The sequence below is a fragment of the Acetobacter conturbans genome, from assembly GCF_011516755.1.
Classification (GTDB): domain Bacteria; phylum Pseudomonadota; class Alphaproteobacteria; order Acetobacterales; family Acetobacteraceae; genus Acetobacter; species Acetobacter conturbans.
Window position 1 is genome coordinate 1 of the sequence record NZ_WOSY01000019.1, and the last position, 43,207, is coordinate 43,207.

General features: G+C 58.1%; 38 protein-coding genes, 1 tRNA gene, 2 pseudogenes and 1 riboswitch. Of the genes and pseudogenes, 17 read left to right on the top strand and 24 right to left on the bottom strand.

Translation table 11 applies throughout. The features are described from left to right. Positions 1 to 106: 106 nt before the first annotated feature. The 3 genes from parA to GOB81_RS14390 are packed head-to-tail and all read right to left on the bottom strand — an operon-like array spanning position 107 to position 2,081. Positions 107 to 745, bottom strand: a complete 639-nt coding sequence (parA, locus tag GOB81_RS14380) for a ParA family partition ATPase (RefSeq protein ID WP_003618761.1) — start codon at positions 743 to 745, stop codon at positions 107 to 109. Next, positions 742 to 1,797 (bottom strand): replication initiator protein A, encoded by a 1,056-nt coding sequence (locus tag GOB81_RS14385; protein ID WP_048858929.1) that lies wholly within the window; start codon positions 1,795 to 1,797, stop codon positions 742 to 744. Before GOB81_RS14385 ends, parA begins: the two co-directional genes overlap by 4 nt. Then, a complete protein-coding gene (locus tag GOB81_RS14390) occupies positions 1,797 to 2,081 on the bottom strand; it encodes a helix-turn-helix transcriptional regulator (protein ID WP_003618758.1) in 285 nt (94 codons plus the stop codon). The genes GOB81_RS14385 and GOB81_RS14390 overlap by 1 nt, the downstream gene beginning before the upstream one ends. Positions 2,082 to 2,743: 662 nt before the next feature. Between GOB81_RS14390 and GOB81_RS14395 the strand changes: the two genes are divergently transcribed. Continuing rightward, a complete protein-coding gene (locus tag GOB81_RS14395; protein ID WP_003618757.1) occupies positions 2,744 to 4,198 on the top strand; it encodes a SulP family inorganic anion transporter in 1,455 nt (484 codons plus the stop codon). A 363-nt stretch (positions 4,199 to 4,561) separates the two neighbouring features. Here GOB81_RS14395 and GOB81_RS17985 read toward each other — a convergent pair whose 3' ends face one another. From GOB81_RS17985 to GOB81_RS14425, 7 genes and pseudogenes are all read right to left on the bottom strand, one after another. Next, the gene (locus GOB81_RS17985) at positions 4,562 to 5,221 is read right to left on the bottom strand and encodes a DUF2285 domain-containing protein (RefSeq protein WP_261766023.1); all 660 of its coding nucleotides are present in this window, start codon (positions 5,219 to 5,221) and stop codon (positions 4,562 to 4,564) included. Then, positions 5,187 to 5,327: pseudogene (locus GOB81_RS17990) on the bottom strand (transcriptional regulator domain-containing protein); the annotation flags it as partial. The pseudogene GOB81_RS17990 and the gene GOB81_RS17985, both read right to left, overlap by 35 nt. A 132-nt stretch (positions 5,328 to 5,459) precedes the next feature. Then, positions 5,460 to 5,738: a DNA -binding domain-containing protein gene (locus GOB81_RS14405; RefSeq protein ID WP_010669065.1), complete on the bottom strand. Its 279-nt coding sequence runs from the start codon at positions 5,736 to 5,738 to the stop codon at positions 5,460 to 5,462. 11 nt (positions 5,739 to 5,749) lie between these two features. Beyond that, positions 5,750 to 6,034 carry a helix-turn-helix domain-containing protein gene (locus tag GOB81_RS14410; protein ID WP_026200050.1) on the bottom strand — a complete coding sequence of 95 codons (285 nt, stop codon included), beginning with the start codon at positions 6,032 to 6,034 and terminating at the stop codon, positions 5,750 to 5,752. 157 nt (positions 6,035 to 6,191) lie between these two features. Next, complete coding sequence (locus tag GOB81_RS14415; RefSeq protein ID WP_170213666.1) at positions 6,192 to 6,344, bottom strand: hypothetical protein; 153 nt, start codon at positions 6,342 to 6,344, stop codon at positions 6,192 to 6,194. Positions 6,345 to 6,683: 339 nt separating this feature from the next. Beyond that, positions 6,684 to 7,010: a DUF736 domain-containing protein gene (locus GOB81_RS14420; RefSeq protein WP_034931914.1), complete on the bottom strand. Its 327-nt coding sequence runs from the start codon at positions 7,008 to 7,010 to the stop codon at positions 6,684 to 6,686. 591 nt (positions 7,011 to 7,601) lie between these two features. Next, on the bottom strand, positions 7,602 to 8,042 hold the full coding sequence (locus GOB81_RS14425) for a hypothetical protein (protein WP_003618753.1): 441 nt from the start codon (positions 8,040 to 8,042) through the stop codon (positions 7,602 to 7,604). Positions 8,043 to 8,205: 163 nt separating this feature from the next. On the opposite strand from GOB81_RS14425, the gene GOB81_RS14430 reads away from it, so the two are divergent. Further along, the gene (locus GOB81_RS14430) at positions 8,206 to 8,415 is read left to right on the top strand and encodes a hypothetical protein (RefSeq protein WP_003618751.1); all 210 of its coding nucleotides are present in this window, start codon (positions 8,206 to 8,208) and stop codon (positions 8,413 to 8,415) included. Positions 8,416 to 8,424: 9 nt separating this feature from the next. Here GOB81_RS14430 and GOB81_RS14435 read toward each other — a convergent pair whose 3' ends face one another. From GOB81_RS14435 to GOB81_RS14455, 5 genes are all read right to left on the bottom strand, one after another. Beyond that, entirely contained in the window at positions 8,425 to 9,351 is a 927-nt protein-coding gene (locus GOB81_RS14435; RefSeq protein WP_048858928.1) for a DUF2493 domain-containing protein, read from the bottom strand. Positions 9,352 to 9,674: 323 nt separating this feature from the next. After that, complete coding sequence (locus GOB81_RS14440; protein ID WP_003618742.1) at positions 9,675 to 10,721, bottom strand: DUF7146 domain-containing protein; 1,047 nt, start codon at positions 10,719 to 10,721, stop codon at positions 9,675 to 9,677. Then, on the bottom strand, positions 10,708 to 11,148 hold the full coding sequence (locus tag GOB81_RS14445; protein ID WP_003618738.1) for a hypothetical protein: 441 nt from the start codon (positions 11,146 to 11,148) through the stop codon (positions 10,708 to 10,710). The genes GOB81_RS14440 and GOB81_RS14445 overlap by 14 nt, the downstream gene beginning before the upstream one ends. An 82-nt stretch (positions 11,149 to 11,230) precedes the next feature. Next, positions 11,231 to 12,433 carry a DUF932 domain-containing protein gene (locus GOB81_RS14450; protein WP_146892212.1) on the bottom strand — a complete coding sequence of 401 codons (1,203 nt, stop codon included), beginning with the start codon at positions 12,431 to 12,433 and terminating at the stop codon, positions 11,231 to 11,233. Between the two features lie 352 nt (positions 12,434 to 12,785). Further along, a complete protein-coding gene (locus GOB81_RS14455) occupies positions 12,786 to 13,184 on the bottom strand; it encodes a MerR family transcriptional regulator (RefSeq protein WP_003618791.1) in 399 nt (132 codons plus the stop codon). A gap of 73 nt (positions 13,185 to 13,257) precedes the next feature. Here GOB81_RS14455 and GOB81_RS14460 point away from each other — a divergent pair, with 73 nt between their 5' ends. Genes GOB81_RS14460 through GOB81_RS14475 form a run of 4 tightly spaced genes read left to right on the top strand, consistent with a single transcriptional unit; the run spans position 13,258 to position 19,508 of the window. Beyond that, positions 13,258 to 13,908, top strand: coding sequence for a cation transporter (locus tag GOB81_RS14460; RefSeq protein WP_010516881.1), 651 nt, complete (start codon positions 13,258 to 13,260; stop codon positions 13,906 to 13,908). Next, entirely contained in the window at positions 13,901 to 15,343 is a 1,443-nt protein-coding gene (locus tag GOB81_RS14465; protein ID WP_019088956.1) for a TolC family protein, read from the top strand. Before GOB81_RS14460 ends, GOB81_RS14465 begins: the two co-directional genes overlap by 8 nt. Further along, complete coding sequence (locus GOB81_RS14470; protein ID WP_173571120.1) at positions 15,340 to 16,374, top strand: efflux RND transporter periplasmic adaptor subunit; 1,035 nt, start codon at positions 15,340 to 15,342, stop codon at positions 16,372 to 16,374. Before GOB81_RS14465 ends, GOB81_RS14470 begins: the two co-directional genes overlap by 4 nt. Then, complete coding sequence (locus GOB81_RS14475) at positions 16,374 to 19,508, top strand: efflux RND transporter permease subunit (RefSeq protein WP_062247650.1); 3,135 nt, start codon at positions 16,374 to 16,376, stop codon at positions 19,506 to 19,508. The genes GOB81_RS14470 and GOB81_RS14475 overlap by 1 nt, the downstream gene beginning before the upstream one ends. A gap of 26 nt (positions 19,509 to 19,534) precedes the next feature. On the opposite strand, the gene GOB81_RS14480 is transcribed toward GOB81_RS14475, so the two are convergent. Next, positions 19,535 to 19,732, bottom strand: a complete 198-nt coding sequence (locus GOB81_RS14480; protein ID WP_062247652.1) for a hypothetical protein — start codon at positions 19,730 to 19,732, stop codon at positions 19,535 to 19,537. Between the two features lie 301 nt (positions 19,733 to 20,033). Further along, positions 20,034 to 20,111: riboswitch (Fluoride riboswitch) on the top strand. A 35-nt stretch (positions 20,112 to 20,146) separates the two neighbouring features. Here GOB81_RS14480 and GOB81_RS14485 point away from each other — a divergent pair. From GOB81_RS14485 to GOB81_RS14505, 5 genes are all read left to right on the top strand, one after another. Beyond that, entirely contained in the window at positions 20,147 to 21,541 is a 1,395-nt protein-coding gene (locus GOB81_RS14485; RefSeq protein ID WP_173571121.1) for a voltage-gated chloride channel family protein, read from the top strand. 3 nt (positions 21,542 to 21,544) lie between these two features. Continuing rightward, on the top strand, positions 21,545 to 21,937 hold the full coding sequence (locus GOB81_RS14490; RefSeq protein ID WP_173571122.1) for a hypothetical protein: 393 nt from the start codon (positions 21,545 to 21,547) through the stop codon (positions 21,935 to 21,937). Positions 21,938 to 21,984: 47 nt separating this feature from the next. Continuing rightward, entirely contained in the window at positions 21,985 to 22,794 is an 810-nt protein-coding gene (locus GOB81_RS14495; protein WP_338421373.1) for a universal stress protein, read from the top strand. Between the two features lie 25 nt (positions 22,795 to 22,819). Next, on the top strand, positions 22,820 to 23,236 hold the full coding sequence (crcB, locus tag GOB81_RS14500; RefSeq protein WP_062248285.1) for a fluoride efflux transporter CrcB: 417 nt from the start codon (positions 22,820 to 22,822) through the stop codon (positions 23,234 to 23,236). Positions 23,237 to 23,335: 99 nt separating this feature from the next. Further along, positions 23,336 to 25,783 (top strand): heavy metal translocating P-type ATPase, encoded by a 2,448-nt coding sequence (locus GOB81_RS14505; RefSeq protein WP_062248284.1) that lies wholly within the window; start codon positions 23,336 to 23,338, stop codon positions 25,781 to 25,783. Positions 25,784 to 25,785: 2 nt separating this feature from the next. Here the strand turns inward: GOB81_RS14505 and GOB81_RS14510 are convergent, their stop codons facing one another. The 3 genes from GOB81_RS14510 to GOB81_RS14520 form a co-directional block, all read right to left on the bottom strand. Next, positions 25,786 to 27,108 (bottom strand): chloride channel protein, encoded by a 1,323-nt coding sequence (locus tag GOB81_RS14510; protein ID WP_233419922.1) that lies wholly within the window; start codon positions 27,106 to 27,108, stop codon positions 25,786 to 25,788. Between the two features lie 88 nt (positions 27,109 to 27,196). Further along, the gene (locus GOB81_RS14515; protein WP_061498825.1) at positions 27,197 to 28,474 is read right to left on the bottom strand and encodes a hypothetical protein; all 1,278 of its coding nucleotides are present in this window, start codon (positions 28,472 to 28,474) and stop codon (positions 27,197 to 27,199) included. 294 nt (positions 28,475 to 28,768) lie between these two features. Beyond that, the gene (locus tag GOB81_RS14520; RefSeq protein ID WP_173571123.1) at positions 28,769 to 30,298 is read right to left on the bottom strand and encodes an LA2681 family HEPN domain-containing protein; all 1,530 of its coding nucleotides are present in this window, start codon (positions 30,296 to 30,298) and stop codon (positions 28,769 to 28,771) included. A 450-nt stretch (positions 30,299 to 30,748) separates the two neighbouring features. Here GOB81_RS14520 and GOB81_RS14525 point away from each other — a divergent pair, with 450 nt between their 5' ends. Both GOB81_RS14525 and GOB81_RS14530 read left to right on the top strand, forming a co-directional pair. After that, positions 30,749 to 31,834, top strand: coding sequence for an MBL fold metallo-hydrolase (locus GOB81_RS14525; RefSeq protein WP_173571124.1), 1,086 nt, complete (start codon positions 30,749 to 30,751; stop codon positions 31,832 to 31,834). A gap of 2 nt (positions 31,835 to 31,836) precedes the next feature. Continuing rightward, the gene (locus tag GOB81_RS14530; protein WP_173571125.1) at positions 31,837 to 32,664 is read left to right on the top strand and encodes a hypothetical protein; all 828 of its coding nucleotides are present in this window, start codon (positions 31,837 to 31,839) and stop codon (positions 32,662 to 32,664) included. Positions 32,665 to 33,055: 391 nt separating this feature from the next. On the opposite strand, the gene GOB81_RS14535 is transcribed toward GOB81_RS14530, so the two are convergent. From GOB81_RS14535 to GOB81_RS14545, 3 genes are read right to left on the bottom strand one after another with little or no spacing between them, the layout of a single operon-like run. Beyond that, positions 33,056 to 33,649 carry a Mov34/MPN/PAD-1 family protein gene (locus tag GOB81_RS14535; protein WP_173571126.1) on the bottom strand — a complete coding sequence of 198 codons (594 nt, stop codon included), beginning with the start codon at positions 33,647 to 33,649 and terminating at the stop codon, positions 33,056 to 33,058. Then, positions 33,627 to 35,378, bottom strand: coding sequence for a ThiF family adenylyltransferase (locus GOB81_RS14540; RefSeq protein ID WP_173571127.1), 1,752 nt, complete (start codon positions 35,376 to 35,378; stop codon positions 33,627 to 33,629). Before GOB81_RS14540 ends, GOB81_RS14535 begins: the two co-directional genes overlap by 23 nt. Continuing rightward, entirely contained in the window at positions 35,375 to 36,550 is a 1,176-nt protein-coding gene (locus GOB81_RS14545) for a ComEC/Rec2 family competence protein (RefSeq protein WP_198912127.1), read from the bottom strand. The genes GOB81_RS14540 and GOB81_RS14545 overlap by 4 nt, the downstream gene beginning before the upstream one ends. A gap of 466 nt (positions 36,551 to 37,016) precedes the next feature. On the opposite strand from GOB81_RS14545, the gene GOB81_RS14550 reads away from it, so the two are divergent. Beyond that, positions 37,017 to 37,774 (top strand): IS5 family transposase gene (locus tag GOB81_RS14550; protein WP_173571129.1). Its coding sequence is split into 2 segments (ribosomal slippage): positions 37,017 to 37,338 and positions 37,338 to 37,774, totalling 759 coding nucleotides; the frame shifts between segments, so codons are not numbered across the junction. A 221-nt stretch (positions 37,775 to 37,995) separates the two neighbouring features. Then, positions 37,996 to 38,721, top strand: a pseudogene (locus tag GOB81_RS14555) (hypothetical protein). 93 nt (positions 38,722 to 38,814) lie between these two features. Here GOB81_RS14555 and GOB81_RS14560 read toward each other — a convergent pair. Further along, positions 38,815 to 40,872: a ParB/RepB/Spo0J family partition protein gene (locus tag GOB81_RS14560; protein ID WP_048846583.1), complete on the bottom strand. Its 2,058-nt coding sequence runs from the start codon at positions 40,870 to 40,872 to the stop codon at positions 38,815 to 38,817. Between the two features lie 393 nt (positions 40,873 to 41,265). On the opposite strand from GOB81_RS14560, the gene GOB81_RS14565 reads away from it, so the two are divergent. Further along, a complete protein-coding gene (locus GOB81_RS14565) occupies positions 41,266 to 41,460 on the top strand; it encodes a hypothetical protein (RefSeq protein WP_048846582.1) in 195 nt (64 codons plus the stop codon). 12 nt (positions 41,461 to 41,472) lie between these two features. After that, entirely contained in the window at positions 41,473 to 43,140 is a 1,668-nt protein-coding gene (locus GOB81_RS14570) for a recombinase family protein (RefSeq protein ID WP_048846579.1), read from the top strand. Here the strand turns inward: GOB81_RS14570 and GOB81_RS14575 are convergent. Continuing rightward, positions 43,097 to 43,173 (bottom strand) — tRNA-Met (locus tag GOB81_RS14575). The two genes, GOB81_RS14570 and GOB81_RS14575, sit on opposite strands and share 44 nt — an antisense overlap. Positions 43,174 to 43,207 lie beyond the last annotated feature (34 nt).

The window sequence follows — 43,207 nt, forward strand, 5'->3', positions numbered from 1 at the left end:
CGCCGGTCCCAGGCGAGCGACGTATCGCCATAGGGCGGGTCGACCAGGATCATGTCGTAGGGGCCGTGCCAGGGCATCAGGAGCGCGCTGTCGCCGGTCAGGAGGGTCATGGCACCAGCCCCCCGATCTCGGCCGTCAGGGCGGCGATTTCGCGGGCGGCAATCCCGTGCGGGCGCAGGTCGCAGACCAGGCGGCCGGTGCGCGCGGCGTCGGCGAAAGCAACCCGCTGGCCGATCCGCGCCGCTAGAGCGGCAGGCTCATGCCCCATCAGCGCCAGCCGGGTTTCGCGGGCGATGACCGTGCGCGCGGCGCAGCGGTTGAGCACGAAGCGGGCCAGCAGGCCGGGACGGAAGAAGCGCGCGTCCTCCAGCAGCCGCAGCATCTCGGCCGAAGCCCATCCGTCGAACGGCGAAGGCTGCGCGGGAATCAGCACCAGGTCGGCAGCCAGCAGAGCGGAGCGCAATAATGCCGCCACCCGAGGCGGACCGTCGATGACGACGTGATCCACCCCCTGAGCTAGTTGGGGCGCCTCGTGGTGGAGTGTGTCGCGTGCCAGCCCGATCACGCCGAACAGCCGGGGCAGTCCTTCCCGCGCGCGCTGCGCCGACCAGTCCAGCGCCGAACCCTGCGGATCGGCGTCGATGACCGTCACGCGCTGGCCTTCCCGAGCCCATTGGCCGGCGAGATGCAGCGCCAGCGTCGTCTTGCCGACGCCGCCCTTCTGGTTGAGGAAAGCCACGATCATGGCCCCTCTCCGGGGGTTTTCCACGGATCGGCAGGGGGGCCAACATCCTTAAAGTTAGACTCTTTTAAGTTAGAATCTAAGTTAAGGGCGTCGTAACCAATTGATTCAATGTCATGATTCGGCGTTTTCCGCAAACGATAGCACGGATGCCGTGGCAGTGATGGCACGGATAAATCCACAACTGATAGCACGGATGAACTCACAGCTTGTCCACAGACGCCTGTGGATAATTTGACAGGTGCAAAGGCCAGCGTGTCATTGCCGTTGCGGTCGGGACGCACCGACAGCCGATAGCCGGCAAAGGGCTGCCGCTTCGCCATGTCGCGCAGTTCGAAGGCAAAGCGCCGATAGGGGGAAAGACTGGCGGATTTTTCGTAGAGATGGCGCAGGCCGAAGGCCCAGCCCGCACGCTGGCGACCGCCATGCTTGCGCACGATGCGATAGAGCCAGCGCTCCAGACCGCCGGTGAGGCCAAAATAGGCCGGGTCGATGGTCAGCACGAGCGCGTCATCGAGAACCGCCTGGTAGAACCAGTCGGGCAGGATCAGTTCGATCACGCGGGTGCGCCCTTCCCGCGCGGTATGCCGTTTCCATTCGTTGATCCAGGAAAAGCGGTGCAGTTGCCCCTTGCCGGTCTGCCGCAGCGACGTCTTGATCGTGGTGGATTGCAGCCGGTCGAAGGCCGCTTCCAGCCGCTCATAGTCCCGCGCGCTGTCGCCCCGACCGATGAAGGTCAGGATCTCGCGCGGGCTGGCCACCATCAGCCGCGACGTGCGCCGACCGGCGTCACGCGCGGCAACGAGATGGCTGGCGGCCCAGATCAGCACGTCAGCATCCCAGATCGTGGCCATGCCATGTTCGGCAGACGCCTCGACCCGGATGGTGACGTCCGGGGTCCGGTAATCGATCGGGACCATGCGGGGGGATTTGGCGAGGCTGAAGAACGGAAACGCCATCAGATCCTGTGCGTCACGAGGAGCGAAATCTCCCGCGATAGCGTGGAAGAGTTCCAGTTGCTCGCGCTCGGAGCGCGCCCTGCCGGGCGGAGGCATCAGCGACGGCTCCCGCGTGATGTCGGCGGAATCAGCGGACTTTGCCGCGCGGCCGCCGGCACGACGCCGGCAGTGGTGTCCGAGGTATGGGCGCGGGCACCACTCTCGACCCAGGCCTGCAACTCATCCACCCGATAGACCACGCGGCCACCGAGCTTCGAGTAGCGCGGTCCGGTGCCGTAGATCCGGTGTTTCTCCAGTGTGCGAATAGATAGTCCGACGAAGCGCGAGGCGTCGGGCGTGCGCAGATAGCGCGGCGGCAGATCGCTGTAATTGGCGGACATGAGGTGGCTCCGTGGTCGCTGGCTGGGGCCGCGGGACAGATGCGGCCAGCAGGGATCAGCGTGGCGGAGCGAGGTCTTCCGGGACTAGGACCGATCTCATCGGGGGGCGAGATCGGTCCTTGACTGGCGGGAGATGGCGACGCGGCCGCCTCGAACCGGGCGACCGAACCAACTGGATTTCGGCTTTCGCCCTCGTCCCAATCATACAAAGTTCTGCTGAAGGTTTCGGTAAGCGGACATCATGCTGCGATGACACGAGCCAGTCTGCCAGTTTCTGAACCATAACCCATGCCATATGGTCTGCTCTCAGCAAATTGCGAACTTAGCCCATGCCGGGCCCCATGACCCAGTAGCCAAGGACATGGGGCCTGGACCGCTTACTGCATCGTGTCGCCGTCCGGTTCAGCCAACAGAGAAAGAAAGCCGGGTTCAACAGTGGGGCAGCGGTCTACAGTCCATACGTTCTGGGACGTTGGGATGTCGGTCCTCACAAGACGATCACGCCATTGCAGCAGTCAACGTTGTGTTGGCTGGTCTGTCTTCTCGGGTTGCATCGACCTCACGACCTGACTACCCTGCAAGCACCATTGCCGCGTCGGGCCACAATACGACGAAACCTTATTGAGCGTGCTTACTACCTAGAGAGGTTTCGAAAAAACGCCATGAACTTTGCGACTTATCGGTCGCAGTGGGCTTATAACCCGCTGCGCGAAGTGCTGGCCGGAATGGTCGGCACCTTCGCCCTCATTCCCGAGGTCATTGCTTTCTCCTACGTTGCCGGCGTCTCTCCCGCCGTCTCCCTTTTCGCGTCATTTGTCATTAGCGTCGCCATTTCCATCACCGGTGGCCGCCCGGGAATGATCTCAGGGGCGGCGGGTTCCGTGGCCCTCGTAGCCGCGGCCCTCGTGCATAGCTACGGGCTTCAATACCTTCTCGTCGCGACATTACTGGCTGGCGGACTACAGATCATTTTCGGTGCGCTTGGCTTTCAGGTCATTATGCGCTTCGTATCGGCTGAGGTCCGCACCGGCTTTGTGAATGCTCTCGCGATCCTGATCTTTTCGGCACAGTTACCACAAATGCTTCATGTGACGTGGCACACGTATGCACTGATTGCCCTTGGGCTTGCCATCATCTATCTCATGCCACGGATATCAACCCTGATACCGTCGCCCCTGATCTGTATCGTAGTTCTGACAGGCATCACGATGTGGTATCCAATGCCGGTGCACACTGTCTCTGATCTGGGCACGCTGCCGACAGGCCTTCCTGCTTTTACGATCCCCCACGTACCATTCAATCTGGCCACACTGAAAATTGTGTTTCCCTATGCCCTTGCGATGGCATCTGTGGGCCTCCTTGAATCTCTAATGACAGCAGGTGTCGTGGATGATGAGACCGACACGCACGGTGATCCCAGAATGGAATGCGTAGGTCTTGGTGTCTCGAATGTGTTTGTAGGACTGTTCGGCGGCATCGCCGGGTGCGGTATGGTAGGGCAGACAGTCGGCAATCTTCGGTACGGCGGCCAAGGACGTCTGTCGACCTTTACTGCCGGCGCTTTCCTGCTGTTTCTGATGGTCATGCTGCATACTTATGTCGCCCGCATTCCAATGGCTGCCCTTGTCGCCATTATGTGCATGGTCTCAATCAGCACATTCTCGTGGTCATCCCTGCGTGATCTTGCGCGTTTTCCAAAGCTCTCAAGCCTCGTCATGGTCGTAACCGTTGCCGTGACTGTCGCATCCTCGGATCTGGCTCTAGGTGTGCTCGTCGGTGTTCTGCTCAGTGGTGTGTTCTTTGCCTGGTCTATGACGCATTTGATGCACGTCAAAAAGATCAGAGAAGAGGGTACGGATATCTACGAGGTTGAGGGACAGGTTTTCTTTGCTTCGTCTGACCTTCTTCACGATCAGATCGACTTCAGGACCAATGCGCGCCGGGTCGTCATCAGGCTGAACAACGCCCATTTCTGGGACGTGACCTCGGTGGCTATGATTGAGAAGATCGTATCCAAACTCAAGGCTCGCGACATTGAAGTTGAAATCGAGGGCTTGCATGCGCTCCGGCATGGCATCGTCATGCGGTTGACCAGTGAAAAGCTCCTGACCACCTGATAAACTTCGAATAAATGTCCGGAAAAATTCGCCGTCAGGCCAATTTTTCCGGGCAGGTTTTCCATATCTGGGTTGCGGTATTCGATTACAAAATAACTGCCCCTGCAGAAACATTCCCGATGCAAACATGCGATGGCTCGTGTCAACGTTATCTTTTGACGTATAATGTTCAGGAATGGACTATTTTCTCCTTATGTATCTGAAGCCTCACTTCTTCTTTTCAACGAACCGTCACGCGTCTCCAATAGCGGACCATTTTCGGTTTTCCTCGACACAAAGCACCGGAGCGGCCAGCAGTGAGGCCATGGATACTATCAGCCTCCTTGTTCTGTTCTTCCGGCCCTACAAGACATTCATCATCCACTATCGTCCCCGAAACGGGTGCAGTAGCAGGCGCCGATATCCTCCGTCAGTCAGTCCCCGCGCAAAACGCACCAGCCGTTTCATGCGGAAATGCAGATCATGGGAGAGCCAGTCCCCTGCGGAAACCTCCCGACCGAACAGGACGCCGGCGATCTCGCGCTGCGACACCCCGTCGTCCAGGCCATCGAGCGTCCGGAGCGCCAGGATCAGCCTGCGGATGCGATCGGATGACAGGCAGGCCGGATCACGACCGGGACGCCGATCCATCAGCACGCGCCAGAGCCGCAGGGCGGCCTGGACACGCACCTCGAACAGCGCGTCGAGCGGCAGGAGCACGCCGAGCTGAGCCCCGTCAGGCGGCAAGACGTACAGCCGCAGGATCATCTCCCCCTGCTCGACCAGCACTTCTCCCGCCATATCAGGCGGCAGTTCTGCCCGAGCGAGGGAGACCGGATGATACGCCGCGTCAGCCAGTGCTGTCGGCAGGCGGACAACCGCAATCACGGCCGGCGATACCGCAACAGTCCAGCGGGCGGTACGCGGATTGAGGGCCGTGCGGACACTCTCGAAATCGCAACCCCCAGCGCCGGGCGAAGGCTTCGGCGTCTGACGTGGACAGCGCGGCCCGGAGCGCGGCGCGCTGAAGGGCGGCACGATCACGGATAAAGTCCCGATTGCGACTGACAAACTGCAAGGCAAAGGCAGGAGCGTCGAGCGACCGCAGGCCCTCGTACGCGCCCGCCGACCGCCAGTTGGCGCGGCTCATGGCGTCGTCTCCGATGCGTAACGGGTGGGAACAGGGCAAGTACTTGCTCGCGAGAGTATGCCAGACCGTCCCGTTGCCCGCTACGCCCCGCACCTGCAACAGGTCTTGCAGGTCACGCAACGATTCAGGGTGTCAGTGGGGCGCGCCGCCGCGCAGCAGATGCTGGTAGCCATGCTCGGTCATCCAGTGCGCCCGCGCCAGATGACTGTGCCAGCAGCGGTGGACGCCCTCGGGGTCAACCACCGGGTCGCGGTGGAGCACGATGCGGGCGACCTCGCGCCAGTCGGCGCCGTCGGCCTCGGCATCCAGCAGGCGGAGATAGGTAATCAGATGCTGTTCGTCGTAGCCGGTGAGACAGGACGCTTCCGGAGCGCTGTCGGCGACAGACGGGTCGAGCGGGGGCTTCTGCATGATGGAGTCGATCAGGTCGGAGAACGAACGCGACGCACCCTAGCCTGCCGCGTTTCGATGCCGGAAGTCTCGTTAAGAAACATGACGCCACGCCCTTGTCCGGACTCGATGAACAGGATGCCCGCCGCTTCCAGCGCGCGGCGAACCTGGTCGGTCGTGCCCTCATGAACGCCGAGACCGCGTTCGGATTCAAGGCGCTTGAGCGCGGTCAGTGCTACGAGGGCTTTTTCAGCGAGCATCTCCTGTGTCCAGTTCAGGAGTGCCCGTGCCGCCCTTACCTGTCGGCCAGTGATCATCCATGATCACATCCGACACGCGGGGCATGCACACCAGTAATACGACTATAATAGTCGTGTTAGAGAGATTCAACAACGTTCTTTCAGGAGGATGGCAAAGTGGAATCGGCGCCTGGATATCCGATGGCACGGGCGACCATACGAAAAGCCCCCCGCTCTATGCGGGGGGGGTCTCGTCGTATCGGTCCGCCGCGAATTGCGCGCATGCCAGCTTCAGTTCTCGTTCGATCCGTCGGCGCTCCCCGTGGCTCAGGTAAAAGCTGGTCAGTTCGGCGCGCAGCATCTGGATATGGTCGTGTAGCGTGGTCATCGTCCTGCTCCTTTCGTTTCTCGAAGACAGGACTCCGCCTCATGCACGCGGGAGCCGGGTCAGGGATCGCCGCAGGCGACCGCGCCAGCGGCGCCCGGGGGAGCCGATTTTGTCCGGTGTGCCCGTAGGGTGCGCCGGGCAAAATTGGGGGGACCGCGCGTCCTTGAGGCGGTTCACGCCGGGCATGGTATAATGGGAAGACTGAGGGAAGCCCTGTTCCCCTTTCTTGCCCGCACCCCGGCAGATCGAGAGGAGCGCGACTGCTGCGCACGCCCGCTGGTTTCCAACCGGTCATGCGAAGGCCCCGCCCGGACCGGCCGGGCGGGGATCGCGGGCACTTCAGTCGCCGTTGCGGCGACCATTGGGGCGGGACCAGATCAGGCTGTAACCCTCGCCGTCCTCGTCATCGAAGAGATTGGCGAAGATCGGGGCGTTGAAGCTCGGATCGTCGAGCTTGAGGCTCAGATAGTCGCGCCCCTCGTTGGAGCGCCGGGACCAGGCCGCCCCGATCTCCACCCTGCCTACGAAGACGCGGTGGCTGGGGGCGTTGTCGTTCGCGCGCGTGGTCTCGGGAGCGATACGGACGTTGGGGGTCTGGAGCGAGAGGGTGACGATCTCGCCGTTATACCCGTTGCCGACTTTCTTGAAGGTGCCGATGGTGGCCATGATACTCTCCGTGATCTCTGTTATCGAGCCCGCACCATTGCGGCCTCGATGGCGATCGGACAGACGGAGGCGAGCGGCGGCGCATCCCTTGGGGCCGAAGCGCAGCGGAGGACGGCGGGACAGAATTTTCTTGGTGCGCGAGGAATGACGGCGCAGCCGGCAGGGGAAGAAAATTATGGCCCGTTGTTGCGCCATAGCCGATCGAGGCGTAGCCGGCCTTCGGCTAGATCAGCCATCTTGAGAGGCAGCATGCGTGCGCGGCCCGACAGAGCACACATCACGGAGACTATGGCGACCGGCACAGCGCACGAGATCCGGCGGCAACCAGAATGACGGCGTCATCCTCCCTCCATACCAGCCCACCGAACCGGCCCGTTCCGGGACTGCGCCTCACCGGACATGCCCGGCTTCCCCGTTGCGATCGGCCTGCGGGAAATCAGAGCGCCAGTTCGTTTGCTTCAACAGGCGGACCGTATCTGGAACAGCGCGTCGCATCCGCGCTTCGCTGCCCATCGCTCCCCGCCTCTCGATGACGTGGAAAGACAGGCAGGTACCTGATCCATGCCTGCCCGCCGGCTGCCGCGCAGGCGGTCAGACCCGCGCGACGCTCCCGTTGGCCGGTTCGGGCGGGGCCATGCCGGTAAAGCGGACGAACGCGGTGATGCCGACCGCAATGGCGCCGATGACCGAAAAGAAGAGCTGCCAGACGACGGACGGCATCATCATCTCGGCGAGACCGTGCGTGGCGCTATAACCGGCAATGATGGCGGGCACGGTATAGAGCAGGACGATCAGCCCTCTCAGCCAGATCCACGGCGCGCAGGCGAGTGCGATCTGACCGGCGACGAAAGTCGCTATCCCCGCCACGACGCCGACGATCAGGGCGCCAATCACTCCGGCACCGGTATGAAACGCCCAGAGCCCGGCATACAACCCGCCAGCAAACGGCAAGGCGAAGACCGCGAGCGTGAACATGAGCCAGCAGAAAAATCCGATGCCGGCGACGATCAGGAACGGTGCGAAGATCACCATGGTGGCGGCTCCCGTAAAGATGACATGATCTGACGGTCACGCCTGCCACCACCACCACGGCGCAATCCGCATCATAGAGAAAACGATGTATCGACGGAACGAGAATCGTACTGACGTCCGCCAAGCGGACGTGCATCGTGGGGCTGCTCAGGGAGACAACGTCATGGCGGACATCACGGGACGCGAACTGCATCTGGTCAAAAAGGCGCTCGCCATTGCAGTGCTGGCCATTGAACAGCAACCAGGGCCGTTTCAGTCCTATTCGGACATGCAGGACATGAAGGGCCTGCTCGACCTTCTGGCGCCCGGCGATACCGAGCTGGCCTTCTATGCCCGTTCCGCGCGGATCGCCGTCACGGGTAATCCGGACTGAAGACGGCGCTCACGCGCCGCCTCCGAACCGCAGGACCGGGATACCGAGGCGCTTCGCCTTGTCGGCCAAATTCTCCTGGATACCGGTTCCGGGAAAGACGATGACGCCAATCGGCAAGGTATCGAGCATGGCGTCGTTGCGGCGGAAGGGCGCGGCCTTGGCATGCTTCGTCCAGTCCGGCTTGAAAGCGATCTGCACGATCTCGCGGTGATCAGCCCAGCGAGACGCGACGAACTCCGCGCCCCTGGGCGAACCACCATGCAGCAGCACCATGTCGGGATGCTTGGCACGGACCTTGTCCAGCCGGTCCCAGATCAGGATATGGTCGTCGAAGTCCAGCCCCCCGGTCACGACGACCTTGGGGCCGGGCGGGACCAGCAATTCGCTCTCGGCGCGGCGTCGGGCGTTGAGAAAGTCACGGCTGTCGATCATAGAGGCCGTCATGGTCCGCCGCGATACCAGCGAGCCGGTCTTCGGCCGCCACGCGCTCAGGGTCAGCCGCTCGAACTGCTCCTGCGCCTCGTCGCGGAAGATCTCGTAGGCGTTGCGGCGTTCGATCAGTGTCAGCCCTTCGGCGATCAGTCGCTCCAGTTCCACCGAGCGGATCTCGCTGCCATCCTGATCCTGCTGGCTGCGTTTCTGCGCCTGCTCGTTGCGGTCAAGCTCACGCTCGACCTGGCCGACCATGCGGTGGAAGATGTTCACGGTGGACCAGAGCAGCGCTTCGAGGTCCGGTTCCAGCCGTGTGTCAGTCAGCGTCGCGGCGACGGCGTCGAAGATGTCGGCCACAGCACCCCCGATGCGCGGAGCTTCGGGCAGCGGCCTTGGATCAGGCTCGTCCTCGAAGGGACGGTAGCCATACATCTGAAGTTCAGCCAGCACATGGGCGGTGGATGAAGCGGCGTGCGGCGGTTCAAAATCATCGGTGCGGGTCATGATGCGGTCCTCCCAGGTCTCCGGCCGCGCCCTTCGCGGCCTTTCCGGGGGCGGATAGCGGCAGACCAGGGACGGGCCGGAACCGCGCGCTCGCGCGCGGCCGCAGCACAGCGAAGGATGGCAGGGGGCCGGCTATTTTGCTTCGCGATGTAAAGCGCCCCCAAAGGGGCGCGACGGAAAATAGCTGGCTCACGCCATTGAAGGCCCGGCCCGGCTGACGCCCGCTCCCCACTTGAAAGGCCGGGGCGCGAACCTGCCGAACGGGAGGCACGACAGGACCGCCGATAGAAGACGGAAACCGCCCGCCCCTCTTTCCGGCCCGCTCATGTGCCGGCAGTCTCCAGAAACCGTGCCACGTCCGGTGGCGCAAGTTGCGGATGCAGGATCGCCCGCAGTGCGCCGCGTCCGAGCGCCCGGAGATCATCGTTGAAATCGCCCAGCCGTGGCGACAGCCCGATCACCTCGATCCCGGCGTCATCCGCGCGGGCGTGCAGCGTCGCCAGCGCCTGATCCCCGGCCGGATCATCGTCGCGCAGCACGTAGAGCCGGCGCAGCAGCGGCGGAAAGATCAGGGCGGCGAGATGCGCCGAGGACAGGCATGCGGCCAATGGCAGATCGGGCAGAACCTGCCGCAGCGACAGCACCGTCTCGATGCCTTCCCCGGCGGCGAGCACATCGGATGCCACCCCAAAGCGCACGGCATGGCCGAGCAGCCCGCCCAGGGCGCGACGCGGATGATCGACCGGCGCCTTGCCGCGCCCTTCCGCCGCCAGCCAGGTGCGATGCACACCGGTCAGAGTGCCGTCGAGATCGGTGACGGCGGCGATCATGGCGGGCCAGGTCTCGGTCGGACTGTCCTCGTCCGGGCGGTAAAAGCAGCGCGGATGGAAGCGCAGGGCGCCGGCTCCGTGCAAAAGCGTAATATCGCGTCTACGGAGATACGCTTCTACGGATGTACCCACGATCGGCCCGGACATGGCCCAGAGCCGATGTGCGGCTTCAGAAGAACTGGCAGAGCCACGCTCACGGGCCGGACGGTCCTGTGACGACGGTACCGGATCGGGACGCGGCAGGCTGAGAAAGGCGCGCGCCTCGTCGGCCACGTCGCGGAAATCCACCAGGCCGAGGCTTTCGCGGATCACGTCCAGCAGGTCGCCATGTTCAGCGGACTGCGCGTCCGTCCATTTTCCCGCCCTGCCGTTGGCGGTGTTGTGCAGCCGGACAAACAGCGACCGGCCGGGCGTGTTGCGTACGTCACCGACCAGCCAGTAATTGCCGTGACGACGACCAGCGGACAGATACCGACGGCACACCGCCTCTGCGTTCTCCGCCAGACGGCGGGCCAGATCGCCCGCGTCATGCAAGGTCATCGCCCTGCCCTCCTGTGTCGGGATTGCCTCCGTCCAGGGCGATCGCCAGCCAGCGATCGGTGGTCATCCATGAAATCGTCTTGCGCCTGCCAAGGTCAAGCAGATGCGCGCCTCCGCTGAAGGCGCCGATCCGGGGACGTGAACAGCTATTGGCCCACTGGAACCCCCATCGCCCCCGCAGCCGGAATGCCCGCGCACAGCGTAGCACGAAATCCACCACCTGATGCGGATCGCCGGTTGTCTCATCGTGCATCCAGAGTTTCGTGCCACCATATTCCGGCACGATCGACAGGACAAAACCGTCAGAGGGCGGGTCTTCCGCCGCCAGTTCGTCGATGAATTCATTGTAGAGGTCGAGCGCCTTTGCGGCATTGTCCACTGTGCCCACATCGAGAACGCAGGAAAAATGCGTGAAGAAATCAGCCATCGGAAAACTCCCGAAACGAAAAAGCCCGGCGCGGTGGCCGGGCTCGTAAAAACGTATTGGCGGAAAAGCGTGCAGTCGGCTTTCAGGAAGCCCGTTCCATCAGCCTGCGGGCCTTCTCTTCCAGATCCAGCCGCGTATCCTGATTGGCCCTGGTGCGGGCCAGTGCGGTAATCCCCTGCACGAAATCGAACACGCTCTCGGGCTTGCGCCCTTCCTCATGCAGCACGGTTTCGATGATCTTCGCCGTCTCTGGCTTCGAGAACCCGCGACGACGCAGGAAACTTTCGCGGTCCTCATCGGTTCTGGCCACCAGCGCCTTGCGCGAAGCCTGAATGCCGGAGACGAACGAGGCCGGGCTGGCCGTGGCGAAATTCCGTAGCGCTGGTGTCGCCTGATGCACGAAACGGGATGCTGCAAACTTGCTATGCCGGATCGTGATCTGTTCGAAATTTTCCACGCCCCAGAGCATGCGGTTTTGACACACTCCGCGCAGGTAAAAGGAGGCGATGCCGAGGCTCTTGCTGCCGACTTCGGAATTCCAGGCGTAGAAACCCCGGAAATAGAGATCGGGATCACCGTTGGGCAGACGTCCCGCCTCGATCGGATGCGTATCATCCACGAGGAATAAAAAAACGTCCCTGTCTGACGCGTAGAGTGTCGTGGTTTCCTTCGTGATGTCCACGTACGGATTATGGGTCATGGTCGCCCAGTCGATCACACCCGGCACCTTCCAGTTGGTATCACCTGTGCCATCGCCGGCGATCTTGCGCACCGCCCCAACCAGCTCATGGTCCCAGATGCGGCCGTAATCCGGCCCCGTGACGGCGCGCAGTTCCACACGCCCGTCCTCGGTTTCCAGCGTCTTGACCAGTTCGGCCCGGTGCGACAGCAACCCGTGCTGCAGGTTGATTGCCGCCAGCGGAGCCGGAAGATTGCGCAGGTACGACGAGGGGGCACCAACCAGGCTGCACATCTGGCCAAAGGACCAGTGTGTGGGAGCAATCGGGTCATTCTGCCCCGGCACGGTCAGGGTCAGGCGCTCGGCATTGTCGCGGCTCGCCTCCACTCGGATGGCGCGGCTTTCTACCGTGCGGGCCGTGGCGCGCTCGGCACGGCCAAGAGTGGCCGCGTGCAAATCAGATAGGGACAGATACCGCTCGTCATCGGGGCGCGAGAACCATTCGGACGAGACGCGGGCACTACGCTCCCCGCGCGAAGGATCGATCCGGAAGCCGCCGGACGCCGCACCACGGAACGCAGGGGGCAGGATGGTGGTTGTGGTCATGGAAAACTCTCCTCTGATACCGGTTATTCGGCACCAGAGGCGAAACCACCCTCTTCCTCCTATGACTACTTCCCGCGCGGGACCCCATCCGACCACGGAGACACCCTGCCCCTCGTTCCGCAACACGGCGAGGCCGCAGCCTCGCCGAAATCACGACGGCAACGGGGGGGAAGCCGAATGTCTGCTTCAGAACTGGCCTGATCATAAACTGCCACCATGGGAGCACGTATAGTCCTTGAATTTTCCATGAGGATTTTTCAGATTCTGACACGTGAGGATGAGGCCGTATAACTATTTCGGGTAATCTTCCGTCAAATGCAGAATCGACTGGCTGCGAAAAAAGTCAGGAGAACTAATTATCAAACGGAGAAAGTGCTTCAATAATTCGGCATTCTGAAATATTACCTCCTCCGCATGATTCTATCATCGTAGAAAGTTCATGGCGCAATGCGATGAGATCCGCAATTTTGCGCTCAATTTCTGCCATATGGTCACGAGCAATTCTATCAACTGTCTTACAATCCTGGGTTCCCTGATCCGTTAGGGATAATAGAGCTCTTACCTGGTCTAATGAAAAACCCAGATCCCGAGATCGACGAATAAAAGACAGTCTCGCGAGTGCCTCATCATCATAAGTGCGATAATTGCCATCGGTCCGCTGTGGCGGAGCCAGAAGACCGATCCGTTCGTAATAGCGGATCGTCTCGACTTTGGTATTCGTCGCCTTCCCCAAGGCACCAATCGATCGCATTCCCTGCCTCTTGACCCTGTAGTTGCTACAGGGAGCATACATTAAAACAGATGATTCGTCAGGGAGGCGCTGGATGGCAGGAGGATGCTGTGGTGGATGCACAGATACGCCGCTACCAATCAATAAATCATGGCGGAGAGCGCTCCTGATCGCGCTTTTTCTCAATGCCAGCATGTTTGCCGTTGAAGCTGGGGCTGGCGTGTCGGTTGGATCTGCATCCGTACAGGCGGACGCGATTGATTTCCTTGGCGACAGCGCCAACTACGCAATAAGCCTCAGTGTTGCCGGAATGGCATTGCGATGGCGAGCTGGCGCGGCCTTTCTGAAAGGCCTGACCCTGTTCATGGCTGGGCTATGGGTAATGGCCAATGCTGGGTGGATAGTAATGAACAGCAACCATCCGCCTCACCCAGACGCAATGGGCGGCATTGGTCTGCTTGCCCTCGCGGTCAATCTGGCCTGTGCCCTCATATTATGGACACACCGGAAAGGTGATGCCAACCGCCGTTCTGTATGGATCTGCTCTCGTAATGATGCGATCGGAAATGTTGCCGTTGTGCTGGCAGCTCTGGGCGTGTTTGGCACTCGTTCTGCGTGGCCGGATATTGCGGTAGCTGCCATCCTTGCGATGCTTGGTATTAGTGGAGGTGTGCAGATTATGCGACAATCGAGAGTAGAACTAACAGATAACAAATCAGATATATCACGACATATCAATGTATAAATCATATAATACTCTAGAATATATTAAGCAGGTAAGGAGACGCACACGCTATAATGCGGCATTCATTCTCCTGATTTTTCCCCTGCTCTGTGGCTGTACAAATAGTGATCACTCAAATATTTCGCCGGAATCAGATGTCCAGAAATTTTCCAGCCGTCAATTTACGGATGCCGGATTGCAAGAATTCATTACAAAAGTTCTCGGACCAAACGTATCGAGTCAGGAAAACGCATGGGGCATCACTCGCCTGACGCTTGCTACCTTGTATTTTCATCCCGATATCCTTGTAGCTAAAGCTGAACTGGAAACGGCTCGCGCTGGAATCAAGACAGCCGGTCAACTGCCCAATCCCAGTTTCACGGTGCTGGGTGGCCCATCGGCTCATTACGTCGGCTACGGCGCGTCAATACTGATCGAATTTTTCGGCAGGCGTTATCACCGTATCAAAGAAGCCAGATATCGGGCTGCCGTCGCGCAATGGGAAGTCATCAATACTGCATGGAAACTACGCAGCGACACGCGGTCTGCTCTTCTCGGCGTCTGGGCTGTATCCGGGCGCCTCAAGCTTGTGGAAGAGACTGCGGCAGCTAAACGCGAACTCTTTACCCTGGAACAGGCACGTTTTGATCAGGGGCGAGCATCCGCTCTCGAAATATCGCAGGTACGGACGGAAATGATCCATGCCGAGTTGTCTGTCAGTGATCTGCGGCGCGAGTATGCCGTCCGTAAGGCAGCTCTGGCAGGAGCAATCGGGGTTCCTGCCGAAGCACTTGATTCCATTGCTCTTGATACAAAAGCATTTGATGTCTGTCCCGACCTCATGGAATACCGCGATTCACAGGACATGAGATACCAAGCCGTAATGCAACGCGCGGATCTGCGGGAACTTCTTGCGTCTTATGACGCCGCCCGACAGGCTCTACGGGTCGAAGTTTCCCGACGCTATCCCGATGTCACCATCAGTCCCGCCTATAACTGGGATATTTCAAATCGCTTTGAGGTAAATCCCTCTCTGCAAATTCCGATTTTCAATCAGAACGAAGGCCCCATAGCTGAAGCTGTTGGGCAGGAGCATGAGGCGGCGGCTCGTCTCCGGCGTGCAGAGAACACGGTGTTTAAGTCCATCTCGCAGGCTACGGCCAATTACCGCGGCACGACATCAATTCTGCTACAGGCGGATGAACTTGCCAAAACCGTACGGGTAAGGCTGAACCAGATGCAGCACCGCCTTCAGTCAGGCGCAATCGACCGACCAACGATGGTTATGACTCATATAGAGCAGATTCAAGCAGAGACCGCTCTTCTTGAAGCAGAAATTCAGCAACGGCAAGCCATAGGTCAGATCGAAGATGGCATGCAGCAGCCCATTTTTGATCACACCAGTGCCGCGCAGGTTTCCGGCCTGCTTGAAAATAACCAAAGGAACTCACCATGAAAGCGAGGGCCTTCTGGCTGCCTCTTGTAGGTCTTTCTGTCTTCCTAGTTCTAAACGTGGCGAACATTGCTATTGCAGATGATGATGATCCACCAGTTTCGGTTCTTGGCGCAGAGGCGACCGTGACGGTCTCCCCGGAAGCAGTTACGAAGAGTGGCATCGCTTCTGCACGACCCAGCATCGTGCCTTGGAGAAAGTTGGTTCCCGCCTATGGTTACGTTCTGAACGCAACACAACTTATCACTCTTGTTAGTGATTATGCTGACATGAAAGCGCGGCTGGAGAGCATGCAGGCACAGCAGACGCTTGCCCGTGCGAAACTCGATCGTGACAAAGGACTGTATCGCGACCGGCAGAATATCTCTCAGGAACAATTCCAGGAGACAACAGCCAGATTTCAGTCCAACTCAGCTATGGTAAAAGCAGAACAGGTCCGGGTGAATAACGCACTTAATATTATCAGACAGCAATTTGGTTCGGTCATATCTGACGCTACCGAAAAAAATACAATTTTCATTACACAGTTACTTCAACAACAAGTGGTCTTGGTCAAGGTGACCCTTCCACCAGATACGGATCTACCAACCCCACCAAGTCAGGCGGATGTGACCGATTATGGAAACACGGGTGGACACGGGACAATGCTCCACTATTTGTCTCCTGTAACCATGACCGATCCTGCTATTCAGGGGCGTAGCTTTTTCTATTTTGCGTCGGCTGAAAGTCAGCTTGTCGCGGGCATGAATGTTTCCGTTCTCCTGCCTACCGAAGAGGAACGTCCCGGTATCCGGATACCTGCATCAGCTATTATCTGGCTGCAAGGTAAGTCGTGGATATACCGTGATAACGGACACGGAAAATTTACACGCCTACCCCTTACGACCGACGTGCCGGACCGAGAAGGTGGCTACCTGATCCAAGATACTCCAGGACAAATCACACACGAAACGCAAATCGTCGTAGAGGGTACGCAATTACTTCTGTCTGAAGAATTCCGAGCTCAGCTTGAATCAGGAGACGATGACGACTGATGACGGGACGTTCTTTCAGCCTTCAGGCAGCTATTATCGGGTTTTCGATCCGCTTCCGGGGCGTGGTTATCGCAACCGCATGTCTGTTGTTCTTCTATGGCCTGTATGGCTTGAGACATGCCAGCTATGATGTGTTTCCGGAATTCATTCCGCCACGGGTCACGATCCAGACCGAAGCCGCTGGTTTTACGCCGGAACAGGTCGAAACATTGGTTAGTCGCCCAATGGAAATTGCCCTGACCGGCCTCCCGGGTATTCAGCGCGTGCAATCGACTTCGATTCAGGGACTGTCAGTCGTCAACGTCCTGTTTGCGACATCGACCGATATTTATCGCGCCCGGCAACTGGTCGGGGAACAAATGAATGTTGTTGCACAGCAATTGCCAGCCGGTGTTCATGCTCCGACTATGACGCCACTGACCTCATCCGCCGGTCTGGTACTGGTGATTGGTCTGACGTCGGAACAACAGTCCCTCATGCAGTTGCGCACGCTTACTGACTGGTCATTAAGGCCGCGTCTGCTGGCGTTGCCTGGTGTGGCTGGAGTCAGTGTGTTTGGCGGGGAGCGTCGGTCACTCCAGATACAGGTACATCCAGACCAACTCATCTTGCATCATATCGGACTTGATGACGTCCTTGCGGCTGCCCAGGAAGCAACTGGCATACAGGGGGCCGGCTTTATTGATACCCCGAACCAAAGAGTCGTTCTTCAGTCTGACGGTCAGGCCCTGACGCCAGAAAGTCTGGCCCGCACTGTGATTGTCCGCTCTGATAATGGTGCTGTCACACTGGGCAGTATTGCCACTGTAACTGAAGCCCCTATTCCCGCCTTCGGCGCGGCCAGTATCGAGGGAAAGACAGGCATTGTGGTTAATATATGGGAACAGTACGGTGCCAATACGATGGCTGTGACCCGGGAAATCGAGGCGGCACTTACCGATTTCCGCCCGCAATTGCAGGGACAGGGGATTACATTGCATGCTGACCTGTTCCGACCCGCCAATTTCATTACGACCGCATTGGGGAATGCCACACGAGCATTGCTTCTGGGCGGTTTTCTGGTGGTTGCCGTAATCTTTCTTTTCCTTTTTGACCTGCGAACCGCTGCAATCTGTTGCGCCACCATACCTTTGGCTATTCTGATAGCCCTGTCGTTGCTGGAGACACTCGGGGTTACTTTGAATGCCATGACCCTGGGGGGGCTTGCTATCGCCATCGGCGAGGTCGTGGATGACGCCGTGATCGGGGTCGAAAATGTTACACGCCGATTGCGTGAAAACCGGCTTCTGGTCCAGCCCGCATCTACAGCGCGCGTCGTACTCGATGCATGCGTTGAAGTCCGCAGTGCAGTGGTTTACGCGACCTTTGCTGTCATTATCGTTTTCTTGCCTGTCATCGCCCTTCCCGGACTTTCGGGACGACTGTTTGCTCCACTGGCAACAGCTTATGTTCTTGCGGTCATGGCTTCTCTTGCCGCTGCTGTAACCGTTGTACCTGCACTCTGCGCATGGCTCTTGGCGACGCCTGGAGAAACCCGGAGAGAGCCCCCCCTGGCAGGATGGACCGCCAGAGCTTATGAACGTCTTCTGGCCAGATTAATGCGCCATCCCCGATTTGTTATAGGCGGGATGATCCTGACCACCTTGATAGGGTTTGCGGCCCTTCCATTCCTTGAAAGCGATTTCATTCCTGATTTCAAGGAAGGTCACCTTATCATTCATATGACGGCTGCTCCGGGGACTTCCCTGGAACAGTCTCTGAAATTAGGTAGACAGGTTACAGAAAAACTTCGTCAGCTTCCCGAAATCCGTTCGGTTGCTCAGAGAGTCGGACGCGCCTCGCTGGATGAGGACACGTATGGACCACATACCAGCGAGTTTGAGGTTGATTTGAATCAGGTGGATGGGAAGGCTTCCCGACAGATTGATGCTCGCGTTCGCAAAGCGCTTGACGGGTTCGTTGGGGCCAGTTTTTCTGTCAGTAGTTTTTTGACGATGCGCGTAAACGAAACCCTTTCTGGTTCGTCTTCGGCTGTGGCAATCAATATTATTGGCGATGATCTGGATGTATTGGATATCCAGGCAAATAATATTGTCCGCATGTTGCATCAGATACATGGCGCAACAGATGTCCGGATAGAAGCACCCCCTGGTGTTCCGGAACTTGCTATTCGGCTACGCCCTGCTGATCTGGAGCGCTGGGGGCTTCGGTCGGCGGATGTACTCCGATCCATCCATACAGCCTGGCAGGGTGAAACCGTGGGGCAGATATACGAGCGTTCTGCGGCTTTTAATGTTATGGTTCGTCTTGATGACGCAAGTCGTAATGATGTTGCGTCTGTCGGCTTCCTGCCACTGCATACTGTTCACGGAAACTACGTACCACTCCGCGCTGTCGCAGACATATATGAGACGAACGGTCGCTATCAGGTGTCACATCTGGGAGCACAGAGAACACAGACTGTCACCGCAAATGTTACAGGACGATCAGCTCAATCTTTCGTTCAGGACGCACGCACGACTATAGCAAAAAATATCAAACTGCCTCTTGGAACCTACGTTCAGTTTACATCCGCAGCGGAAGCTGAATCACAATCACGCAAGGAACTGTTTATAAATTCCGGGCTCGCTGCCATAGCGGTCATGATTCTGCTCTCAATAATCACACAAGGATGGCGCAATCTCGCTCTGATACTCGTCAATCTTCCCTTCGCATTTGTCGGCGGCATTCTGGCAATCATTGTTTCCGGCACAACGCTAACTCTTGGGGCAACAGTCGGCTTCGTTACTCTATTCGGGATTACGCTTCGGAATTCGGTGATGATGATTTCGCATTTTGAGACTTTGGTCGAGCGGGAACATCTCACATGGGGAGTAACAACAGCGCTCCGGGGGGCCAGAGACCGCGTCGTCCCCGTACTCATGACATCGCTCGTTACGGCGCTTGGACTGGCGCCTCTGGCTGTTGATATGAATGCGCCTGGGCGGGAAATCGAAGGACCTATGGCAGCTGTCATTCTTGGAGGGCTCATGACATCAATGATACTTAACCTGTTTGTTTTGCCTATTCTTGCTGTCAAATTTGGTAGTTTTTCTGAAAACGAAACGGGAGTTCCGGAAACCTTGTTCAAGTGACAGGTATGGGCCACTGCTGCACAGAACTACTTGAAGATTATGTCCGATATGCCAATAGAACCCAGAATGAAAACTGCTTCCGTATCACGCTCGGCCACCATTCGGTCTGGCTCGACCTTCTGGTTGGGTTCGGAATTGCCTTCATGAATCTTGACGCTGTCCATAAAATCTGGATTGCCGCCCGCACCGAACATCATCGTGTCAAGGCCGAAAACCGAAAGCATCGTTGCCCGATCCAAATGATTTATACTCCCTGCCCAGTGGCTTCGGGCGTGTCTTGCTACGGCCAACCTAAGCGCCTGTATTCTTGCTGGTTATTTCCCATAACGATCACCCCACTCTCGGCTCCAAGTGATAGCGGGGGACTGCGCGGACTATGTCCGTTATGCGAAAGGCGAGCCAACCCACTTTTATGTCCGACATGAAGGCGGAAGCGCAATGTCTGAACCTATTCGTCAGGCTATCAAAGTTTCTTTTCCCCTTACAGATTTATCATTGACATGAGGCAACGGATAAATCGTAGTGTGACGTAACGGCAATGGACTCTGCCTGACTTCGTAAAGAAGTCGAACCGCCCCAAGGGCTGATGACTCCTACCTCGCCATAATGGCACGTGAGGGAGGAGTGTGTTCAGGGTCATGGGTCGTCTTCCGCTGTTTCAGAATTCCATCGTAGTAAATATTCTCGCCGTTCTGCGCTGGAGCGGGCTTTTGCTGCCTATGGCAGCCTGCGTCGGCACGTTATGCGCCGTCTTCCTCTGGGCGCTCGATCATGTCACCGACTATCGCTTCGCCCATCCCGGCCTGCTGTGGTTCCTGCCGGTGGCAGGCGTTGTCGTTGGGCTGGCGTATCACTGGTTCGGGCGTTCCGCCGAAGGGGGTAACAATCTGATCGTCGATCAGATCCATGAACCGGGTGGCGGTGTGCCACTGCGTATGGCTCCTCTTGTTCTGATCGCCACCGTCGTCAGCCATCTGTTCGGGGCCTCAGTCGGCCGGGAAGGAACAGCGGTCCAGATCGGTGGCAGTATCGCATCCGGGTTCGCCCGCCTGTTCCGTCTGGACGACAACGGGGTCCGCATCATCCTGATGGCCGGGATCGCGGCAGGATTTGGCGCGGTCTTTGGAACACCCGTCGCGGGTGCCGTCTTCGCCATGGAAGTGCTGAGTATCGGTTGTATTGACTACCGTGCTCTTGTTCCGGTCGCGGCAGCCTCAATCCTCGCGGATATGGTGTGTCATTCCTGGGGTATTCATCACGTCCCTTACAGGATCGGGTTTGCCGGCTATCCTGATCTTTCCGGCCAGATCTTTCATACGGATCCGGTGCTTCTGCTGAAGGTCGGTGTGGCATCCGTCTGCTTCGGCCTGACCAGCCTGCTGTTTGCAGAGTCCGTTCACCGCCTCAGCCCGGTTTTCCGCACGCTTTGCCCCATTGCCTGGCTGCGTCCCGCCATTGGCGGCGTACTGACCATCGCGCTCGTCTTCATCGCCGGATCACGGGACTATCTCGGTCTTGGTGTGGTGGCGGCCACGCCTGATGGTGCCTCAATCCTCAATTTCTTCCATCCGGGTGATTATACGTGGAGTTGGCTGTGGAAGCTTGTCTTCACGGTTGCCGCCCTGTCGACCGGCTTCAAGGGCGGGGAAGTCACGCCCCTTTTCTTCATTGGCGCCGGTCTGGGACATACGCTGTCCACCTTTCTCGGCGTGCCGACCGATCTTCTCGCGGCAGTCGGGTTTGTGGCTGTTTTTGCGGGGGCGGCCAATACCCCTCTGGCCTGTACCTTCATGGGGGTCGAGCTGTTTGGCGCTACGGACGTCATCTACATCGCGACGGGCTGCTTCATTGCCTATCTCTGCTCCGGTCATTCCGGGATTTACCTGTCCCAGCGCATCGGTGTTCCAAAAGCCGCACATCCTCACATTACGGCGGGCATGGCGCTCCGGCAGGCCCGTGGCTTCATCGGGCGGCGGGTCCGGAAAACCGGCACCCAGACCTCTTCTGACCCAGCAACACAAACCGGAAAATAAGCCATGCACGAGACGCCCACCCTACTGACAGAACCTGCCGGTATTCTCCGGATTTTCATGACGTCCGCATCACGGGCGCAAAGCCGACAACAGAAACCTTTTACCCGCCTGTTCCAGCGCCGTCCTCTCTATCGTGACATCGTCCATGCGGTCCGTGCAGCAGGCTTCACCTGCTCGAATGCCCACTTTGCACATTACGGCTTCTGGAGAAGTGGGGAAATCCAGCAGACACTGGGGGAAATCCCCAATACGCTTCTGTCGGTCTATGTCGATATTCTGGGCGACCATGAGCAGCTTCAGGCATTCTGCCTCTCCCACGAGGCACTGCTGAGAGGTACGTCGCTTTATTTCAAGCCCGCTGAATCCTGGCGTTTCGGTATGCAGCCGACGCCCTGACAGAGAGTGCGCCATCATCATTTCAGGAGCACAGACCATGCGTATTCTTGCCATTCTCGACCGTATCGAAACCGCGACCTTATACTCTTGAGACAGCATGTGAACTGGCCGCCCGTCTCGGTCATCCGCTGATCAGGGTTCTCCATCCTGAACTTCAGGACAATCCCGATTATCAGATGCCTGATGAAGGAATGCCCAGCCCCGAAGAAGAAAAACGTTTTGCTCAGAAAGTCTCCGCAACAGCGGACGCCCTGCGCGACATCTTCCAGAAATGGAAAGCCGGACTCACCGGCGAGCACGCGGCCGAATGGATAGAAATCGCAGGGGATGTCCGCAAAACCGTCGCGCGTGAGGCTATGAACGCCGATATTACGGTTCTCAGCCGCCCGCGCTCGTCAGATCCCGAGGAGGTCACGCAGGCGTTCAGCGGAGCATTATATGATGCGGGCACCACGGTGGTCGTGGCTCCGCTGCAGCATCATGGGACCGTTGGGAGGCATCCGGTGATTGCCTGGCATCCTTCATCAGCCCTTGACCGGGCCATGGCCGCTGCTCAGCCCTTTCTGGACCGGACCTCCCATGTCAGCATTGTAATCGGCGAGGATCGTGAAAACGAGGTAGCGGAACCGCCCATCGCGGAAGAACTCCGGAAAAAAGGTGTGACTGTCAGCATTGATCGCTTTGTCATTGCCTCATCTGATGTGGGAGAAGAAATCCGACAGCACGCCCTGAAGGCTGGAGGCGATCTTCTGGTCATGGGGGCCTATAGCCGCCCGCATTTTATCGAATGGCTGTTTGGCGGACCGACACAGGATATCCTCTCACACGCCACGCTTCCGATCCTGACCCATCATTGACCGCAGATCGCAGGAAAGAAGCGCTATGCTGCCCAACATACTGCCGACCCTCCTGATTGCATCTGGAGACGCCACAGGGACGTTGCTTCGCTACTGGGTGGGTCTCGCCACCGCCCGCTGGAGCCATAGCCTTCCCTGGGGCACAATCCTGATCAACTTCACCGGTTCGTTCGCCATAGCCCTGTTTGCAGCAATGACGGCGGCAGGAGGACGGGTGCATATTTCTGACACGACGCGCCTTGTATTCATGGTCGGGGTCTGCGGTGGTTACACCACTTTTTCCTCTTTCAGCCTCCAGACCTTTGACCTGCTCCAGAACGGTCATCTCGGCAGGGCCTGTCTGAATGTCGGGATTTCACTCGTGCTCGGCATGATCGCGGTTTTCTTCGGGTTCATGCTTGCCCAGATTTTGAATCACGTTCATCCCGGAATCAGATCGTAAAATGACGCCGTCGCAACTTCCGGCGGTTCGCTGACGCTTCCGAAATTCTCAACTCTCACGGTCAGGACGAAAACGATGCCGACGAGCCCGTCAGTCCCCATGAAAACACGCGATCCTGTATGCGGCATGATGGTTGATCCGGCTACTAGCCGGTTCAAGCGCGAGCATAATGGGCACAGCTATTCATTCTGCAGCGCACATTGCGAGAAGAAATTTGAAGCCAATCCGGCAGCCTTCATCAAGACTGATAGCGCACCTCCCATGGTGTGGACGTGTCCCATGCACCCCGAGATCAGGGAGGCACATCCCGGCACATGCCCCAAATGCGGCATGACGCTGGAACCTGCGAAGGAAGCGCAGGAAAAGGCGGCGCCCATGCAGGGCATGAACTGCCATCATGAGCCCCAACAGCCTTCCTCCGCCGAACAGGACAAGCTGGGGATGATCTGGACCTGCCCGATGCATCCGCAGATCCGGCAGGATCATCCGGGGAACTGTCCGCTCTGTGGCATGGCGCTGGAGCCGGAGGAACCGACGGGAGCAGAGACGGAAAACCCCGAACTGCATGATTTCAGACGTCGTCTGATCGTCTCCGTGCTTTTTGCGGTTCCTCTGATGCTCATTGCCATGAGTGGCGATGTCGGCCTGCATCTGGTTCCGGGACCATGGTCTCCCTGGGTTCAGCTTGCGCTGACCACTCCGATTGTCTGCTGGGCAGGACTGCCTTTCTTCCAGCGTGGGCTCGCCTCATTGCGGACCGGTCACTTCAACATGTTCACGCTCATCATGTTCGGCGTCGGCGCCGCGTTTGGCTACAGTCTGGCCGCGACGCTCGCATCAGGGGTGTTCCCAACCAGCTTCAGGATGCCCGACGGAGCCCTGCCGGTCTATTATGAGGCGGCGGGCGTGGTCGTTGCGCTGGTTCTGCTGGGACAGGTTCTGGAACTCCGTGCACGTGCCGCCACTGGTGATGCCATCCGCGCCCTGCTGGATCTCACACCAAAACAGGCTCACCGTATCGGAGAGAACGGGCAGCCGACAGACATAGCCGTGGACGCTGTCGTGGTCGGAGACCGACTGCGGGTGCTGCCGGGAGAGTCGATCCCTGTCGACGGCAGGGTTCTCGATGGCACATCCAGCGTTGACGAAGCCATGATTACCGGGGAGCCAGCACCCGTTGCCAAAAAGATCGGCAGCACGGTGACTGGCGGTACGATCAACGGCAATGGCAGCCTCGAAATCGAAGCGCAGGCCGTCGGCAGCGATACCATGCTGGCGCGGATCGTGAAGATGGTTGCCACCGCCCAGCGCAGCCGCGCACCCATTCAGGCCGTGGCCGACCGGGTGGCCGGATGGTTCGTCCCGCTGGTGCTGGCTATTTCCGTGCTGACTTTCATCGTATGGTACGCCGTTGGACCGGCTCCGCGCTTTGGGCATGCTCTTCTGAATGCCATCTCGGTGCTGATCATTGCCTGTCCCTGCGCGCTTGGGCTGGCCACGCCCATGTCAATCATGGTCGGTACAGGGCGGGGCGCACGCGAGGGCGTTCTGGTCCGCAATGCCGAAGCGCTTCAGGCGCTCGACAGGGTGGATACGCTGGTTGTGGACAAGACCGGCACGCTGACGGAAGGACACCCCAAGCTCATCGCCGTGGAGGCAGCCAATGGCTGGCCGGAAAACGATGTGCTGTGTTATGCCGCCTCTGTGGAGACACACTCCCAGCATCCTCTGGCACAGGCTATCGTTCAGGGCCTGAAAGACCGCCATGGGGAGCCCGGCGTTCTTACCCATTTCGAGTCGCAGCCGGGACTGGGCGTGAGCGGCAGCGTTGAGGGCCATGTCGTCGTCGTGGGCAATGCCGAGTGTCTGAAGCAGGCTGGCGCTGATGCGTCCCCTGTTGAAGCTAGCGCGACGGCGCATCGTGAAGCCGGAGCCGGGGTGATGTTTGTGGCGGTAGACGGCAGGCTCGCCGGGCTGATCGCCGTGGCGGACCCTCTCCGCGCGGATACGCGGGCCTCTCTTGCGGCGCTCCACGCCGATGGTCTGCGGATCATCATGCTCACGGGTGACAGCGATGCGACGGCGAAGGCTGTGGCGGCGCAGGCGGGAAATATCGCGGAAGTCCATGCCGGTCTGAAGCCACAGGACAAAGCCGATATCGTCAAACACCTGACGGCGCAGGGCGCACATGTCGCGATGACGGGCGATGGCGTGAATGATGCTCCAGCTCTTGCGGCCGCATCCGTCGGGATCGCAATGGGAACCGGCACTGACGTAGCGATCGAAAGCGCCGGGATCACTCTGGCGCATGGCAGCCTGGAAGCACTGGTCCGGGCCAGACGGCTTGCCCATGCGACCATGCGCAACATCCGGCAGAACCTGGCTTTCTCTTTCCTGTTCAACGGGATCGGCATTCCGATCGCCGCCGGTGTGCTCTATCCGATCTGCGGGCTTCTTCTCTCACCGGTTATCGGCGGCGCGGCCATGGCTCTGTCGTCCGTGACGGTTGTCACTAACGCGCTTCGGCTTGGTCGGGGGAAAGACTGAACCTAGCGTTTTTCGGCCGCGGCGCGGGTGCGTAATGCCTCATAAATCGGTGCTTCCCCCATGCCGTCGGCCACGAACATCGCGGCAAAACTGCCCGAAAGCAGCGGAAGCAGCAGGCTGGGCGTATTGGTCATTTCCGTCACAAGAATGATCCCGGTCAAAGGTGCCCGCACCGCTCCCGCAAACATTGCCGCCATACCGACCACAACAAAGGGTGTGGTCCGCCCCGCCAGCGTGGGCGCCAGAACATGGGCCAGATCTCCGCAGCCCAGGCCCGCCAGAGCACCCAGAGCCAGCATGGGAGCGAAGAGGCCACCCGGCGTTGCTGCAGCATAGGAAATCGAGCCGAAGACCAGACGCAGGGCATACAATCCTGGCAGCGCTGTCCAGATCAGCGTTCCATCGATGGCGCTTTGCGTGATCCAGTCGCCTCCACCAGCAAGGTGAGGTGTAAGCCAGACGATCAGCCCACCGATCGCGCCGATTGCCGCAGCCCGGATTTCCACGCTGGCATTCATCCGTTCAGCCAGCCGTAACGTGGTCAGAACTGTCCGGTTGTAAACGACCGAGAGCAGGCCAACTGCAAGCCCCGTCAGCAAGAACAGCAACTGCGTTGAAACGCTGATGACCATGGGACTGTCGGCCACCACGAAATCAGGATCACCGCCCAGCAACGCGCGGGCGACAAGGATGGCGGACACGGAAGCACCGAGTGCGGAACAGGCGGTTCGCGCCTCGAATTTGCCGACCAGCTCTTCCAGCACAAAGATCGCGCCAGCGCCTGGCGCATTGAACGCTGTCGCCAGTCCAGCTCCGGCACCAGCCGCCAGCAATGACCGGCAATCCGCCGGTCCCAACCGTAACAGCCGACCGATCGTATTGGCAGCCGTGGCACCCATCTGCACGCTCGGCCCCTCACGCCCCAGCGCTAGTCCTCCGCCGATGGCCAGCAATCCTCCGATGAACTTGACCGGGATCAGGCCGACAGAAGCTGGTGTTGCAAGTCCGGCCAAGACGGCCTCGACATGAGGGATCCCACTTCCAGAAGCCAGAGGCGCCAGCCGCCTGACCATCCAGGCCGCGATGAAGGCCGTGATGCTGCCGATCGCAATCAGCAACAGACTGGCGGAAAACGGGTGCAGGGCATCAAGCGCCAATGCCGTTCTCAACCCCGCAGCATGTTCAAGTAACAGCCGGAATGTCCCACAGACCGCTCCGACAACGACACCTGTCAGAATGGAAAGAAGGGAAAGCACAGTGAGACTGCTAGGCGGCTGGATCATCACCGCGTGCTGTGTTTCCTGACTATGAGTGGTGTCTGCCATCGCCTTCTTGCCGGATTATCATCGTTGCAAACCCGACCCCGGAGTCTGAGAAAAGTTTAGCATCTTTGCTCTTATGCCGATAACAACATCAGATCGGTGTCAAAGCATGCGAAATCGCCTGGACAGGCTTCAGTCCGTGACCAAAGCGGGCGATAGCTGCGCGATCCTTCTCCAGCGCCCCATAAGGTAGATACCGGACTTTCAGATCGGCAATCCTGCTGAAGGCCGGTCGCTTCAACTGTTCGCGCACATCGGCTTCCCGCTTGTCTGGAGCAACAAGGAACAGTCCTTCCAGAGCCTGCGCTTCCGACCCAAGAGCAAGATCCAGCATGCGCACGATGCCTGAATAGATGGTCGTTGAATGCTCGACCTCGAAGGCTGCCACAATCCTGTGGCTGTCCCGGTCTAGCCATAGGACATCGATCAGACGCACGGATTCCGCTCCCTGCGTTTCCGTCGTGAACCCTGGCAACACCGACAGGCAGCCATCCCCCAATTTACCGTCCTGCCATGGACGACTGTGATCATTGGCCGCAATCCAGACATCGTAACCCAGAGAATGCCCCAGATCGCGAAGCCAGCCCTGAATCTCGGTATGGGTATGATCCGTTTCCCGCTCTGCTGCCAGTATCCGAGCCTCTTTTGCGCTCTGCTCCCTCACCTGGTGAAGATCGGCTTCCCAGAGTTTCCGCGCTGTTTCGTTATCCTCGAGAGGTGGCGCTGTATAGCGTCCGCTTCCGAGATCAAACAGCAGTCCTCCGATAGCGCCCAGATCATTGGACAGCAGCGAACGATAGGTCGCATTCAGCTTCAGAATGCCCTGCCGCATGGCAAGATATTCCTCCCATCGGCCCAACTTCATCTTTGATCCGGTCAAGGCGTTATAGCCGTTCACGATTGCCGTATTGAAAGGCGGCATGATCGTAGGATGCAGGAAATACAGCAGATTGGCGACGGCTGGTCCCAGCCCTTTTATCTTCCGGGCATCGATCGCGTGGATGGCCGAGACCACGTGCTCGTCGGTATTGCAACACAGGCAGGTATCGAGAAGCTGCCCGAATGCTTTCTGGTTTGCAGGATTTTCGTAGATATCGGGAATGCGTAGCTTCGGCTTCCACAGGAATGCATGATCCGCACCCTTGAATATCTGACGCTGTTCAGCGATCGAATGAACAACTGTTTCCAGGGATGAGCCACGATAGGCGACCCCGAATGTGCCAGCGGTAATCTCGGTAACGACCTGCTGCAGACCACGGCGGATAGACCGGAAGTTCTTGAGGCGTTCATCCCACAAAAACCAGCTCTGATAGGTGCCTGCCGGATCATCACGCCAGCGAAGGATAAGGTCTCGAATAAGGTCGGTCATCAGTCCAGAAGCTACAATTATATTCGCTCTTGACACTGATTGTAACAGCATCTCACGTCAATGCGGATAATCGCAAGGCCTGGCGAGGTTTAAGATACTCATGTCCGCTTTCCGGAAAGTCGAATAGCCCCGCTTATGACCGGGATGTAGGCGACTGCCGCCTGTCTGCTCCTACATCACTGAGCAGACAGGCGGACTAGGGGGGGCAACGGAATGTCGGCTTTCGGATCACAATTTAAATTACCTGACACCCAGTCAGACCAAAATACTATTATCCTGACAAGGCAGTCTTTTTTAATGTGGATCACGGCGCTTCCACCGATCTTCGAACAAGTAAAGTGGCATTGATCCAACCATCTCTTCCGAATCATCACGCAACTTCTTGCGCTCTTCATGCCTAATCGCGAATGACACATAAAACAAAGCCGATCGCGCAATCTGCATTACCCGGATCGCCTTCGATTCCAGTTCGTCGCTCCCAATGGCAATCCCAAAACTACTGGTGTTGGAGGGCTCGATCGGGAGCGGTTTGGCCCAACCCATGCTTACACGCAGATAGGTGTGTTCAAGAGCGTTGCGGATCGCATGGAGTTCTCGGGCATCTGCGGACGTTGTCTGCTTGAGTTGATCGTCAAACAGTTCCTTTGAGAGCCAATAGAGTCCTCGTAGAGACCAATTGTTTGATTCTGCGAACTGCGGAAGCAGTCTCTGTTTCTTTTCGACCATCCAGACATTCTTGAAGCTGATATGCGCGGGTATCTTTCCCAATTTCCAATACCGGTCGATCAAGAATGCAATCTTGTCGAGTAAGGAATATGCGATACGAAATGCTGTGCGCACCCTCTCGCTCGCAAGTGAATAGAGCGGGTAATCGAGCGTATTAGTGAGCGTGACCCCACGGTCGGAGAAATGGACCCGTGTGCTACTCATTCCTTCGAACAGCATGTAGCGCGCCGAGACGTATTCCTGTTTCATTTGGCTAAAAAAGCCGATAATCGGAGGCGGTGAATAGTCACCGGGCCGCTCGTCGAACCTCTCCCTAATGCCGGGCAACATCAGGTCATCGGTCGCTGCGGCGAGATACGGTCCCAGATCGTTCAATGGGCTAAGAAACAGCCGTTTATCGAGGCACCACTGACGATAAGCGCGTTCCACTTTCGACCGGCCCTGTTCACCCTGATCGAGATTCTGCATTGCTCGCGCAGCATCGACATTGACCGCTCTTCCAAGAGCCTCGGCCATGTCCTTGAATTGCGCAATGACGGACAGAAAGTCGGCAGAGTCATACACCGCATCCGGCGCCATTGCCTTGCAGAAACTGTCATAGGCATGGAGCGCCAGAATGGTTCGCTCTTGATTGTCATCGATCATACCGGCATATTGCCTAAGTCCGGCACCGCGATTACCGAGAGCCTTCGCGAAGTGCGGATCAATGCGGAGCGCCTCGTCCCAACCGGCGATTGCATCGATCGAGCGACCGACCCTGTCGAGCAGATTGGCACGATTGGTCAGTATCTGGCAGCGCCGTCCATTATCAAGTTTCATGAACCCGGGATGGCTGGATGCGCGCGTGAACGCCAACATCTCTTCCTGAAGTTCTACACTCTCCCAAGACCAGGATTGCCGAATATTAGCAATCTGTGATCGCGTAGCCCACGCATTAGCCCGGAAATATTCCGCCAGCACAGCTAGTTCTTCGGTGAGTGGCCTTTTTGTAAGCTCATCAAGCAAGTACAATGCGCGCTTCGCACCGCGTTCAAATGCAGCATCACAGGAATCGTCGATCAGCCGACCGATATGTTCGAGTGCCTCGTCGTCACTCATTTTTGTAATGCTGCGTTCGCAGCTTTTATTAAGAGCTTCGAGATTAGGCTGATTGGACAATTTGACTGGCTCTCTGGATTCTGGCTAAGGAGGAGGACTCATGATAATTTTGAGTTGCTCGGCCACGGTGACGCCTATCAAGGGGCTACCAGGGGACGAAGATCAGCAATTTGTTGCGTTAAGTGCTTACGTTGGAACGGGGGGGAGCAGAAGGTCTGCTATTAGGCATGAAATTTCAATAGTGAACGTTTTTATGATAAAGGTGTCCAGAGTTTGAGCTGAAGTCACCAGTTTTACATGATGAGGAAATGAGTTCCCGGCGTTGGCTAATCGCTCGTGGAAAAAGCCTCTACATCGTCTTGCAAAAGCTTATGACGCTTTCCATCTATATCTAGTCGCAGCTTGTGTAGTGATATCGCATTAATTTTTTCTCGGAGAAAAGAACACCTAATGGCTGATTTCTTTGAAATAGATTTCTTAGGTGTTGAAACAAGCAAGAGCGGCGATGCAATAGCAATTCGCTATGAATTGGCAGGACAGACGACCATCCACGTTGTTGATGGGGGTTATACTACCAGCGGGGAGCGTCTTCGAGATCTCATCAACAAGTACTACGACAATCCGGCATTCATCGATCGCGTGGTCGCGACGCACAACGATGGGGATCACGCACGTGGCCTGGTCGCAGTTCTCGAACATTTTGAGATCGGTGAACTATGGATGCTCCGCCCGTGGGAGCATGCGGAAGAGCTAATTGAGCATTTTGATACCTATGAGAGTGTACCACACCTGCAAGGCGCCCTGCGGCGTGCTTACACTAACCTTGCAGCTCTTGAAGATATAGCGATTGACAAGGGCATTCCAATCTATGAGCCGTTCCAAGGGGCGCAGATCGGTGCATTCCACGTCATGGCCCCCTCGCGCGAGCGCTACCTCGACCTCATTTTAACGTCGAACAAGACGCCGGAAAGCTCGGGTATGGAATCCAGAATCGACAGTATTTTGGGTACCATCGTGGAGAAGGCGAAGACAGTGGTCGCGTTGCTCCGAGCATCATGGGGAGCGGAAGCCTTTCCGCCAGGAGATACGAGCAACGAAAATGAGATGAGTGTCGTCCAGTACGCGACTCTGAATGGCAAGAAAATCCTGTTGACTGCTGATACGGGACGAAACGGTCTACAGGAGGTAATCGACCATGCACCATATGTCGGTTTGACCCTTCCGGGGATCGACCGGTTCCAAGTTCCACACCATGGTGGGCGGCACAATGTTAATGCGGATCTGCTAAACGCTATTGTAGGCCCAATTCTCCAGGAGCCGCAGGAGACCGGGCATTTTCAGGCCTACATCAGCTCAGCGAAGGCAGATGAAGACCATCCCCGTAAGGTCGTACAACGCGCGCTTATCCATCGTGGTGCAAATCTTCACATGACCGAGGGCCAAAACATCCGTACGTCGGGTGGTGCCGCTCCGTCACGGCCAGATTACACGCCATTGGTGCCGACCGCATATCCCGATTCCTATGAGGAGGCTTGACGGTGGCAATACCGATCCCGAACGGTATTGCACAGCTATTCGATAGCTATGGTCGGCAGGCCAGACTGTTTCCTGCTCTTCTAACGATTTTTCCTCCCCTTCTTACCATACTGGCATGGTTCCCGTGGCTTCTGCTTTCCAGTGGCGGTGCGACACTTCTTACATTAGCGACATCATGCGGCCTTCTATACGCTCTTGGCTCGTATGCTCGCACCAAGGGTAAGCGGATTGAGCCAAAACTACTTAAGAGGTGGGGCGGATGGCCGACAACACTACTTTTGCGCCATGACAGCGAACTCGATCAGCATACCCGGCTGCGTTATCACACATATCTGGCGGGCGTAGTGCCCGAAAGTCTATCCTTCCCCACGGTTCAGGAAGAGCAAGCGAATCCCGCAGGCGCTAATGCGGTGTATGATTCAGCAATACGATGGTTGAAAGAAAGTACTCGAGGTAAAGAGTTTGCGATGGTGGAGCGCGAGAATGCGCAATACGGATTTCGTCGTAATTTGCTGGGCCTCAAGCCTTTCGCACTCACCCTTTGCCTCCTGACGTTGGTCATCACGATGCTCACAATTTTTAACAAAGCCCCTAATCTCGTGGATTCCATAAGAAATTGTGACTTTGCGGCGTTAGCAAAAGTAGCATCTGATCTTGGCCCCGCTATCCTAGCAACATTTGCGGTCAATCTGTTTGCCATGCTTGCGTGGTTTTTTGTCGTGACCAAGCGCTGGGTTCGGGAAGCCGGGTTCCAATATGCCTACGCTTTACTCGCCGTGTGCGATATGACAACCAACGCGACGAATAAGAAAAGGAAAAAGGCTGTTTAGTGGACAAGGATCAGATCAATCTGCCAGCAGACATGCTGCCGCGTCCCTTCCGATGCGAGGTCAATATGCACAATGCGGGTTTTCTATAGCACGCCTATATGCGGGATAGACCATTACACAGCCTAACCCCGCATGCGAACTTTGTACCAATCATGTCCGCTTTACGGAAAACAATTTAGCGGCTCGTATGACCAAAATGAGGCGCAATCATCTGCATCACCGCGACATGGCTGCTCGCATGCACGGGTGCTCGCGTGCGCCACCATGCCGAGGCTTACGCTCTTGCTCTGTTTGAAGCGATTGACGTGGGCGTTCCCCAACCCAATGTCGGCAAACCCCGCTCGACCAGGCAGCGGAAGAAAGGGCAGAGGAGTGGAGATGCGGCGGAGGATTAATCAGCGTCGATCGTTGCGCGTATTTCGGGATTTGAAATAAGCCGGATCACAGCCCCTTTGTGCTCCGATGCTTGAAAGAACCGCGCAATCATGCCTCTGTCAGTTGCGGGCGGCGTGACATCCTCCGCCTCAAGCATTAGCGGAACCGGATGGTGGCCAGCATCGCCTGGCATGAACAGATAAGTTCCGGCGTTGAGCGTCGTGTCTTGGTCCAAGCGGACTATCATCAAAATGGCGAAGGTCGCTCCCGTCGAGGCGTCGTCGACGAGGGTATGCATCGCATGGAGATCAGGAAAACTCGGAGTGACGCCGAAAGAAGGATGCGAATGCCATTCTCCGAGGTAATTGTATTTCATGTAGTCGTGCTCGGTCTGCTTGAAGAAGCGCTCAAGTTGCCGGAGATGGAGCCGGGGCATGCGTAAAAACGATGCGAAAGTGCCTTTCGATCGCTGAACCGAGAAATTGACGATGCGGAATTCATCGTGAGCTACATGCTCACCCATTAGAATTCCGCCGGTTTCCGTCGAACCGCGTTGCCTCAAGACTTTTGCAAGCCTCTGCGCCACATTAGGCGATAGCAGGAGGCGCATCCGTATTTCCTCCGATAAGGCCGCTGATAAATGTTGCGGCTTCATTACGTTGTTTGTCAGAGAACGACACGGGCGCCGCGACAGCCTCAGGCGGCCCTACATCGATCGGATAGGTGTCGAAGGGGCCGCTGAAAATCCAGCCCTTCTTAAGACCGATCAGATAGACCGGGTGACTGTAGGAGGACACGGCACTCTGGAGAAGAGCGTCGACTACTATCCGCGTTGTGTGCGCCGCAATCACGGCGACATCTGCATCATCCGCGATGAGCGTCGTATCACTATCGTCCCGCGTCTCATATTGATGGTCTGCGCCAAGCCAAGGTACGTTTTGATCGGCGCACCACTGCAAAATTTGAGCCCGCATCCGAGCGGGTGACGGCGTCAAGTTTGGGCTATGTCGCGCGAGTAGGCCGCCAATTCCGCCGGCAAATGTTTCTGCCCAGACTAGCGTCTTCTTATCGGCAGCCGCAATTGCGGCCAGAAGATTGAAGACCATAGGATCTGCCGTTGCATCCACGATGACATCACATGCAGTCGCAGCGCTTAGCGCTCTTGCGATGCGACTGCTTGCTTCCTGGCCGTTCAGCCGAGTTCGATGGACCGTGACCTTCGTATCCACGTTAACGAGACAAATCCTCTGCTTGAGAGCATCAACCTTATGCGATCCCACATCACGCCAATCAAATTCGTGACGGACGAGGTTTCCGAAGAGAAAAACATCGTCATCGACGAGCTCAAAGCGCCCTACTCCGGCACGAGCGAGTGAAACGGCAATCTTGGCACCAAGCGATCCGCTCCCGACGATGCATACGGACTTTCCGGCAAGCGACGCATAGTCGGCACCGAGCCGCTTTCCCTTATCGTCGGTGATGTAGACGATTGAGTAGGTAGAGAAATTTCGGTCGTGAAGCCATACCAGTGTCGGCTCACCTCCATTAATGTAGAATAAGACGAAGGATGCCGCTCGATCGGAACCTGACAACTCCGCTGGATCGATACCGAGTTCCGAGATGTAAGCGATCATCGACGCCATATCGCCCTGGATCGGAGGCGAAGGCGCGTTTATCGGGAGATGAAGGGCGGCACCGCTATACACCAGGCCGTCGAGTGCCGCGACCGGGATCAGTCGATCGTGCCAGGCTTCAGCGCCGTCCATTTCCAAGCTGGTGACACTCGCGCGTGATTCAAGGACGCCTGTTACGCAGACCTTGATCCGTGCCGGTACAAACAATGGCATATCCTGCAGGCGAACTAGCAGAGCGGGTGTCGCGATGAAGCGGTTCGACTCGCCACGCAGGGAGTGCGCAAAGCTGAATAGGTCGCGAGAAGGTATCTCGGCTTGCGGTTCTTCTTGCTGGGTGGGGTTCTCCAGCTGGAGAAGTCGATAAGCGCTCGCCAACATATCGGCACCGGTGAGATCGGCTTGCCAATTGTCCGCACCCCATTCGAGGCAGAGCTCACCCCCTTTTCCGTACTGGTGAAAACTCCAGCGCGTTTTCTCGGTCTCGCGCGGAAAGACCGACGGCGGGCAGCTAGGAAAGACGTATGGGTATTTCAGGGTGATCGGGAAAACACGACCATTAATCTCGATCGTAGCATCAACCTCAAGCAGGTTCGACACCAACCGCCAATGGACATCCTTCAGCCAAGCGCCGTCCTGCCGTTCGAGCTCTTCAATCGCGGCACGCTCGTGGTTCAGACGAGCAAGGTCAGACAGGAACCAAATCAAGCAAACCCCGCCGGCTTCACGGGCGTTACAGGGCGCGGCGGAAAGCCAATCCCTGCTGGCGGAATAGTGGCTGCAGTCGAAGTACGCAGCAGGCTCCTTGCCGATGTCGCCGCCTGTTTCACAACGGCCCGCAGCTTGGGACCAGTTGCGTTCACATCGAACTCCATCGGCACGGGATCATCCTCACCACCATGCAGCGACGTGTTGAGGAAGACCCCATTCACGGAGCTGAGGATCGCCTCGTATTCACGCTTGGCGCGGATGCAAGGAGGGTCATCCTTGTCGTTTTTGATGGGCTTGGAGGTCGCGACAATGTAAGCGCCGGACAATGCCTGCCCGAGCGCTTTCCTGGCATCAGGGGAGACCTTTGCCTTCTCACCCAGATCGCCCCAACTGTCATACGACAGAGAATGCCATGAGCAGTGATGAGGCGCCTGCATGAGATGGTAGTTGATGGTGTTCGTGTCGGCGCTGTGGTCCGCCCAGATACGTTCCCAGATACCAACCATGGCATCGCCACCTGACAAGAACCGGCAGGCGTGAAGCTTCTCTCCGTTCGCCACGGAGAATCGCACGATCACACTGGAGTGGTTCTTGCTCCGCCGCTCTTCTTCCTCATCCGTGCCCTGTCCTTTCGGCGCGAGGAGCCGACCGCGAAATGCGGTGTCCGTGTTCCCGTCAATTGAGGTAATGGTCTTGCCGGCTTTCACCACGATTTCTGCGATGTCATCCGTCTTCCCGTCCCGGTCCTCACCCATCACCTGGATACGGTCACCAGCAGCGAACTTACGGTTCGCTTTGTAGAGGTTGACACGACGGCGGGCTTCCTTTCTCCAGGCATCCGCATCTTTGCAGAGCGTCTGGTCCTTGGGCGTCCGGCGGAACACTATTGGTGACGACCACATCTCGCGGATCACGATTTTAGCAAGCTCGCCAGACTTGGGTTGCTTGTAATCGGCCAACGGACCGAGATGAAAATGCTCAATGAGGCCACGACAATGGTCTTGGTCGGGGTGCGTCAGCAGCACAGCATCCACATATGGGCGGCCCGTTTCGTCTGTATCGAGGCGGCGACGGAGGTCGGCCGATACATCGCGGATACCATCACCAGACTGGCGGATATTCATGTCGATAAGTATAGATCTACCGCTCTCCAGCTTGATGAGCGTCATGTCGCCGTTTCCGACGGGAAAGAATGTAATAACGGCGGCCATGCAACTTAAAACCTTTGCGTTAATACCTGCTGACAGAGCGTCATCCGATTCGCAACAACAACCAGATTAACCGAGAAATCGACAGTAATGTAGTGTAACAGCCGTCCGGCTACAAGGCCAGCGCAGTGCATCCGGGAACAGCCGCCCACCGCTTAAACGCTTTAAGCCTTTTCATCCCGATGTGAGCGAAATGTGAGCCCTGGGCATGCGCGCAAGCCACGATCCTAGACGTCGAAAACGCAAGCCGGAACGACGCGTGGACCCAATACACTATCGCAATTGTATTGATCGTCTCGGCAGGGCGCGGCGCTTGAACGCGAGGCTGAGTCCCTGCTCAAGAGCGACCAGCAGGTCCGCTTTCTAGGCTCAGGACCCATTGATTTGATTTCGGAAATCTGATTCAGGCTCTCTGAGGAGACTGAAGATGAGTGACTTGTTTTGGCTGACGGATAAACAGATTGAGCGTCTGCGGCCGTTCTTTCCCAAAAGCCACGGCAAACCACGCGTTGATGACCGCCGTGTGTTGAGCGGCATCATTTTCGTGAACCGCAATGGCCTGCGCTGGCGTGATGCGTCCCGGGAATATGGTCCGCACAAGACGCTCTACAACCGCTGGAAGCGTTGGAGCGACATGGGCATTTTCATGCAGATGATGGATGGCCTGTCTGCCGCGAAAGCCGAGCCTCAGACGATTATGATTGATGCGACGTATCTCAAGGCGCACCGCACGGCTTCAAGCCTGCGGTTAAAAAAGGGGATCCACGCCGCCTGATTGGTCGCACCAAAGGCGGTATAAATACCAAACTCCATGCGGTCACCGATCAGAACGGACGACCGCTGAGCTTCTTCATGACAGCCGGACAGGTCAATGATTACACCGTAGCCTCTGCTCTGCTGGACAGCCTTCCCATGGCACGGTGGTTGTTGGCGGATCGAGGTTATGATGCTGACTGGTTCAGGGACGCCCTGGAGGAGAAAGGGATAAAGCCCTGCATTCCAGGACGGAAATCTCGCGGAAAACCAGTCAAATATGACAAGAGAAAATACAAACGCCGCAATCGCATCGAGATCATGTTCGGAAGGCTCAAGGACTGGCGGCGTGTCGCAACACGCTATGCCAGATGCCCCACCGTCTTCTTCTCCGCCATCTGCCTCGCCGCAACCGTCATCTTCTGGCTATGAGTCCTGAGCCTAACCTCCAAGCCAGACCGTCCGCTTTCAGCTCAACTTGTCTGCGAGATATCGTGCTGCTTATGTCCGCTGCACGGAAAGATGTGCGTTGGCATGTATGTCCGACATGTAGGCGTAAGCCGACATTACGACGACGGAGACTGAGCTGAGATGAGCTCCACGTCACAAATCCAGATTGGCAACTCGCACCAGTCTGGTTCATTGTTTACCCGATGCGGCCATTCCATTCACCCAACGACGGCGACCTCCCCCTGTCGCATGCCCTCATACTGAAGGCCGCGCTGCTGACGATCGGCTATATCGAGGAACACGGCCCGATCGGCCTCACGCCCAGCAAGGCGCTGAAACGCTATTTTGTCGCATGAGCCGCCGAGGCATTTGACTGGCCCGGCTATACGGTTGAAGACCTCTATGCCGTCAATAAAGTCCTCAATGAACATGATTTCCCGCCGCTGGTGATCCTGCATGAGGTTCTGCTCAGTGCGAAGCTCGCAAGGCATTTCAAGGGAACCCTGCGGCTGACCGACCTGGCGAGAAAGCTCAAATCGGAGCCAGCCCGGCTCTGGATGCTGTTGACGACTCATCTTCTCTTTGTCATCGACCACAGTCCATACACCCGAAGCGAAGAGCCACTGCTCGGCAACTGGGACATCTTTCTCAACGTCATTAATATCGAAGCTCAGGTTGCCGTCACCGAAGAGCGGCTGTGTTCGGTTCTCTACGGGGGCGAGGAAGATGATATCCGTCGCCGGGATTTCAAGCTGACCGCCAGTCTTTACGTCCATGTCCTGCGACCGCTGTGCTGGGCAGGACTGCTCAACGAGCACCGAACAGGCTCCGGCTTCAGCAGACCGGATTTCTATACCAAAACGCCTTTATGGCCAGTAGCCCTCAGCCTTGAAACGGACCGTCACCTGCAACCGGTGACCCATCACTAACGACTGCCGGCTTCCACTCCGGCGCGATATCGCTCCAATACAAAAGGCGGCTCCCGGAGACCGGAAGCCGCCCATGATATTCATCGACAGATCTCACTCGGCTGCGACCGCATCATGACTATCGGTCATACGCGCCGCCCCTTCTTCCCTTTCAGTTCGCTCCGGCACGTTCGCCGTCCGCAGAGCCTCGGGCAGCCAGCCGGCGCCCTCAAGCAGCCTTTCGGCCGCCTGCGCCATGTCGTTCTTTTTCAGATGTGCAATACGCTCGGCTGCCTCACTTCCCCGCGCCTCGCGCACGGCTTCGAGAATACGGGCCTTGGTGACGCGGCCCAGATAGTTCTCCACCGTCGGCTGCCAGCCCGCTTCGACCAGATCAAGCGTAAGCGCAGTGGCGAGGCGGTCGGCTCGCGCCAGCCGTTCCCTGACGCTGCGTGCCAGAGACGGGCCATGGGACGATTCATGCAACGCGTTGATCCCGAAAGACAGGCAATGCGCCAGCAGGGCCAGACGGCTGGTGTCATCCAGTCCGTCGATCCAGCGCCACAACGCGTCCTCATCCTCCGGCAGATCGTGCTTCCAACCTTCGTTGCGCTGGCGCAGCGCATGAGCCGGCAGGCTGCCCGGCATGTCGGGGGAATGCACCGGCAGGGAGATTTCCCGAACATAGGCTTCCAGGCAGTCCGCGCCCGAGACCTGCCAGTACAGGTCGCGCATCAGCGTGTGGAGCAGTTCCGTCAGCGCGATATGCGGATTGCCGGCAAACGCATCGCGCAGGGCCAGCGTGCGCCAGGCCGTCAGTTCGGTCAGCAGGCGGTCGGAAAGCGGCTTGAGTCCGTCTTCTTCTTCGGGCTCGGTATCGAAGGTATCTTCCATCCCAATTCCTTCGACATCGTCACCCGTGCCGTGATGAACGACCGTGTCATCATATCCCTCGGACTCATCGTGACCATCCTCGGGCTCCACCGGCATATCCTCGGGCAGAACGAAGCCCCGTTCGACCAGCAACGTGCCGTCGGTATCGAGACTGACAAAGACGCCGGCTCGCTGCATGTCCACCGGATCGAAGGACACAGGGCGTTCTTCCAGCGCCTCAATGGCCTGCTCGATCTCGCCCAGGCGGATATCAACGTCTTCGGGGAATTCATCGGCCTGCGCGTATTCCGCCTCGATCGTTTCCTGCTCGCTGTGCAGCGCGGTCAGGCGGGCGGCTTCTTCTTCCAAGAGCACCACTGGCACACCGTCGATCTCCGCTAAGTGCCGTGTGTGCCCCCAGGGGAAGGATAGCGCCGTCTCGACCCATTTCCAGCCTTCGGCACGGACCTGTTCGGCCGCCTCCTGCAGCTTTTCCATCACCAACTGATCGAGCAGGGTCGGATCCTGCAGCCAGCCGCCGTCGTCTGCCTCGAACAGGTCACGCATGACGGGACCGCCGGCGGCAAGATAGACGTCCAGCCCGACAAAGCGCACCCGGCGATCTGACGCCCGCACGGTTTTCTCCGTCAGCATGCGGCGGATCAGATAGGGTTCGCGATTGTGGCTCTGGGCAATAATCTCCCAGACCTGTTCCTGACGGGTGTGGTCATCGCTGATCGAAAAGGCCATGAGCTGGTCGAGCTTCATGCCATCCTGCTCGTAGATCTCGCGCAGTTTGTCGGACACGGTCATCAGGCGCAGACGCTGTTTGACCACGGTGGGCACGACGAAGAACGCGGCCGCGATTTCTTCCTCGGACATGCCCTTCTCCAGCATGTCACGGAAAGCCCGAAACTGGTCCAGCGGATGCAGGGCCACGCGCTGGACGTTTTCGGCCAGGGAATCATCCTCGGCGAGAATGGCCGATCCTGCCTCACGCACGACACAAGGCACCGGGGCGGTTTTCGCCAGTTTCTTCTGCTTCACCAACAGTTCGAGGGCGCGGAACCGGCGCCCTCCAGCAGGCACCTCGTAGGCACCGGTTTCCGCCCCCTCACCATTCAGGACGGGACGGACGTTCAGGCTCTGCAGCAGGCCGCGGCGTTCGATGTCGCGGGCCAGTTCCTCGATCGACAGACCGGACTTCACACGCCGCACATTGGACTGCGACAGCACCAGCTTGTTGAAAGGAATATCACGGGACGCATTGAGGGCGATTTTCTGGATGGCGCTCGCCATGGCAGGACACTCCGTAACGGACGGGCGGAAGCCTCTCTCCCACCCCTGAATCCGTCACGAAAAACCCCACGTCCCTCTTCCTCTCTCCCGGCCCCACGAGAGGTCAAACCGCATCCACGGAATGGCACGGACACGACTTTACGGAAGCTACATCTGCTCCAGTCGATCTGCGAGTCGACACGCGTCACGATAAAATACGACCATTATAGTCGTTCAATCACTGATTTGTGATAGTGCCGACCATGATAGCCGCGAATGTTCGCGCGTATCCCCAAGCCCTCTCTGCACGGCGCATCTCCCTGTTTCCACGTATTTTTCTGTTCACGCCTATCCCGTCCGACCTCCACAGTGCTGTCAGAACCACTCACAGGTCCATGCAGAAAGGACGGGAAGATGGCACGCCAACGCGATACGATAGCGGGCAAGGTGCGGCTCGTTCTCGACGCCCCGGAGGCCAACGTGACACCATTACGCAATGGAGCCGATCCTCGGCTGGTCAGTCTGGTCCGGCTTCTGGCCCGTCAGGCCGCACGGGATTTCGTCAACGCTGAAGTGGAGGCCGCGAGGCGACGCGATCTCCAGGATTAAGGAGATGGGATTGTGAAAGTCGCGCTCTACGCCCGCTACTCATCCGACAACCAGCGCGATGCGTCGATCGAGGATCAGTTGCGCCTCTGCCGGCTTCATGCGGAGAAACAGGGCTGGACGATCATCGACAGCTACACCGACCGTGCCATCTCCGGTGCTTCCCTGCTCCGCCCAGGTATTCAGGAACTGATCCAGGACGCTACGCGCGGCCGCTTCACGATCATCGTGGCCGAAGCCATGGACCGGCTGTCGCGCGACCAGGAAGATATCGCCGGCCTGTTCAAACGGATGACGTTCGCTGGCGTGCGGATCATCACCCTCTCCGAGGGCGACGTTACCCACCTGCATATCGGCCTCAAGGGCACCATGAATGCCCTGTTCCTCAAGGATCTGGCCGAGAAGGTTCGGCGGGGGCTGCGCGGGCGTATTGAGGACGGCAAGTCCGGCGGCGGCAATTCCTATGGCTATGATGTCGTGCGCCAGTTCGATGCGAAAGGCGAGCGCATCCGGGGCGACCGGACCATCAACGAGGAGGAGGCCCGCACAGTCAGACGGATCTTCACCGATTACACACGGGGAAAGTCGTCCCGCACGATCGCCATGGAATTGAACCGGGACGGCGTTCCGGGTCCGCAGGGACGTGATTGGGGACCGTCCACCATTCACGGCAATCGGGAACGCGGCACCGGTATCCTCAACAACGAGATGTATGTCGGGCGCCTGGTCTGGAACCGGCTGCGTTATCTGAAGGATCCGGATAGCGGCAAGCGCGTCTCACGCCTCAATCCTGAATCCGAATGGGTGATCCAGGAGGTGCCGGAATTACGGATCGTCGAACAGGATCTGTGGGATGCCGTAAAGGCCCGCCAGGCCGAAACGACGTTCAGCCAGCCGGCACGGGGAAACGAGGCCCTCAGCGCGCAACGGCGTCCCCGCCATCTCTTTGCCGGGCTGATCCGCTGCGGCTGCTGTGGTGGTGGTTACAGCATGATCTCAAAAGATCTGCTCGGCTGCTCGACAGCACGCAACAAGGGCACCTGCGACAATCGGCTCAACATCCGTCGCGACGCCCTCGAAGCATCAGTGCTGAGCGGGCTGCGCACGCATCTGATGGAACCGGACCTGTTCAAGGAGTTCTGCAACGAGTTCACCCGCGAGGTGAACCGACTGCGCATGGAACTGGGTGCCGATCTCGCAGCAATGCGGAATGAAATTCCCCGCATCGACAGAGAACTGGATAAGCTTCTGAATCTTATCCTTGCCTCAGATGACATTGAGGCATCCAAGCGGGTCATGAAAAAAATGACGACGCTCGAAGCCCGCAAGGAGGAACTGGAACAGAAAGTCGCCAATACCGAGGAGCCGCCTCCCCTTCTCCATCCGAACATGGCGGAGATCTACCAGCAGCGGATCACGTCTCTTTATGAGAGCCTTCAGGCCGAAGAGACGAAGACCGAGGCTGCCGAGCGCCTGCGCACACTGGTCTCGCAGATCACGCTCCAGCCGACCGACGGCGAACTGACGATCATCCTGCGCGGCGACCTAGCGGCGATCCTGCAGTTCGCGGCGCACAAGAAAAACGCCACGGTCCATCCGGACAGTGGCGTTCTCGATGCGTTCGTATCGCAAGTATCGTTGGTTGCGGGGATAGGATTTGAACCTATGACCTTCAGGTTATGAGCCTGACGAGCTACCGGGCTGCTCCACCCCGCGGTGGTGATTGTCATGTAGTGGGTTGGAAGACCTG

What these genes read in the sequence shown, in the direction of transcription:
- GOB81_RS14460 (WP_010516881.1), top strand. Translation starts at nt 13,258, where the DNA reads ATGGCAGGAGGATGCTGTGGTGGATGCACAGATACGCCGCTACCAATC.
- crcB (WP_062248285.1), top strand. Translation starts at nt 22,820, where the DNA reads ATGCTGCCCAACATACTGCCGACCCTCCTGATTGCATCTGGAGACGCC.
- GOB81_RS14455 (WP_003618791.1), bottom strand. Translation starts at nt 13,184, where the DNA reads ATGCGATCGATTGGTGCCTTGGGGAAGGCGACGAATACCAAAGTCGAG.
- GOB81_RS14510 (WP_233419922.1), bottom strand. Translation starts at nt 27,108, where the DNA reads ATGGCAGACACCACTCATAGTCAGGAAACACAGCACGCGGTGATGATC.
- GOB81_RS14465 (WP_019088956.1), top strand. Translation starts at nt 13,901, where the DNA reads ATGTATAAATCATATAATACTCTAGAATATATTAAGCAGGTAAGGAGA.
- GOB81_RS14485 (WP_173571121.1), top strand. Translation starts at nt 20,147, where the DNA reads ATGGGTCGTCTTCCGCTGTTTCAGAATTCCATCGTAGTAAATATTCTC.
- GOB81_RS14445 (WP_003618738.1), bottom strand. Translation starts at nt 11,148, where the DNA reads ATGGCTGATTTCTTCACGCATTTTTCCTGCGTTCTCGATGTGGGCACA.
- GOB81_RS14410 (WP_026200050.1), bottom strand. Translation starts at nt 6,034, where the DNA reads ATGATCACTGGCCGACAGGTAAGGGCGGCACGGGCACTCCTGAACTGG.
- GOB81_RS14505 (WP_062248284.1), top strand. Translation starts at nt 23,336, where the DNA reads ATGAAAACACGCGATCCTGTATGCGGCATGATGGTTGATCCGGCTACT.
- GOB81_RS14545 (WP_198912127.1), bottom strand. Translation starts at nt 36,550, where the DNA reads ATGACGCTCATCAAGCTGGAGAGCGGTAGATCTATACTTATCGACATG.
- GOB81_RS14420 (WP_034931914.1), bottom strand. Translation starts at nt 7,010, where the DNA reads ATGGCCACCATCGGCACCTTCAAGAAAGTCGGCAACGGGTATAACGGC.
- GOB81_RS14565 (WP_048846582.1), top strand. Translation starts at nt 41,266, where the DNA reads ATGGCACGCCAACGCGATACGATAGCGGGCAAGGTGCGGCTCGTTCTC.
- GOB81_RS14435 (WP_048858928.1), bottom strand. Translation starts at nt 9,351, where the DNA reads ATGACCCGCACCGATGATTTTGAACCGCCGCACGCCGCTTCATCCACC.
- GOB81_RS14405 (WP_010669065.1), bottom strand. Translation starts at nt 5,738, where the DNA reads ATGCAGAAGCCCCCGCTCGACCCGTCTGTCGCCGACAGCGCTCCGGAA.
- parA (WP_003618761.1), bottom strand. Translation starts at nt 745, where the DNA reads ATGATCGTGGCTTTCCTCAACCAGAAGGGCGGCGTCGGCAAGACGACG.
- GOB81_RS14385 (WP_048858929.1), bottom strand. Translation starts at nt 1,797, where the DNA reads ATGCCTCCGCCCGGCAGGGCGCGCTCCGAGCGCGAGCAACTGGAACTC.
- GOB81_RS14470 (WP_173571120.1), top strand. Translation starts at nt 15,340, where the DNA reads ATGAAAGCGAGGGCCTTCTGGCTGCCTCTTGTAGGTCTTTCTGTCTTC.
- GOB81_RS14490 (WP_173571122.1), top strand. Translation starts at nt 21,545, where the DNA reads ATGCACGAGACGCCCACCCTACTGACAGAACCTGCCGGTATTCTCCGG.
- GOB81_RS14430 (WP_003618751.1), top strand. Translation starts at nt 8,206, where the DNA reads ATGGCGGACATCACGGGACGCGAACTGCATCTGGTCAAAAAGGCGCTC.
- GOB81_RS14390 (WP_003618758.1), bottom strand. Translation starts at nt 2,081, where the DNA reads ATGTCCGCCAATTACAGCGATCTGCCGCCGCGCTATCTGCGCACGCCC.
- GOB81_RS14480 (WP_062247652.1), bottom strand. Translation starts at nt 19,732, where the DNA reads ATGCTTTCGGTTTTCGGCCTTGACACGATGATGTTCGGTGCGGGCGGC.
- GOB81_RS14525 (WP_173571124.1), top strand. Translation starts at nt 30,749, where the DNA reads ATGGCTGATTTCTTTGAAATAGATTTCTTAGGTGTTGAAACAAGCAAG.
- GOB81_RS14450 (WP_146892212.1), bottom strand. Translation starts at nt 12,433, where the DNA reads ATGACCACAACCACCATCCTGCCCCCTGCGTTCCGTGGTGCGGCGTCC.
- GOB81_RS14520 (WP_173571123.1), bottom strand. Translation starts at nt 30,298, where the DNA reads ATGAGTGACGACGAGGCACTCGAACATATCGGTCGGCTGATCGACGAT.
- GOB81_RS14475 (WP_062247650.1), top strand. Translation starts at nt 16,374, where the DNA reads ATGACGGGACGTTCTTTCAGCCTTCAGGCAGCTATTATCGGGTTTTCG.
- GOB81_RS14395 (WP_003618757.1), top strand. Translation starts at nt 2,744, where the DNA reads ATGAACTTTGCGACTTATCGGTCGCAGTGGGCTTATAACCCGCTGCGC.
- GOB81_RS14440 (WP_003618742.1), bottom strand. Translation starts at nt 10,721, where the DNA reads ATGACCTTGCATGACGCGGGCGATCTGGCCCGCCGTCTGGCGGAGAAC.
- GOB81_RS14535 (WP_173571126.1), bottom strand. Translation starts at nt 33,649, where the DNA reads ATGCGCCTCCTGCTATCGCCTAATGTGGCGCAGAGGCTTGCAAAAGTC.
- GOB81_RS14425 (WP_003618753.1), bottom strand. Translation starts at nt 8,042, where the DNA reads ATGGTGATCTTCGCACCGTTCCTGATCGTCGCCGGCATCGGATTTTTC.
- GOB81_RS14415 (WP_170213666.1), bottom strand. Translation starts at nt 6,344, where the DNA reads ATGACCACGCTACACGACCATATCCAGATGCTGCGCGCCGAACTGACC.
- GOB81_RS14560 (WP_048846583.1), bottom strand. Translation starts at nt 40,872, where the DNA reads ATGGCGAGCGCCATCCAGAAAATCGCCCTCAATGCGTCCCGTGATATT.
- GOB81_RS14515 (WP_061498825.1), bottom strand. Translation starts at nt 28,474, where the DNA reads ATGACCGACCTTATTCGAGACCTTATCCTTCGCTGGCGTGATGATCCG.